44 protein-coding genes and 1 pseudogene (1 of these 45 running past the window's edge) are annotated in these 52,170 nt (G+C 62.7%); 23 read left to right on the top strand and 22 right to left on the bottom strand.

The genetic code is table 11. The features are described 5' to 3' along the window. Window positions 1-223 (top strand): annotated as a pseudogene (locus ACP7AD_RS09510) (IS630 family transposase); the annotation flags it as partial. A gap of 75 nt (window positions 224-298) precedes the next feature. Here the strand turns inward: ACP7AD_RS09510 and ACP7AD_RS09505 are convergent. The 10 genes from ACP7AD_RS09505 to ACP7AD_RS09460 form a co-directional block, all read right to left on the bottom strand. After that, on the bottom strand, window positions 299-784 hold the full coding sequence (locus ACP7AD_RS09505; protein WP_426146101.1) for a hypothetical protein: 486 nt from the start codon (window positions 782-784) through the stop codon (window positions 299-301). Between the two features lie 49 nt (window positions 785-833). After that, a complete protein-coding gene (locus tag ACP7AD_RS09500) occupies window positions 834-2,852 on the bottom strand; it encodes an ATP-binding cassette domain-containing protein (RefSeq protein WP_426146102.1) in 2,019 nt (672 codons plus the stop codon). Window positions 2,853-2,935: 83 nt separating this feature from the next. After that, on the bottom strand, window positions 2,936-3,844 hold the full coding sequence (gene prmB / locus ACP7AD_RS09495) for a 50S ribosomal protein L3 N(5)-glutamine methyltransferase (protein WP_426146103.1): 909 nt from the start codon (window positions 3,842-3,844) through the stop codon (window positions 2,936-2,938). After that, a complete protein-coding gene (gene dapE, locus ACP7AD_RS09490) occupies window positions 3,841-5,061 on the bottom strand; it encodes a succinyl-diaminopimelate desuccinylase (RefSeq protein WP_426146104.1) in 1,221 nt (406 codons plus the stop codon). The genes prmB and dapE overlap by 4 nt, the downstream gene beginning before the upstream one ends. 7 nt (window positions 5,062-5,068) lie before the next feature. After that, window positions 5,069-6,217 carry a PilT/PilU family type 4a pilus ATPase gene (locus tag ACP7AD_RS09485; protein WP_426146105.1) on the bottom strand — a complete coding sequence of 383 codons (1,149 nt, stop codon included), beginning with the start codon at window positions 6,215-6,217 and terminating at the stop codon, window positions 5,069-5,071. Between the two features lie 161 nt (window positions 6,218-6,378). Beyond that, window positions 6,379-7,206, bottom strand: coding sequence for a 2,3,4,5-tetrahydropyridine-2,6-dicarboxylate N-succinyltransferase (dapD, locus tag ACP7AD_RS09480; RefSeq protein WP_426146107.1), 828 nt, complete (start codon window positions 7,204-7,206; stop codon window positions 6,379-6,381). Between the two features lie 10 nt (window positions 7,207-7,216). Then, window positions 7,217-8,425, bottom strand: a complete 1,209-nt coding sequence (gene dapC / locus ACP7AD_RS09475) for a succinyldiaminopimelate transaminase (RefSeq protein WP_426146109.1) — start codon at window positions 8,423-8,425, stop codon at window positions 7,217-7,219. 38 nt (window positions 8,426-8,463) lie between these two features. After that, window positions 8,464-8,730 carry a BrnA antitoxin family protein gene (locus ACP7AD_RS09470; RefSeq protein ID WP_426146111.1) on the bottom strand — a complete coding sequence of 89 codons (267 nt, stop codon included), beginning with the start codon at window positions 8,728-8,730 and terminating at the stop codon, window positions 8,464-8,466. After that, on the bottom strand, window positions 8,690-8,962 hold the full coding sequence (locus ACP7AD_RS09465; RefSeq protein ID WP_426166090.1) for a BrnT family toxin: 273 nt from the start codon (window positions 8,960-8,962) through the stop codon (window positions 8,690-8,692). Before ACP7AD_RS09465 ends, ACP7AD_RS09470 begins: the two co-directional genes overlap by 41 nt. A 54-nt stretch (window positions 8,963-9,016) precedes the next feature. Continuing rightward, window positions 9,017-9,232, bottom strand: coding sequence for a hypothetical protein (locus ACP7AD_RS09460; protein ID WP_426146113.1), 216 nt, complete (start codon window positions 9,230-9,232; stop codon window positions 9,017-9,019). Window positions 9,233-9,611: 379 nt separating this feature from the next. Here ACP7AD_RS09460 and smc point away from each other — a divergent pair, with 379 nt between their 5' ends. The 3 genes from smc to ligA all read left to right on the top strand — a co-directional run bounded on the left by smc (window position 9,612) and on the right by ligA (window position 16,444). Further along, on the top strand, window positions 9,612-13,157 hold the full coding sequence (gene smc, locus ACP7AD_RS09455; protein ID WP_426146115.1) for a chromosome segregation protein SMC: 3,546 nt from the start codon (window positions 9,612-9,614) through the stop codon (window positions 13,155-13,157). Window positions 13,158-13,172: 15 nt separating this feature from the next. Then, window positions 13,173-14,258 carry a cell division protein FtsZ gene (locus tag ACP7AD_RS09450; protein WP_426146117.1) on the top strand — a complete coding sequence of 362 codons (1,086 nt, stop codon included), beginning with the start codon at window positions 13,173-13,175 and terminating at the stop codon, window positions 14,256-14,258. A gap of 71 nt (window positions 14,259-14,329) precedes the next feature. After that, a complete protein-coding gene (ligA, locus tag ACP7AD_RS09445; protein ID WP_426146119.1) occupies window positions 14,330-16,444 on the top strand; it encodes an NAD-dependent DNA ligase LigA in 2,115 nt (704 codons plus the stop codon). Here the strand turns inward: ligA and ACP7AD_RS09440 are convergent. Beyond that, window positions 16,430-16,873 (bottom strand): YbaN family protein, encoded by a 444-nt coding sequence (locus ACP7AD_RS09440; RefSeq protein ID WP_426146121.1) that lies wholly within the window; start codon window positions 16,871-16,873, stop codon window positions 16,430-16,432. The genes ligA and ACP7AD_RS09440 overlap by 15 nt on opposite strands. 37 nt (window positions 16,874-16,910) lie before the next feature. Here ACP7AD_RS09440 and def point away from each other — a divergent pair, with 37 nt between their 5' ends. Further along, entirely contained in the window at window positions 16,911-17,450 is a 540-nt protein-coding gene (gene def / locus ACP7AD_RS09435) for a peptide deformylase (protein WP_426146122.1), read from the top strand. 164 nt (window positions 17,451-17,614) lie between these two features. On the opposite strand, the gene ACP7AD_RS09430 is transcribed toward def, so the two are convergent. Next, window positions 17,615-20,209, bottom strand: a complete 2,595-nt coding sequence (locus tag ACP7AD_RS09430) for a [protein-PII] uridylyltransferase (protein ID WP_426146123.1) — start codon at window positions 20,207-20,209, stop codon at window positions 17,615-17,617. 71 nt (window positions 20,210-20,280) lie between these two features. Next, window positions 20,281-21,114, bottom strand: coding sequence for a type I methionyl aminopeptidase (map, locus tag ACP7AD_RS09425; RefSeq protein ID WP_426146125.1), 834 nt, complete (start codon window positions 21,112-21,114; stop codon window positions 20,281-20,283). A 230-nt stretch (window positions 21,115-21,344) separates the two neighbouring features. Between map and purL the strand changes: the two genes are divergently transcribed. Further along, entirely contained in the window at window positions 21,345-25,475 is a 4,131-nt protein-coding gene (purL, locus tag ACP7AD_RS09420; RefSeq protein WP_426146127.1) for a phosphoribosylformylglycinamidine synthase, read from the top strand. 76 nt (window positions 25,476-25,551) lie between these two features. Here the strand turns inward: purL and ACP7AD_RS09415 are convergent, their stop codons facing one another. Together ACP7AD_RS09415 and ACP7AD_RS09410 are read right to left on the bottom strand one after the other, a co-directional pair. After that, window positions 25,552-25,680: a hypothetical protein gene (locus tag ACP7AD_RS09415; protein ID WP_426146129.1), complete on the bottom strand. Its 129-nt coding sequence runs from the start codon at window positions 25,678-25,680 to the stop codon at window positions 25,552-25,554. Window positions 25,681-25,707: 27 nt separating this feature from the next. Next, a complete protein-coding gene (locus tag ACP7AD_RS09410) occupies window positions 25,708-25,881 on the bottom strand; it encodes a hypothetical protein (protein ID WP_426146131.1) in 174 nt (57 codons plus the stop codon). Window positions 25,882-25,988: 107 nt separating this feature from the next. Here ACP7AD_RS09410 and ACP7AD_RS09405 point away from each other — a divergent pair, with 107 nt between their 5' ends. Continuing rightward, window positions 25,989-26,117, top strand: a complete 129-nt coding sequence (locus ACP7AD_RS09405) for a hypothetical protein (RefSeq protein WP_426146132.1) — start codon at window positions 25,989-25,991, stop codon at window positions 26,115-26,117. A 25-nt stretch (window positions 26,118-26,142) separates the two neighbouring features. Here the strand turns inward: ACP7AD_RS09405 and ACP7AD_RS09400 are convergent, their stop codons facing one another. Both ACP7AD_RS09400 and ACP7AD_RS09395 read right to left on the bottom strand, forming a co-directional pair. Next, window positions 26,143-26,835, bottom strand: coding sequence for an OmpW/AlkL family protein (locus ACP7AD_RS09400; protein ID WP_426146134.1), 693 nt, complete (start codon window positions 26,833-26,835; stop codon window positions 26,143-26,145). A gap of 16 nt (window positions 26,836-26,851) precedes the next feature. After that, a complete protein-coding gene (locus tag ACP7AD_RS09395; RefSeq protein WP_426146135.1) occupies window positions 26,852-28,468 on the bottom strand; it encodes an alpha/beta hydrolase family protein in 1,617 nt (538 codons plus the stop codon). Window positions 28,469-28,611: 143 nt separating this feature from the next. On the opposite strand from ACP7AD_RS09395, the gene ACP7AD_RS09390 reads away from it, so the two are divergent. Together ACP7AD_RS09390 and ACP7AD_RS09385 are read left to right on the top strand one after the other, a co-directional pair. Continuing rightward, window positions 28,612-29,376, top strand: a complete 765-nt coding sequence (locus ACP7AD_RS09390) for a heparan-alpha-glucosaminide N-acetyltransferase (protein WP_426146137.1) — start codon at window positions 28,612-28,614, stop codon at window positions 29,374-29,376. Window positions 29,377-29,580: 204 nt separating this feature from the next. After that, window positions 29,581-32,031 (top strand): catalase, encoded by a 2,451-nt coding sequence (locus tag ACP7AD_RS09385; protein WP_426146138.1) that lies wholly within the window; start codon window positions 29,581-29,583, stop codon window positions 32,029-32,031. Window positions 32,032-32,094: 63 nt separating this feature from the next. Here ACP7AD_RS09385 and ACP7AD_RS09380 read toward each other — a convergent pair whose 3' ends face one another. The 5 genes from ACP7AD_RS09380 to ACP7AD_RS09360 form a co-directional block, all read right to left on the bottom strand. Further along, complete coding sequence (locus ACP7AD_RS09380; RefSeq protein WP_426146140.1) at window positions 32,095-32,877, bottom strand: foldase protein PrsA; 783 nt, start codon at window positions 32,875-32,877, stop codon at window positions 32,095-32,097. 107 nt (window positions 32,878-32,984) lie between these two features. Beyond that, complete coding sequence (locus tag ACP7AD_RS09375; RefSeq protein ID WP_426146142.1) at window positions 32,985-33,287, bottom strand: BolA family protein; 303 nt, start codon at window positions 33,285-33,287, stop codon at window positions 32,985-32,987. Next, window positions 33,284-33,910 (bottom strand): septation protein A, encoded by a 627-nt coding sequence (locus tag ACP7AD_RS09370; RefSeq protein WP_426146143.1) that lies wholly within the window; start codon window positions 33,908-33,910, stop codon window positions 33,284-33,286. The genes ACP7AD_RS09375 and ACP7AD_RS09370 overlap by 4 nt, the downstream gene beginning before the upstream one ends. 188 nt (window positions 33,911-34,098) lie before the next feature. Next, window positions 34,099-34,509 (bottom strand): peptide-methionine (R)-S-oxide reductase MsrB, encoded by a 411-nt coding sequence (gene msrB / locus ACP7AD_RS09365; RefSeq protein WP_426146145.1) that lies wholly within the window; start codon window positions 34,507-34,509, stop codon window positions 34,099-34,101. 33 nt (window positions 34,510-34,542) lie between these two features. Next, a complete protein-coding gene (locus ACP7AD_RS09360) occupies window positions 34,543-36,036 on the bottom strand; it encodes a protein adenylyltransferase SelO (RefSeq protein ID WP_426146146.1) in 1,494 nt (497 codons plus the stop codon). A gap of 200 nt (window positions 36,037-36,236) precedes the next feature. Here ACP7AD_RS09360 and ACP7AD_RS09355 point away from each other — a divergent pair, with 200 nt between their 5' ends. The 14 genes from ACP7AD_RS09355 to ACP7AD_RS09290 all read left to right on the top strand — a co-directional run. After that, complete coding sequence (locus ACP7AD_RS09355; protein ID WP_426146148.1) at window positions 36,237-37,862, top strand: 3-(methylthio)propionyl-CoA ligase; 1,626 nt, start codon at window positions 36,237-36,239, stop codon at window positions 37,860-37,862. 301 nt (window positions 37,863-38,163) lie between these two features. Then, entirely contained in the window at window positions 38,164-39,468 is a 1,305-nt protein-coding gene (locus tag ACP7AD_RS09350; RefSeq protein WP_426146150.1) for a branched-chain amino acid ABC transporter substrate-binding protein, read from the top strand. Window positions 39,469-39,544: 76 nt separating this feature from the next. Then, the gene (locus tag ACP7AD_RS09345; protein WP_426146152.1) at window positions 39,545-40,498 is read left to right on the top strand and encodes a branched-chain amino acid ABC transporter permease; all 954 of its coding nucleotides are present in this window, start codon (window positions 39,545-39,547) and stop codon (window positions 40,496-40,498) included. 19 nt (window positions 40,499-40,517) lie between these two features. Continuing rightward, window positions 40,518-41,855, top strand: coding sequence for a branched-chain amino acid ABC transporter permease (locus ACP7AD_RS09340; protein ID WP_426146153.1), 1,338 nt, complete (start codon window positions 40,518-40,520; stop codon window positions 41,853-41,855). Then, window positions 41,852-42,646, top strand: coding sequence for an ABC transporter ATP-binding protein (locus ACP7AD_RS09335; RefSeq protein ID WP_426146155.1), 795 nt, complete (start codon window positions 41,852-41,854; stop codon window positions 42,644-42,646). The genes ACP7AD_RS09340 and ACP7AD_RS09335 overlap by 4 nt, the downstream gene beginning before the upstream one ends. Window positions 42,647-42,648: 2 nt before the next feature. Further along, window positions 42,649-43,344 carry an ABC transporter ATP-binding protein gene (locus tag ACP7AD_RS09330; RefSeq protein ID WP_426146157.1) on the top strand — a complete coding sequence of 232 codons (696 nt, stop codon included), beginning with the start codon at window positions 42,649-42,651 and terminating at the stop codon, window positions 43,342-43,344. Window positions 43,345-43,541: 197 nt separating this feature from the next. Then, the gene (locus tag ACP7AD_RS09325; RefSeq protein ID WP_426146159.1) at window positions 43,542-45,641 is read left to right on the top strand and encodes a 3-hydroxyacyl-CoA dehydrogenase NAD-binding domain-containing protein; all 2,100 of its coding nucleotides are present in this window, start codon (window positions 43,542-43,544) and stop codon (window positions 45,639-45,641) included. A gap of 43 nt (window positions 45,642-45,684) precedes the next feature. Further along, window positions 45,685-46,860 carry an acetyl-CoA C-acyltransferase gene (locus ACP7AD_RS09320; protein WP_426146160.1) on the top strand — a complete coding sequence of 392 codons (1,176 nt, stop codon included), beginning with the start codon at window positions 45,685-45,687 and terminating at the stop codon, window positions 46,858-46,860. 93 nt (window positions 46,861-46,953) lie between these two features. Then, window positions 46,954-48,786 carry an acyl-CoA dehydrogenase gene (locus ACP7AD_RS09315; RefSeq protein WP_426146162.1) on the top strand — a complete coding sequence of 611 codons (1,833 nt, stop codon included), beginning with the start codon at window positions 46,954-46,956 and terminating at the stop codon, window positions 48,784-48,786. Further along, the gene (locus tag ACP7AD_RS09310) at window positions 48,786-49,010 is read left to right on the top strand and encodes a hypothetical protein (protein ID WP_426146163.1); all 225 of its coding nucleotides are present in this window, start codon (window positions 48,786-48,788) and stop codon (window positions 49,008-49,010) included. The genes ACP7AD_RS09315 and ACP7AD_RS09310 overlap by 1 nt, the downstream gene beginning before the upstream one ends. A 59-nt stretch (window positions 49,011-49,069) precedes the next feature. Next, the gene (locus tag ACP7AD_RS09305; protein ID WP_426146165.1) at window positions 49,070-49,861 is read left to right on the top strand and encodes an SDR family oxidoreductase; all 792 of its coding nucleotides are present in this window, start codon (window positions 49,070-49,072) and stop codon (window positions 49,859-49,861) included. A gap of 7 nt (window positions 49,862-49,868) precedes the next feature. Continuing rightward, entirely contained in the window at window positions 49,869-50,318 is a 450-nt protein-coding gene (locus ACP7AD_RS09300) for a PaaI family thioesterase (protein ID WP_426146167.1), read from the top strand. A gap of 97 nt (window positions 50,319-50,415) precedes the next feature. Beyond that, window positions 50,416-51,432, top strand: a complete 1,017-nt coding sequence (locus ACP7AD_RS09295; RefSeq protein WP_426146168.1) for an NADP-dependent oxidoreductase — start codon at window positions 50,416-50,418, stop codon at window positions 51,430-51,432. Window positions 51,433-51,457: 25 nt separating this feature from the next. Continuing rightward, window positions 51,458-52,170, top strand: partial view of an isovaleryl-CoA dehydrogenase gene (locus ACP7AD_RS09290; RefSeq protein WP_426146169.1) — the 5' portion only. It continues 937 nt past the right edge of the window; only the first 713 of its 1,650 coding nucleotides appear in the window; its start codon is at window positions 51,458-51,460; its stop codon lies off the right edge, out of view.

The raw sequence follows: 52,170 nt of genomic DNA, 5'->3' as shown, positions 1-52,170 counted from the left end.
TGCCCCGAAGCACGGCAGCTGGCTGAACATGGCCGAGATCGAGATCAACGTCATGGTGGGCCAGTGCCTGAGTCGGCGCATCGACAACATCGAGACGGTGCGAAGCGAAGTCGCTGCCTGGCAGAGTCGCCGCGACAACCTTCAGGCCAAAGTCAACTGGCAATTCACGACCAAGAATGCGCGAATCAAGCTAAAACGGCTTTACCCGACAACTACCTCATGACGCGACACTAGCACCTTTTTGTTTTTCAGGACAGGAAAGTTCTGGCCCGGCAGCGCATCTGCCAAGGGCGAGGCTTCACTCCAGCCGCAGCTGCGCCTGTTTCGCCACCCGGATGCAGTCCTTCATGTGTTCCTCGCCGAAGTAGCGGATGGCCGCATAACCCACGCTGGCCGCGACGATCTGTCCGGCCAGCGGAATGTACTTGGCCAGCTGCTTGGTCGCCATGCGCGTGCCGATTTTGGTGGTCGCCTTGATGATCAGGTCGCGGCTGATGAACTTGCCGACGAGCACCGAGCCGACCATGGCCACGGCTTTTTGCACCTGCTCGCGCTTTTTCGGATCGAGCTGGTCGATCTGCTCGGGCGCCAGGCCGAACTCCTTGTTGATCGCAGGAATCAGTTTGGACAGCAAGGCGGCGTCCACCGCCCAGTCCAGGCCCGGAACGGGCACCGCGCTGGCGACGGCGGCTATCAGTGCCCGCTTGTGGAGCAGTTTGCGGCTGCGCTGGACGGCCGCTTGAAGCGCCGCATCGTCAGCGGCCAGGTGCAGGGCAGTGGGCATGGATCAAAACCTCTTTCAAGCTTGCCGGTCAAGCGCCGACGAAGCCCCTTTATACCGCGACGGCTTCGATCTTCTCGGTCACTTCCAGCCAGCGTTCTTCCAGCTTGGCCAGGTCGGCTTCGATCACCTTGAGGCGCTTGCCGGCCTGGGCAATTTCCGCAGGCGACTTCGACGTGGTCAGAAGCGTTTCGAGATTGGCTTTTTCGCTGTTCATGCCCTGCATCTGGCGGTCGATTTTTTCCAGATCCTTGCGCAGCGGCTTGGCGGCCTCCGATTGCTGCTGGCGTTTTTGGGCATCTTCCTTCTTGCCAGATGCATTTTTTACGTCAAAAACGGGCTTTGCGCTTGCTGTGTATGCGCTGACAGCTACTTTTTTGGTAGCAGCCGGAGCGGCCGGGCTGTTGCTCGACTTCTTCGCTTCCTCGCGCAGGCGCTTGGCTTCGTCGAGCAAATAGCGCTGGTAGTCGTCCAGGTCGCCGTCGAACGGCGCGACGCCGCCGCGCGAGACCATCCAGAACTCGTCGCACACCGCGCGCAGCAGGGCGCGGTCATGGCTGACCAGCATCACCGTGCCCTCGAATTCATTGAGCGCCATCGACAGCGCCTCGCGCGTGGCCAGGTCCAGGTGATTGGTCGGCTCATCGAGCAGCAGCAGATTCGGCCGCTGCCAGACGATCATGCACAGCACCAGGCGCGCCTTTTCGCCGCCGCTCATGCTGCCCACGGCCTGCTTGACCATGTCGCCGCCAAAGTTGAAGTTGCCCAAAAAGCTGCGCAGGTCCTGCTCGCGGGTCGGCTGGTTGCCCAGCTTGCCGGCGGCGGTGACTTCCTTGACCAGGCGGATCATGTGCTCCAGCGGGTTGTCCGTCAGGCGCAGCACGTCGAGTTCCTGCTGGGCAAAGTAGCCGATGTTCAGGCCTTTGCCTTCGGTCATCTCGCCTGAAATCGGCGCCAGCGCGCGCGCCACGGTTTTCACCAGCGTCGATTTGCCCTGGCCGTTGGCACCCAGAATGCCGATGCGCTGGCCGGCCAGCACCGACTTGCTGACGTTCTGCACGATGACCGTGGGCGGTGTGCCTTCTGGCGCGTCTTCGGGCGCGGGGTAGCCGAAGTAGGCGTTTTGCATCGACAGCATCGGGTTGGGCAGGTTCGCCGGTTCCTTGAACTCGAAGGTGAAATCGGCTTCGGCCAGCAGCGGCGCGATCTTTTCCATGCGGTCCAGCGCCTTGACGCGGCTTTGCGCCTGCTTGGCCTTGCTGGCCTTGGCCTTGAAGCGGGCGATGAACTTTTGCAGGTGGGCAATCTTGTCCTGCTGCTTGGAGTAAGCGCCTTGCTGCAGCGCCATTTGTTCGGCGCGCAGGTCCTCGAACTTGCTGTAATTGCCGCCGTAGCGCGTCAGCTTGGCGCTTTCGATATGCACCGTCACGTCTGTCACCGCGTCCAGGAATTCGCGGTCATGGCTGATGACCAGCATGGTGCCCTGGTAGCGTTTTAGCCAGGCTTCCAGCCAGACCAGCGCGTCCAAATCCAGGTGGTTGGTTGGCTCATCTAACAGCAGCAGGTCCGACGGGCACATCAGCGCGCGCGCCAGCTGCAGGCGCATGCGCCAGCCGCCTGAAAAACTGTTGACCGGGTTGTCGAGTTCGCTGAGCTTGAAGCCCAGGCCCAGAATCAAGGCCTGCGCGCGCGCCTGCGCATCGTGCGCGCCGGAGTCGTACAAGTCCATGTAGGCATGCGCCATGCGGTCGCCATCGCCGCTCAATTCTGCCGCATCGACTTCGGCCTGAGCGCCCAGCAGCACCACATCGCCCTCGATCACGTAGCTGGTGGCGCTTTGCTCGGTTTCGGGCATGTCCTGCGCGACCTGCGCCATTTTCCATTGCGTCGGAATGTAGTATTCGCCGCCGTCCTCATGCAGCGAGCCGTTGAGCATGGCGAACAGCGAGGACTTGCCCGCGCCGTTGCGGCCCACCAGGCCGACATTCTCGCCAGGGTTCAGAGTGACAGTCGCGCTGTCGAGAATCACTTTGGAGCCGCGACGCAGCACCACGTTTTTAAGGGTAATCATTTAAACCAACAGACTGAAGAAATGGGATCGGACCGCAGGGCGCCCGGCAAAGCGCTTGCGGTCCGAAATACGAAAGCTAAGGTTCAGGCCAGCTGTTCGCGAGTGAGCAACAAAACCTGATCCGGGCCGGCGCTGGTTTCAAACCAGAGCGGCTCCAGGTGCGGAAAAGCGCGTGCAAAATTCTCGCGCTCGTTGCCGATTTCCAGCACCAACACCGCATTTTCGTTCATTTGCGCGGCAATGGTCAGAAAAAGGCCGCGAATGAAGTCCATGCCGTCGCTGCCACCGTGCATATTGCCGGACAGCGCCAGGCCAGGTTCGGCCTTGAATTCAGCCGGCAGGGCGGCCATGCTGGCGCTGTTCACATAGGGCGGGTTGCACAAAATCAGGTCGTAAGGGCCGGAGCAGGCGGCCAGGCTGTCCGATTCAATCAGCGTGATGCGGCTACCCAGCTGGTGCCGGTCCACATTGATGCGCGCCACGGCAAGGGCGTCCAGGTTGATGTCGGCGGCATCAACCACCACCTCCGGATAGGTCATGGCGGCCAGCACGGCCAGGCTGCCGTTGCCGGTGCACAGGTCGAGCACGCGCTGCGTCTCGTCGCTCAGCCAGTCATCGATGCTGCCCTCCATCAGCAACTCGGCGATCAGGGAGCGCGGAATGATCACGCGCTCATCGACATAAAACGGCACGCCCATCAGCCAGGCTTCGTTCGTCAGGTAGGCGGCGGGCTTGCGCGTGCTGATGCGCTGGTCCACCAGCAGCGCGACCTGCGCCTGGTCTTCGGGCGACACCGGCCGGTTTTCCACCGATTCCAGGTCGTCCAGTTCCAGGCCCAGCTTCCACAGCACCAGCCAGGCGGCTTCGTCAAACGCATTGGTCGTGCCCTGGCCGTAGCCGTTGGCAAAGGTCAAGCCGGCGGCGTCCAGCCGGTCGGCCATCTGCTCGATCACCTCCAGCACGGTCACAGTCGGAGCAGGGGTTGTCGTCATGCCAGGCCCTCCAGGCGCTCTAACACGCCCTTGTAGATGTTCTTGAGCGGATCAATCGAAGCGACCGCCACGCATTCGTTGATCTGGTGAATGGTTGCGTTGACCGGCCCGAGTTCGATCACCTGCGGGCAGACCTTGGCGATGAAGCGGCCGTCACTGGTGCCGCCGGTCGTGGACAGTTCGGTGTGCAAGCCGGTCTCAAGCAGAATCGCGCCGCGCACCGCATCGACCAGCGTGCCCGGCGTGGTCAAAAAGGGCAGGCCGCCCAGCGTCCATTTCAGGTCGTATTCAAACTGGTGCTTGCTCAAAATGGCCAGCAGCCGCTGCTGCAGGCTTTCCGGCGTCGATTCGGTGCAGAAGCGGAAATTGAAGTCCACCACCAGGTCGCCCGGAATCACGTTGGTCGCGCCGGTGCCCGCATGCAGGTTGGACACCTGCCAGCTGGTCGCCGGAAAAAACTCATTGCCCGCGTCCCACTGCGTGACCACCAGTTCGGCCAGCGCCGGCGCGAACAGGTGGATCGGGTTCTTCGCCAGGTGCGGATAGGCGATGTGGCCCTGCACGCCCTTGACGGTGAGCTTGCCGCTCAGCGTGCCGCGCCGGCCGTTCTTGATCATGTCGCCCAGGTTTTTGACCGATGTGGGCTCGCCGACGATACAGTAATCCAGCACCTCGCCACGCGCCTTGAGTTGCTCGCAGACGATGACGGTGCCGTCAAGGCCGGGGCCTTCCTCGTCGCTGGTGATCAGGAAGGCCATCGACAGCGCCGGCCTGGGATGCGCCGCCAAAAATTCCTCGACCGCCACGACCATGGCCGCAATCGAGGTTTTCATGTCAGCCGCACCGCGCCCGTACAGCTTGCCTGCGCGGTGGCTGGGCGTGAACGGGTGGCTGTGCCACTGCTCCAGCGGGCCGGTCGGCACCACGTCGGTGTGGCCGGCAAACACCAGCGTCTTGACGCGGGCATTGTCAGAGACTGGATTTGCTATGGATTCGATAGCTGGTTGCGCAGGCGCAGCCTGCGCAGAAGGGCTAAAACCCTCAAATTTCGCCCACAGATTGGTGACCCGGAAGTGTTCGGGTCCGCTGATGAGGGTTTCACACCTGAAACCAAGCGGCGTGAGCCGCGCGATCAGCAGGTCCTGGCAGCCGGCATCGTCAGGCGTCGCCGAAGCGCGGGAAATCAGTTGCTCGGCAAGGTGGAGTGTTCGGGACATGGTGCGTTCAGTGCCTGACGTCGAAGGTGATCTCGGTGAACGACGGTTCGTCATCCGGGTCGATGGTAGACACGTCGGCCTTGGCCTTGCCTGCGGTAAAGTCGTTTTCAAGCCGCCACATCAGGTTGGTCGGCGAATCGGCATTGGCCAGGCCTTCCTTGCGCGTCACCGTGCCTTCGGTGATCAGCCGGGCGATATGCTGCTCAAAGGTTTGCGAGCCATCGGCCATGGATTTTTCCATGGCTTCCTTGACACCCGAAAAGTCGCCTTTTTCGATCAGCTCGGCCACCAGTTTGGTGTTGAGCATGACCTCCACCGCAGGAATGCGGTCGTTGTTCTGGCTGCGCAGCAGGCGCTGGGAAACCACCGCCTTCAGCGCGGCCGCCAGATCGCCGAGCATGGTCAGCCGCACTTCGACCGGGTAAAAGCTCAGGATGCGGTTGAGCGCCTGGTAGCTGTTGTTGGCATGCATGGTGGCCAGGCAGAGGTGACCCGACTGCGCATAAGCAATCGCTGCCGACATGGTTTCGCGGTCGCGGATCTCGCCAATCATGATCACGTCGGGCGCCTGGCGCAGCGCATTTTTCAGCGCCACCTGCAGCGACTGGGTGTCGCTGCCGACCTCGCGCTGGTTGATGACCGATTTCTTGTTGGTGAAGTAATACTCGATCGGGTCCTCGATCGTCAGGATGTGCCCGGTCGCGGTTTCGTTGCGCCGGTCGATCATCGAAGCCAGCGTGGTGCTTTTGCCGGCGCCGGTGGCACCCACCATCAAAATCAGGCCGCGCTTTTCCATGATCAGGTCGCCCAGCAGCGGCGGCAGTTTCAGGCTGGCCAGCGCCGGAATCTTGTCCGGAATATAGCGAATCACCGCTGCAAAGGTGCTGCGCTGGCGAAAACCGCTGATGCGAAAATTGCCCAGCCCTTCGATCAGCAGCGCCATGTTGAGTTCGCCGATTTCATCGAGTTCCTCGATACGCGCGGGTGGCAGCACTTCGGCCAGCAGCGAGCGCGTGGCGTCGGCCGGCAGAATCTGCGCATTGATCGGGATGGACTGCCCGTTGATCTTGATCATGGCCGGCGAGTGTGCCGACAGATAGACGTCAGACGCCTTCTTGTCCACCATCAACCGCAGAATTCTTTCCATCGTGCTCATGGTTCAGCTTTCGTTATGACGTTGAGACATTATGGTGGTCAGCGTCAGGCGTGAGGGCAAGCCTCCACCAGCCCGGGCCGTGGAACCGGCTTTGCCGGGCCACAGGCACAGCGGCCCCTCGGGGGGCAGCGCAGCACACGCAGTGGCAAGCGTGGGGGCCATCAGTCCCGCAGCAGGTCATTCAAGCTGGTGGTGGCGCGGGTTTTTGCATCCACGCGCTTGACGATGACCGCGCAATACAGGCTGTACTTGCCGCCGGCCTTGGGCAGGTTGCCCGACACCACGACCGAGCCTGCCGGAATGCGGCCATAGCTCACGGTGTCGCTTTCGCGGTCGTAAATCGGCGTGCTCTGGCCGATGTACACGCCCATCGAGATCACCGAGTTTTCCTCGACGATCACGCCTTCGACGATTTCGGAGCGCGCGCCGATGAAGCAGTTGTCCTCGATGATGGTCGGGTTCGCCTGCATCGGCTCCAGCACGCCGCCAATGCCGACGCCGCCCGACAGATGAACGTTCTTGCCGATCTGCGCGCAGGAACCCACGGCGGCCCAGGTGTCAACCATCGTGCCTTCATCGACATAGGCGCCGATGTTGACGTAGCTGGGCATCAAGATAGCGCCCTTGGCGATGAAGCTGCCCCGGCGCGCCACGGCGGGCGGCACCACGCGAACGCCGGTGGCGCGCATTTCCTGCTCGCTCAGGTGCGCGAACTTGGTCGGCACCTTGTCGTAAAAGCCCAGCTCGCCGGCGCGCATCAGCTCGTTGTCCTTCAGGCGAAAGCTCAGCAGCACGGCTTTCTTGATCCACTGGTGAACCGTCCACTGGCCAACGCCCTGGCGGGTGGCGACGCGAAGCGTGCCGTTGTTGAGTTCGGAAATCGTCTGCTCGACGGCGTCCAGCACCTCCTGCGGCGCGGCGGTGGGCGACAGGTTGGCGCGGTTTTCCCAGGCGGCGTCGATGATGGCTTGCAGATTGTCTTGTGTCATTTTGAGTTTTTCAGTGAACTTTGGATTGAATGAATTGGACGATGCGTTGAGCAGCTTCGACGCATTCAGCGGTTTGCGCCACCAGCGCCATGCGGATACGGCCAGCGCCGGGGTTGAAGCCCTGCGCATCGCGCGCCAGGTAGCTGCCCGGCAACACGACGACATTGTAAAGAGCGAGCAGTTCACGCGAAAACGCCGTGTCCGAACCCTTGAACGCCTCAGGGACAGCCGCCCACAGGTAAAAACCGGCGTCGGGCAGGCGTACATCCATCACTTCGGCCAGCATGGGCGTGACCTGCGCGAACTTTTCGCGGTACTGGGCGCGGTTGTCCACCACATGCGCCTCGTCGGCCCAGGCAGCGATGCTGGCGGCCTGCACGATGGGGCTCATGGCGCTGCCGTGGTAGGTGCGGTAGAGCAAGAACGACTTGATGATGGCCGCGTCGCCCGCGACAAAGCCGCTGCGCAGGCCCGGAACGTTGCTGCGCTTGGACAGGCTGGTCAGCGCAATCAGGTTCTTGAAATCAATCCGTCCCAGCCGCACCGCCGCTTCCAGTCCGCCCAGCGGCGGCTCGTCGCGGAAATAAATCTCGCTGTAGCACTCGTCCGATGCAATCACGAAGCCGTACTGGTCGCTCAGGCGGAACAGCAGTTCCCACTCGTCAATCCCCATCACCGCGCCGGTCGGGTTGCCCGGCGAGCAGACAAACAGCAGCTGGGTTTTCGCCCATATCGACTCAGGCACGGCGGCCCAGTCGATGCCGAAGTTGCGCGCCGCCTCGCTCGGCGCGAACCACGGCTGCGCGCCGGCCAGCAGCGCCGCGCCTTCGTAGATTTGATAGAACGGGTTGGGGCTGATCACCGTCGCGCCCGGCTGGCTCGGGTCAATCACGGCCTGCGCCAGCGAGAACAGCGCCTCGCGGGAGCCGTTAACCGGCAGGATTTGCGTCGCCGGATCAACTCTCAGCCCTCCATAGCGCCGGGCCAGCCAGTCGCTCATGGTCTGGCGCAGTTTGGGCTCGCCCAGCGTGCCGGGGTAGCTGGCCAAGCCCGGCAGGCTGCCGGTCAGCGCATCCTTGATGAGCTGCGGCGTGGCATGGCGCGGCTCGCCAATGCCCAGGCTGATGGGTTTATAGGCCGGATTCGGCGTGACATCGGCATGCAACTGGCGCAGCCGCTCGAAGGGGTAAGGCTGAAGGCGGGAAAGCAGGGGATTCATGGGGCGCGATTATCCCCGACAGACCTTCTCAGGTTGACCTATTTGGGCGCGTGCGCGGTCAACAGCTCGGCGGCACGCGTTTGCCAGCCCTTGCCCGAAGCGCGCCAGCGCGCCAGCACGCTTTCATCCAGGCGCAAGGTCGTGGGCCGCTTCACCGACGCCTGGGTGCTGCCCACCGGCCGGCCCCGGCGCACCAGCTTGTCACCTTTGAACAAGTCGGCCTCGGCCACCCACTGTTCGGTAATTTCAGGCGCGTCGTCGGGGTCAGTCCAGGCGGGCGCCGATGGCTTGAGTTTCGCGTTCATTGATCTTCCTCATGGAAATAATGCGGCGTGCCGCGCCGCGCGGAGTCCAGACCGTCATCACCAGCCGGCCATCGAGCCATCCCACCGTCTGGTAGCGCGTTTCGGTATACGCTTGGCGCTCATCCTGCCGCGTCAGATGACTGCCGGCAAACACTTCGGCAGCCCGCGCAAAGTCAAGTCCACGCGCTCTCAAGGTGTTTTGCTGCTTGGCAGGGTCAAACTCAATCTGCATTAATTAATTGTACATCTAATTAATTTGGTTTTTAACGAGGGAAGAACTCGATCATCAATGCCTTGCCGTTACTCTGTTTGTGCCACAGCCTGTGGCACAAACGCTAGCATGCGCTTGCTGTTGCGCTCTGAAAATCCTTTTTCCTCGGGCAGTTAGATCCAGAACCTCGATCAAATTGGCCTCGACCAGCGCTTGAAGATTTTTTTCTTTGTCCAGCGGCAGGCTGTTCAGCTCGTTCAGTTTTGCACCGGAAATCTTGAAAATGGGCATAGGGGTATGTTTCTACTATTTGTTTGATAGCTGCTCGCGCATATACAACGTGCGCAAGAGGCTGATTTGGCTTAAAAATTCGGTCAGGCATAACCGTTTTAATCGCTTTTTGGCAGCTGGTAGGCCTGTAATCGGTGATTCGGCGCCGTGCGAGGACAAGAGGGATTTTTCAGTCATTGGTCTGGGATTCAAGGGTGTCGTCAGATTATGCGGGGCGAACAGGGCGCATCCAGACGCTGCCGGGCAGTCAAAAACTGCACTACGCTCGGGTAACATGGCGGGCCTTGCGGGCCTTGCGGGCCTTGCCAACGCCACGGCGCGTCCATTCCCTCAAAACAAATCAACGAGTTAGCCCCAGGCTCAACAACACAGGTCAGCCGTGCGTCTCAATTCGATCAAGTTAGCCGGTTTCAAGTCGTTTGCCGACCCGACGCATTTCCAGCTGCCGGGCCAGCTCGTCGGCGTGGTCGGCCCCAACGGCTGCGGCAAGTCCAACATCATGGATGCCGTGCGCTGGGTGCTGGGCGAATCCAAGGCGTCGGAATTGCGCGGCGAGTCGATGCAGGACGTGATCTTCAGCGGCACCACGACCCGCAAGCAGGCCAGCCGCGCCAGCGTCGAACTGGTGTTCGACAATGCCGACCACCGCGCCGGCGGCCAGTGGGGGCAGTATGAGGAAATCGCCGTCAAGCGGGTGTTGACGCGCGACGGCACGTCGAGCTACTACCTGAACAACCAGCCGGTGCGCCGCCGCGATGTGCAGGACGTGTTTCTGGGCACCGGGCTGGGGCCGCGCGCCTACGCCATCATTGGCCAGGGCACGATCAGCCGCATCATCGAATCCAAGCCCGAGGAACTGCGCCTGTTTCTCGAAGAAGCCGCCGGCGTGTCCAAATACAAGGAGCGCCGCCGCGAAACCGCCAACCGGTTGAGCGACACGCGGGAAAACCTGATCCGCGTCGAAGACATCCTGCGCGAACTCAATGCCAACCTGGAGCGGCTCGAAAAGCAGGCAGAGGTCGCCCTGCGCTACAACACGCTGCAGGCCGCCGGCACGCTGAAGCAGCACCAGCTGTGGTTCCTCAAGCGCGCCGAGAGCGAAGCCGACCAGGCCAAAGTCCGGCTGGATGCCGAAAAGTCGGTCAATGATCTGGAAAGCCGCGTGGCCGATCTGCGCCATGTCGAGGCCGACCTGGAAACCATCCGCCAGGCGCACTATGCAGCCGGCGACCAGGTCAACCAGGCGCAGGGCAGGCTGTACGAGGCCAGCGCCGAGGTGGGGCGGCTGGAGGCGGAAATCCGCTTTGTGGTCGATGGGCGGCTACGGGTGGAGCAGCGCCTGGTCCAGCTCAGGGAACAGTCGGCGCAGTGGGCAACGCGCGGCGAAGACGCGGCGGCCGAGTCTGAAAGCCTGGCCGGGCAAAGCTTTGACGCCGAGGAAAAAGCCGAACTGCTGGCCGCCCAGCTTGAGGAACAGCAGGACCAGCTGCCGGCGCTCGAAGAGGCGCTGCGACAGGCCCAGGCGACGGCCAATGCGCAGCGCGCCGGCGTGACGCAGGTGCAGCAGCAACTCCAGGTGCTGGCCGCCGAACAGCGCCATGTTGAAGAGCAACTGCGCATGCTGGGCCTGCGCCATGAACGCCTGTCGGCGGACCGCAAGGCGCTCGGCGCACCCGATGAGGCGCGGCTGGCCAGCCTGAACTCGCAACTCGACCATGCTCGGGAAGCGCAGGCCGTGGCGCAGGCTAGATTGCAGGAGCTGACCGAAGCCGTGCCGCAGCTTGACGATGCGCGGCGCGCCCTTCAGCAGGCGGCCAATGCCGAATCGGCCCGGCGCGCCGACCTGTCGGCAAAGCTGGACGCGCTCAAGGCACTGCAGGAAAAGGTCAGGACCGACGGCAAGCTCAGGCCCTGGCTGGCCCGGCATGGCCTTGAAAACCTGCAGGGTCTGTGGAGCCGCCTGCACATCGAGCAGGGCTGGGAAAATGCGCTGGAAGCCGCGCTGCGCGAGCGCCTGGGCGCGCTGGAAGTCAGCCGGCTCGACATCGTGCGCGGTTTTGCCGGCACCGATGCGCGCGGCCAGGCGCAAGGTCCGCCCGCCAAGCTGTCGTTCTACACGCCGCCACAGGCCGCCGCGCCAGCCCGCGCCCAGTCGGCGCTTCATCTCAAGCCGCTGGCCGACCTGCTTCGCCTGAACGATGCCGGACTGACGGCGCTGCTGGACGACTGGCTGGACGGCTGCTTCACTGCGCTTACGCTGGACGACGCCCTGGCCGCGCGCGAACAGCTGCAGCCCGGCGAGACGATCTACGTCATGGGCGGCCATGCCATCACAAAGCACAGCGTGAGTTTTTACGCGCCCGATTCCGAGCAGGCCGGCCTGCTGGCCCGCGCGCAGGAGATCGACAACCTGGAAAAAGGCTTGCGTGCGCAAGTGCTGATCAGCGAGGAAGCCCGGGCGGCGCTGGCCCGCGCTGAAGCCAGCTACCTGGACGCCAGCCAGCGCCTGGCCGCTGCCCGCCGCGAAGCCGGCGAAGCGCAGAACCAGAGCCATGCGCTGCAGGTCGAAGTGCTGCGCTTGAGCCAGCTGGCCGAGCAGGCGCGGGCGCGCAGCCAGCAGATCCAGGCCGACATGGCCGAGATCGAAGCCCAGCTTGATGAATTACAGGAGCGCAAGATCACCGCCGAGGGCCGGTTTGAAGAACTCGACATGCAGCTGGCCGACAGCCAGGAGCGCCATGCCCAGCTGGAAGACCGGGTGATCGCCACCGAGCGGCGCCGCGCCGAATCCCGCGAGCAGCAGCGCACGCTGGAGCGCCAGCTGCAGGAAGCGCAGTTTGCGCTGCGCACCCTGGCCGCGCGGCGCGAGGAACTGGCGCGCTCCATCGCCATTGCTGCAGCTCAGGCGTCGTCGATTGCCGCCGAAGAAGGCCGCGCCCGCGACGAGCTGGCGCGGCTGACCGATGCCGCAGCGCAGGGCGGGCTTCAGGACGCGCTGAATGCCAAGATGGCGCGCGAAGCCGAGCTGCTGGCCCAGCGCAGTCAGTACGACGACCTGACCCACAGGCTGCGCAGCAGCGACGAGCGCCGCGCCACGCTGGAACGCGAACTCGATCCGCTGCGCCAGCGAATCACCGAATTCCAGCTGAAAGCGCAGGCCGCACGGCTGGGCTTCGAGCAATATGCCCAGTTGCTGACCGATGCCCAGGCCGATCTGCCGGCGGTTCAGGCGTCCATCAAGGCAGGCAATGTCCGCATCAGCGGCCTCCAGGGAGAAATCGACCGCATCCAGCGCGATATTCACGCGCTGGGCGCGGTGAACCTGGCAGCGCTAGACGAGCTAAGCATTGCCCGCGAACGCAAGCAGTTCCTCGATGCGCAGTCGGCCGATCTGAACGAGGCCATGGCGACGCTGGAAGACGCCATCCGCAAGATCGACATGGAAACGCGCGATTTGCTCTCCAGCACCTTTGACGCTGTCAACGGCCACTTCGGCCGCATGTTTCCCGAGCTGTTCGGCGGCGGCAATGCCCGGCTGGTGATGACCGGCGAGGAAATCCTGGACGCTGGCGTGCAGGTCATGGCGCAGCCGCCGGGCAAGAAAAATCAGACCATCCACCTGCTGTCGGGCGGCGAAAAGGCGCTGACCGCGATTGCGCTGGTGTTTGCGATTTTCCAGCTCAATCCGGCGCCGTTTTGCCTGTTAGATGAGGTCGATGCGCCGCTCGACGATGCCAACACCGAACGGTATGCCAAACTCGTGTCCAGCATGAGCAAGCAAACCCAGTTTTTATTCATCAGCCACAACAAGATCGCCATGGAAATGGCCGAGCAGCTGATTGGCGTGACCATGCAGGAGCAGGGCGTGTCGCGCATCGTCGCCGTTGACATGCAGGCCGCCCTGAGCCTTGCCGAAATAGCCTGAACCCATCAAAACATCATGAGCACATTACAAATAAGTCTGGCGGTCGGTGGCAGCCTGGTCCTGGTCGGCATCGTTGCCCACGGCGCCTGGTCCGCACGCAAGAACCTGCCCAAGCAAGCCACGCCTAAACCAGCACTTGACGCCGAACCCGCGTCTGCCCCGTCGCAAGACAGCTATCTTCAGCTGGACGAGGTCGATGGACTGCCGGAACGGCACGAACCCAGCTTTGACACCGATGCCGGCCTGGCCGCGTTGACGCAGCTCACCACGCCCGAGCGAAAACCGGTGCTCGACATCCTGATCGACGCGATCGCGCCGGTCACGCTGGCATCGCCGGTCGCTGGCGAAGCCGCGCTGGCGGCCATGCCCAGCACGCGCCGGGTCGGCAGCAAGCCTTTTGCCATCGAGGGCCTGCGCGAAGACAGCCGCGAATGGGAAGTTCCCGCCGCCGGCTATCGCTACAGCGCCTTTCAGTGCGGCGTCCAGCTGGCCAACCGAACCGGCGCGCTGAACGCCATCGAATATTCTGAATTCGTCATGAAGACGCAAGCCTTTGCTGATGCGATAGGCGGCGAAGTCGAGTTTGCCGAAATGCAGGGCGAGGTGGCCCGGGCTAGGGAACTCGACCAGTTCGCCGGCGCGCACGATGCGCAGCTGAGCTTCAAGCTGCGCGCCGTGAAGACCGCCTGGAGCCCGGGCTATGTGCAGCAATGCGCGGCCGGCCAGGGCTTCGTTCCCTCGGCGACGCTCGGCCGTATGCTGCTGCCTGCCAGCCAGACAGGCCATGGCCCGATCCTGGGCCTGAGCTTTGACTCGCAGGCCGCCCAGGCCGAAGACCCCGAACAGACCGCGTTGTATGAATTGACGCTGTCGCTGGATGTGCCGCAGGTGCTGCGCTCGGAAGCGCCTTTTGCCCGCATGTGCGAAGTGGCGATTGCCCTGGCAGGCAGCATGGACGGCGTGATCATCGACGACAACGCGATTCTGGTGCGGCCCGAGGCCATGGAGGCGATCCATGCGGACCTGGAGCAGTTGTACGACCGCATGGACGCGCGCGAACTGTCGGCCGGCTCGGCGCTGGGCAGGCGCTTGTTTTCGTGATGGCCTGATTTCTGGATCATTTCCCGGCTGCCTGAGGCGGCCGATTTTTTTTCAAGCATCCCGACATTTCCATGGCCACTCCTGACCTGTTCGCCCAGCCATCGCCGCAGCCCGCTTCGCAAGCAGCAGCATCGGCGCCCGAGCGCATCAAAGCCCTGCGCGCCGAGCTTGACCTGCATGCGCACCGCTATTACGTGCTCGACGAGCCCAGCATTCCCGACGCCGAATACGACCGGCTGTTCCGGGAACTGCAGGCGCTTGAAGCGGCGCACCCCGAACTCCAGCGCCCCGATTCGCCCACGCAGCGGATCGGCGGCAAGCCCCTTGACCAGTTCGCCAGCGTGCGCCACCGCATTCCGATGCTCAGCATCCGCACCGAAACCGACACCGAGGCCAGCGGCGCCAAAAATTTCGACAACCGGGTGCGCAAGGAACTGGGGCTGAAGGAGTCCGACCCGCCGGTCGAGTACGTGGCCGAACTCAAGTTCGACGGCCTGGCCATGAGCCTGCGTTATGAACACGGCGTGCTGGTGCAGGCCGCCACGCGCGGCGACGGCGAGGTGGGCGAGGATGTGACGCAGAACATCCGCACCATCCGGCAGATTCCGCTCAGGTTGCCCGCCGACGCACCGGCTGTCATGGAAGTGCGCGGCGAAGTCTACATGCGCCGCGACGAATTCGAAGCGCTGAACGAGCGCCAGCGCGAAAAGATCGCCCAAGGCGCCAAGGGTGAAAAAACCTTCGTCAACCCGCGCAACGCGGCGGCCGGCGGCGTGCGCCAGCTGGACCCGGCGATTGCGGCCAACCGGCGCCTGAGCTTTTTTGCCTATGGCGCGGGCGAGATCACGCCGCTTGAAGAAGGCGGGCCGGCATTCGCAACCCATTTCGAGCTGCTGCAAACCCTGAGATCATGGTGTTTTCCGGTCGCAGCGCAGACCCAGCTTGCGCAAGGCGCTACAGAACTGATAGCGTTTCATCAAACCATTGGCCAGCAGCGCGACCAGTTGCCGTATGACATCGACGGCGTGGTCTACAAGGTCAACAGCCTGGCCCTGCAGCGCCGCATGGGTTTTGTCAGCCGCGAGCCGCGCTGGGCGGTGGCGCACAAATACCCGGCGCAGGAGCAGCTCACCACGGTCCTTAGCATCGACATCCAGGTCGGGCGCACCGGCAAGCTGACGCCGGTGGCCAAGCTGGCACCGGTGTTCGTCGGCGGCGTGACCGTGACTAATGCCACGCTGCACAACGAGGACGAGGCGCGGCGCAAGGATGTTCGCCTGGGCGACACGGTCATCGTGCGCCGCGCCGGCGATGTGATTCCCGAGGTGGTCAGCGTGCTGCTGGAGCGCCGGGTGCCTGACGCGCCGCAGTTCACCATGCCGCGCCAGTGCCCGGTCTGCGGCTCGGACGCGGTCCGGGAAGAGGGCGAGGCCGACTATCGCTGCACCGGCGGGCTGTTCTGCGCCGCCCAGCGCAAGGAAGCGATCCTGCACTTTGCGCACAAGCGCGCGGTCGAGATCGAGGGGCTGGGCGACAAGCTGGTCGAGCAACTGGTCGATGCGGGCGTCATCCGCACGCTGCCTGACCTGTACAAGCTGGGTTTTACATCGCTGGCCAGCCTGGACCGCATGGCCGAAAAATCGGCCAATAACCTGGTGGCCGCGCTGGAAAAGTCCAAGCACACCACCCTGCCGCGCTTTGTCTTCGGGCTGGGCATCCGGCATGTCGGCGAGGCGACCGCCAAGGCGCTGGCCCGCCATTTTGGCCAGCTCGACCGCATCATGGACGCGAGCGAGGAAGCTTTGCTCGAAGTGGCCGACGTCGGCCCCATCGTCGCCAAAAGCATCCGCACCTTCTTTGACCAGCCGCACAACCGCGAAGTCGTGGAGCAGTTGCGCGCCTGTGGCGTGACCTGGGAAGAGGGCGAACCCGCCTTTGTTGCGCCCAAACCGCTGTCGGGCAAGACCTTCGTGATCACCGGAACCCTGCCAGGCCTGGGCCGTGACGAAGCCAAGGACCGGATTGAATCCGCAGGCGGCAAGGTCGCCGGTTCGGTCAGCAAAAAGACCGATTACGTCGTGGCCGGGGCCGAGGCTGGCAGCAAGCTTGTCAAGGCGCAGGCGCTGGGCGTCGCGGTGATTGACGAAGCCGCCCTGCTGGCGCTGCTGGACTCACCGCTGGACTGAGTCCCCAAGCGTCGCCTGCTCGGGACGCCGCCACAGCCAGATCAGCACGCAAGCCATGGCCGCCACCGCTGCCAGCGCGGCCCAAGGGTTGCCCAGCAGCAGCCACGTCGCGACGGCGCTGGCGGCCATGGCCACCGTGGCCGTCCACTTGGCTCGCCTGCGCACCACGCCGGCCCGCTGCCAGTCGGTGATGTGGGCGCCAAACCGGGGATGGGTTTTCAGCCATTGCGACAGCCGTGGGGAGCTGTGTCCGGCCGCCCAGGCAGCCAGCAGCACGAAAGGCACCGTCGGCAGCACCGGCAAAAACAGGCCCAGAATTCCCAGGCCTAGGCTCGTGATAGCCAGCGCCAGCAGGCACCAGCGCGCAGCCACGGGCAACGCGGGCTTACGTGATGCTATGTTTTGTTTCACTGGCTGTTCGGCAGGCATGTCGGCGATTGTGCCGCCAGCCGCTATGCTTGAGGCCATGACCATTCGTGAAATTCTCAAAATGGGCGATGCGCGGCTTTTGCGCATTGCCCGGCCCGTGGCAGCCTTCGACACCGATGCGCTGCATGTCCTGATCTCTGACATGTTCTACACCATGCAGTCGGTCAACGGCGCCGGCCTGGCCGCGCCGCAGATCGGCGAAGACCTGCAGGTGGTGATTTTTGGCAGTGACCAGCTCAATCCGCGCTACCCCGATGCGCCGGTCGTGCCGCGAACGGTGCTGATCAATCCGGTGATCACGCCGCTGGGCGTGGCCGAGGAAAGCGACTGGGAAGGCTGCCTGTCGGTGCCCGGCCTGCGCGGCATGGTGCCGCGTTTCTCGCACATCCGCTACACCGGTTTTGATCAGTACGGCGACCCGATCGACCGCACGGTGGACGATTTTCATGCGCGCGTGGTGCAGCATGAGTGCGATCACCTGATCGGCAAGCTGTACCCGATGCGGATTCGCGACCTGAGTCAGTTCGGCTACACCGAGGTGCTTTTCCCTGGCATAAACGCTGAGGCCGACGACTGACCGAGCAGGTGATTGCCAAACTCAGGTATTAGCTTTTCCCTTCCCTGACTGCGCAAGCGGACGCGAGCGAACCGGCTTTGCCGGGCGCCAGACGTCGCCCCCTGCGTGGGGGAAAGGAACTACATGGAGCGCAGCGCAGTGAGGACGATGGGGTGTACCAATCCCTAGTCGCTCAGCGCCTGCAGCAACTCGGTTTCAATCGCGATCTGCGCCTTGTTGTGCTGCAGCTCCGGCCCGTCGATCAGGAAGGTATCCTCGACGCGCTCGCCCAGGGTGGTCACCTTGGCCAGCTTGACGTTGATGTGGTGCCTGGCCAGTACCCGGGCGATCAGGTAGAGCAAGCCAACGCGGTCACTGGCTGACACGCTCAGCAGCCAGCGCTGGGCTTTCTCGTCCGGCCGCAAATCGACGCGCGGGGTGACGGGAAAGCTTTTAACGCGGCGCGACACCCGGCCTTTGCTGGGTGGTGGCAGCGGGCCTTTTTCTTCAATGATGCGGCCCAGGTTCACCTCGACCATGGTGGCCAGTTCGCGGTAGTGCTCTTCCATCGGCTCGCTGGCGACCTGGAAGGTGTCCAGGGCAAAACCGTTGTTGGTGGTGTGCACCTTTGCGTCCAGGATGCTGAAGCCGGCCTTGTCAAAAAAGCCGCAAATGCGAACGAACAGATCCGGCGCATCGGGCGTGTAGACCAGCACCTGCATGCCTTCGCCAGCCGCTGACTGGCGCACGCGCACCGTCACGACCGCCTTGCCGATGTGGCGCGACAGGTGCCTAGCATGCCAGGCAATGTCGGCGGCTTCGTGGCGCATGAAATAGCTCACGTCGAGCGTGTCCCACAGCGCCTTGTAGGCCTGGAACGGCTCGGCATGCAGCGCCAGCAGTGTTAGCGCGCCGCGCTTGCGGGCCTCGATCTCGGCGGCGGCATCGGGCGCGCGGCCGCCCAGCACGCGCAGCGTGTAGCGGTAGAGGTCTTCGAGCAGCCTGCCTTTCCACGCATTCCAGACCTTGGGGCTGGTACCGCGAATGTCAGCCACTGTGAGCAGGTACAGTGCCGTCAGGTAGCGTTCGTTGCCCACTCTTTTTGCAAACGTGGCGATCACTTCCGGGTTGCTCAGGTCTTGCTTCTGCGCGGTGCGGCTCATGCTCAGGTGCTCACCCACCAGGAATTCGATCAGCCGGGTGTCTTCGGCGGCAATGCCGTGCTGGCGACAGAAAATGCGCACTTCCTTGCGGCCCAGCTCGGAATGGTCGCCGCCGCGTCCCTTGGCAATGTCGTGGAACAGCGCGGCAATGTACAAAATCCATGGCTTGTCCCAGCCTGCGGCCAGTTGCGAGCACATCGGGTATTCGTGCGAATGCTCGGCCATGAAAAAACGCCGCATGTTGCGCAGCACCATCAGGATGTGCTGGTCGACGGTGTAGACGTGGAACAGGTCGTGCTGCATCTGCCCGACGATTTTGCGAAATACCCAGAGGTAGCGGCCCAGCACCGAGGTCTGGTTCATCAGCCGCATAGCATGCGTGATGCCTTCGGGCTGCTGCAGGATGCGCAGGAAGGTAGCCCGGTTGACCGGGTCGCTGCGGAATTTGGCGTTCATCATGCCCCGGGCGTTGTAGAGCGCGCGCAGGGTGCGTGCCGACAGGCCCCGGATGCCGACGTGGGTTTCGAACAGCAGGAAGGTTTCCAGGATGGCGTGCGGCTTGCGCAGGTAGAGGTCGTCGCTGGCCACTTCCAGCATGCCGGCCTTGTCAAGAAAACGCTCGTTCAAGGGCCGCAGTGGGTAGTTGGACGGGTTGAGCTGTTCCTCGATGTTGAGCAGCAAAATCTGGTTCAGCTGGGTGACCGCCTTGGCAGTCCAGTAATAGCGGCGCATCAGCGCTTCGCTGACCCGGCGCGGCAGCTTGCTGCCGTCATCGGCGGTGGCCGAATAGCCAAAAGACTGCGCCACCGCTGTTTGCAGGTCAAACACCAGCCGGTCTTCGCGCCGGCCGGAAATGATGTGCAGCCGCGCGCGTATCAGGCTCAGCAAGGCCTCGTTAGCCTTGATCTGCCGGACCTCGAACGTGGTGACCAGGCCATTTCGGGCCAGCTCATCCCAGGATTTTCCCAGGCCGGCGGCGCGGGCCACCCACAGCACCACCTGCAGGTCGCGCAGCCCGCCGGGCGACTCCTTGCAATTAGGCTCCAGTGCATAGGGCGTGTTTTCAAACTTGTTGTGGCGCTGGCGCATTTCCAGCGTCTTGGCGATAAAAAACGCCTTCGGATCAAGAGTCGCATCAAGCCGCGCCTGCAGGCGCTTGTAGCATTCGGCCGAACCTGTCACCAGCCGCATTTCGAGCAGCGAGGTCTGCACGGTGACGTCCTTGGCCGCTTCCTCGACGCAGTGGGCCGCCGTGCGAACGCTGGAGCCGATCTGCAGCCCGCAGTCCCAGCAGCTGCTGATGAAGCCTTCGACCCTGGCCTTGAGGGCCGGATGGTCCTCGACATCGACCACGTCGTCCGGCAGCAGCAGCAGCACATCGACATCGGAATGCGGAAACAGCTCGCCCCGGCCAAAGCCGCCAACCGCGATCAGGCAGGCTTCGGGCGGAAACTCGGCCAGCTGCCACAGCCGGCGCAAGGTGGCGTCGGTCAGCCGGCCCAGCTTTTGCAGCAGGCCGTGAATGCCCCGGGTCGATGCGCCGCTGCCGGCCAGCGCGGCGAGCAAGTCCGCCTTGCCGGCGCTGTATTGGTCGCGAAAGGGAGTCAGTTCAGTCATGAAGGCAGGGCCTGACCGTGAAAAGATCGAAAAAGGCGGTCCCGCAAGGGGGACCGGGGTCAGGGACGGAATTAGGCGGCGGTTTTTTCGCGCGAGGGCTGCGGCACGAAATCCGGAATCGGCGGGCTGCCGGGCGACAGTGTCAGCACTTCGTAGCCGGTCTCGGTGACCAGCACCATGTGTTCCCATTGCGCCGACAGCGAATGGTCGCGCGTCACGATGCTCCAGCCGTCTTTTTCGGGGCCGTCCTTGATGTCGCGCTTGCCGATGTTGATCATCGGCTCGATGGTGAACACCATGCCGGGCTTGAGTTCTTCCATGGTGCCGGGGCGGCCGTAGTGCATCACCTGCGGCTCTTCATGGAATTTTTGCCCAATGCCGTGGCCGCAAAATTCACGCACCACGGAGTAGCCGTTTTTTTCGGCAAACGTCTGGATGGCATGGCCCACGTCGCCCAGGCGCGCGCCGGGCTTGACCTTCATGATGCCATGCCACATGGCTTCGTAGGTGACCTGGCAGAGCCGCTTGGCGGCAATCGTGCATTCGCCGACCAGGAACATGCGGCTGCTGTCGCCGTGCCAGCCGTCCTTGATGCTGGTCACGTCCAGGTTCAGGATGTCGCCTTTTTTTAGCGGCTTGTCGTTCGGGATGCCATGGCAGACCTGGTGGTTGAGCGAGGCGCACAGCGACTTGGGGTAGGGCGGGTAGCTGGGCGGGCCGTAACCGAGCGTGGCCGGAATCGCCTTTTGCACGTTGATGGTGTAGTCGTGCGCCAGCTGGTTGATTTCGTTGGTGGTCACGCCGGGTTTGACGAAAGGCGTCAGGTAGTCCAGCAATTCGCCAGCGAGCCTGCCGGCAACGCGCAAGCCTTCAATACCGGCTGCATCTTTGTAAGTAATACTCATCCCGGAATTATCCCACCGGAGTCCGGCGCGTGCTTTTCGCCTGGGCTGCAGGGGTTTTTGCGGCGCGACCAAGCCCGGCCAGTGCGCTGATAAAATCGCCGGATGACGCGAACCTCGCGGATTTTGGCTTTTTGCAGGGAAATTTTTTTTCAGCAAGGTGCTTCAGATTCGACAAAAGACAGCTTGCCCGCTGCCCTCCACCATTTTTCATCCAAAAGGCCACCGCTACCGTGACCCTGCACCTGACGACTTTTGAGGGCGACGCCCACGGCATCCGTGCCCTGAGCGATTTTCGCGTCCAGCAACTTCTGCCCCGCCTGCAAGCCATCCACGACAAGATCGTCGGCATCAGCGCCCGGTTCGTGCATCTGGTGGCCACTGAGGCAGCGCCCTCGGCTGACCTCAGCGCCAGGCTCGCGGCCTTGCTGCGTTACGGCGAACCTTGCGATCAGCCTGCCGCCGGTGTCGACAGCCCGCTGTTCATCGTGTCGCCGCGCTTTGGCACGGTGTCGCCCTGGGCGTCGAAAGCCACCGACATTGCCCACAGCTGCGGCTTGGGCGTCAAGCGCATCGAGCGCATCACCGAATACCGCGTGACGCTCAAGTCGGGATTTTTCAGCAAAGCCGTCTTGAGCGAATCCCAGCGCGAGCAGGTCGCGGCGCTGCTGCACGACCGCATGACGGAAAGCGTGGTCGCCGACCGGGCGCAGGCCGAAGCGGGGCTGTTCACCGAACTGCAGGGCGCGCCGCTGCAGACCATCGATGTGCTGCGCGGTGGTAAAGACGCGCTGGCGCAGGCCAACACCGAGTTCGGCCTGGCGCTGGCCGACGACGAGATCGACTACCTGGTCAAGGCCTTCACCCAGCTTGAACGCAACCCGACCGATGTCGAACTGATGATGTTCGCGCAGGCAAACAGCGAGCATTGCCGCCACAAGATATTCAATGCCGACTTCACGATCGACGGCGTGGCCCAGGACAAGAGCCTGTTCGGCATGATCCGCAACACCGAGCAGCTCAACCCGCAGCACACGGTTGTGGCGTATTCCGACAACGCCTCGGTCATGGAAGGCGCGAAAATCCAGCGTTTTTATGCCAAATCGGCCTCTTCCGCACAAGGGATGGGCGCAATCAGCTATCAAAGCTATAGCGCCATGGACGACGTGCTGACGCATGTGCTGATGAAGGTCGAGACGCACAACCATCCCACGGCGATTTCCCCGTTCCCTGGCGCCTCGACCGGCGCGGGCGGTGAAATCCGCGACGAGGGTGCGACCGGGCGCGGCTCCAGGCCGAAAGCGGGGCTGACCGGCTTTACCGTCTCCAAATTGTTTGACGGCGACTACGGCAAGCCCGGCCACATCGCCAGCCCGCTGCAGATCATGACGGAAGGCCCGCTCGGCGGCGCGGCCTTCAACAACGAGTTCGGCCGGCCCAACCTGAACGGCTACTTTCGCGAGTACGAGCAGACCGTGGGCGGCCAGCGCTGGGGCTACCACAAGCCGATCATGATTGCCGGCGGCGTCGGCACGATTGATGCCCAGCTGACGCAAAAAATCCTGTTTCCAGCCGGCACGCTCCTGATCCAGCTCGGCGGCCCCGGCATGCGCATCGGCATGGGCGGCAGCGCGGCCAGCTCGATGGCGTCGGGCGCCAACGCGGCGCATCTGGACTTTGATTCGGTGCAGCGCGGCAACCCGGAAATCGAGCGGCGCGCGCAGGAAGTCATCAACCAGTGCGCCCAGCTGGGACTGGATAACCCGATTTTGGCGATTCACGATGTCGGCGCGGGCGGGCTGTCGAACGCCTTTCCCGAACTGGTGAATGATGCCGGGCGCGGCGCACGTTTCGATTTACGCGCCGTAAAGTTAGAAGAAAGCGGCCTGTCGCCCAAGGAAATCTGGAGCAACGAAAGCCAGGAGCGCTACGTGATGGCGATTGCGCCCGAATCGCTGGCGCAGTTCGAGGCGTTTTGCGAGCGCGAGCGCTGCCCGTTCGCGGTGATCGGCATGGCAACGGAGGAACGGGACCTGATCGTCACAGATGAAGCAAATGCAGGCGTTTCATCCCAGCCGGGGCCGCGGAACCGGCTTAGCCGGACCGCAGGCGCAGCGGCCCCCTCAGGGGGCAGCGAACCACACGAAGTGGGGAGCGTGGGGGCTCCAGTCCACATGCCGATGAATGTGTTGCTGGGAAAACCGCCCAAAATGCACCGCGACGTGAAAACCGTCGCGCCAACCATCAAGCCGATTGATTTGACCGGCGTCGATCTGCAAAAAAGCTGCATCGACGTGCTGAGCCACCCGACGGTGGCATCCAAGCGTTTCCTGATTACCATCGGCGACCGCACCGTGGGCGGCATGACGCACCGCGACCAGATGGTTGGCCCGTGGCAGGTGCCGGTGGCCGACTGCGCGGTGACGCTGGCCGACTACCAGGGCTTTGGCGGCGAGGCCATGAGCATGGGCGAACGCACGCCGCTGGCGACCGTGAACGCCGCTGCCTCGGGCCGCATGGCGGTGGCCGAGGCCATCACCAACCTGCTGGCCGCGCCGATCGAGCTGCCGCGCGTCAAGCTCTCGGCCAACTGGATGGCCGCCTGCGGCGAACCCGGCCAGGACGCCGCGCTGTATGAAACCGTGAAAGCCGTCGGCATGGAACTGTGCCCGGCGCTGGGCGTGTCGATTCCGGTCGGCAAGGATTCACTGTCGATGCGCACGGTCTGGAAAGACGAGGGCGATGGCGCGGCCAAAAAAGTCACCTCGCCGGTGTCGCTGATCGTCAGCGCTTTCGCGACGCTGGCGGACGTGCGCGGCACGCTCACGCCAGAACTGAACACGGTCGAAGCCGACACCACCCTGATCCTGATCGACCTGGGCAAGGGTCAACGCCGCATGGGCGGCTCCATCCTGGCGCAAACGCTCAGTCTCGAAGACGGCGAAGTGCCCGACCTCGACGACCCGAAAGACCTGGTCAACCTGGTCAATGCCATCAACGAGTTGCGCGCGCAGGGCCAGATCCTGGCCTACCACGACCGCAGCGACGGCGGCCTGTTCGCCACCGCCTGCGAAATGGCGTTTGCCGGCCATGTCGGCGTGTCGCTCAACATCGACATGCTGCTGGTCGAGGGCGACGGCATCAGCGACAGCCGCATGGAAATGGGCGACAGCAAGAACTGGGCGGCGCAGGTCAGCGGCCGGCGCGACGAGCTGACGCTCAAGGCGCTGTTCAATGAAGAGCTGGGCGCCGTGATCCAGGTGCGGACCGAGGCGCGCAATGACGTGATGCAGACGCTGCGTACGCACGGCCTGTCCAAATTCAGCCATTTCATCGGCAAGACCCGGCCGGCGCATGCGTCGCTGGACGTCGGCAAGGGCGAAATACGGGTCTGGCGCGATACGAAAACAGTCTTCAAGGCCCCGCTGCAGGACCTGCACCAGGTCTGGGACGCCGTGAGCTGGAAAATCTGCCAGCAACGCGACAACCCGGTCGGCGCCGATGCCGAGCATGCCGCCGCCGGTGATCCGGCTGATCCCGGTCTGCATGTGTTCCTGCCACCGGCCATGCGGGAAGTCAGCGCCCCGGCCCTGATGTTGTCGCGCCCGAAAGTCGCGGTGTTGCGTGAGCAGGGTGTCAATTCGCATGTGGAAATGGCCTATGCCTTCACTCAGGCCGGTTTCGAGGCCATCGACGTTCACATGACCGACCTGCAGGCCGGCCGCGCCCGACTGAACGACTTTGCCGGTGTCGTGGCCTGCGGGGGCTTCAGCTACGGCGACACGCTGGGCGCGGGCATCGGCTGGGCGCGTTCGATCACCTTCAATCCGGCGCTGGCCGAGCAGTTCAGCGGTTTCTTCGGCCGCAGCGACACCTTCGGGCTGGGTGTGTGCAATGGCTGCCAGATGTTTGCCGAACTGGCCGACATCATTCCCGGCGCTGAGGCCTGGCCGCGCTTCACCACCAACCGCAGCGAGCGTTTCGAGGCGCGCCTGTCAATGGTCGAGGTGCTGGAATCGCCCAGTCTGTTCTTTGCCGGCATGGCTGGCATGCGCCTGCCGATCGCCGTCGCGCATGGCGAGGGCTATGCCGATTTCGCCCGCCGGGGCGATGCGTCAGCCGCGATTGCGGCGATGCGCTTCACCGACAACCATGGCCAGCCGACCGACGCGTATCCGGCCAATCCGAACGGCAGCGCCGGCGGCTTGACAGCCGTCACCACGGCAGACGGCCGATTCACTGCGATGATGCCGCACCCCGAGCGGGTGTTTCGCAATGTGCAGATGAGCTGGACGAGCCTGGACAAGAGCGGGCACAGCCCGTGGATGCAGCTGTGGCACAACGCGCGCCAGTGGGTCGGTTGAGCAGGCAGTTTTGAGACGGGTGCAAGCTGCTATCGTAACCATAGCTGCTTGCGACCGCTGGATATGCGCAAAAGGCTTATTCGATGCTTAAAGTTTGCCCCAGCGAGTGTTCGGCGCCCGGCGCCAGCGCGATGACATCCGGCCCGGCGTTCGATGCCTCTATGCAGAAATAATCCGGCCAGCCGTCATCAGGCACGTCGGCCATCTTGCCCGCGCCTTCGCTGCCGGGATTTCACACCACCACCGACCGGCTGCCACGCGTGTCAATGACGAGGGGCCGCTGCCAACCCGGGTCCGCCAGGGTGTAGCGTCCGATGAACTGGCCATCGGTATCCTCCGCGCCATGGCAGATGCGGTCGCAGGCCAAGTCGAGCGCAAACGGCGCCTGCTGGATGTCCGCCGCCATGCTGCGGCCAGCACACCGGCACGCCGCCGCGAATGGCGGCAGGCTTGGGCGGCGAGTCCGGGGAAAGCCAAAGAACATCCCGGCACCCACGACAGCAGGTGCGCGCCGTGCAGCGCGACGATGGCGGTGCCATGGCGGGTGGCCAGTTGCAGGGCCTCGTGGCCGGCGTGCTGGCAGCGTGTGATGTCGGGGGGCAGGTGCATGCCGCGAATTATGGCCGCACCCGCCTGTTCTGAACCTGGGTGCACAAGAGCTTGATTTTCAGAACGAGTAACCCATCGCCATGGTAAACACCCGGGGCTTGAAGCGGATGTCCGCATGGCGCTCGATGCCCAGCGTGTTGGTGGTGATTTTCGATTTCACACGCGCTGTTGCCAGCGACGCCGACACTGACCACGCGTTGCTGAGGCGCCAGGCCACGCCGGCCTGCAGGGCCAGGCCGACCGAGTCTTCGAGTGAAATCGAACTGGGCCCGCCATTGAGCGCGTCGCCGGCTGCCGTCGAATGCGTCTTGTCAAAACGCGTGTAGTTGATGCCTGCGCCCACGAACGGCCTGACCGGGCTGGCTTTTTCAAGGAACTTGTAGTTGAAAAACACCGTGGGCGCCACCTGCCGGATGGTGGCGCCCACCTGGTCGGACAAGGCTTGGGTGCTGCCGGGAAGAGCGGTATTGTTGATCTTCAAGGCAATGTCATGCTTGGGCGGAACACCAAGCGCCAGTTCCACATCCCACTGGTCACTGATTTCGCGGATGTATGAAACGAACGGCGTTGTCTTGTCGCGCACCTCCAGGCTGATGCCGCCGGGCGTGAACGGCCCGGAGACATCGCTGGCGCTTGAATGCGGCTGGACATTGGAAATGCCCAGCCTGAAAGTGTTTTGCTGCGCCATGGACGGCGCAGCCGCGCAAGCCGCCAGAAGGCCTGCGAGGGCCAGTTGCCTGTGATTGATCAAAAAATGTTCCTGTGATTTACAAACCGGCTGCCGTGACCTGCTGGAAGAAGCCGCGCGCGGCGGCATTGCAGAACGGAGGCACGAGGCCGCCATGATAAGCCTGTACCACGGCAGAGGCGCCGCCGTCGGAAGCGCCTGCGGCCACGGCCGCCGCTGCAGTGCCGGCCTTGGCCTGCGCAAAACCGGCCTTGGCTGTCGCATAAGGGTCGGCCGCGCCGGCAGCAGGCGAATCGACATTGAGCACGGTCAGCAAGCCGGCGGCAGGCGCTGCCGGTGACGGGCTTGTCCAGAAACCCTGCATCAGCCGGGTGTTGACGTCGTAGAACACCGTCGGGTCGCCGCTGCCGGCGCAGAGCAATACGGGGCGCGTCGGTGTCCAGCTGCGCAGGTCGTTCTTCTTGGCGGCGACGCGCATCGGATCTGCCGGGCTGGCGGCGGGCAGAGCGGTGGTCAACGCCGGAACAGCGCCATCAGGGTTGGCCAGCGCATCAAGCAGGTAGTTCAGCCGCGAGCTGTTGGTGATGAGGTTGCTCGTGCCAAAGCCCAGGGCAAACAGCGGCGCCAGCTCAGGCGGCGTGGTCGGCGGGGTGATGGCGTTGAGCGTGGGTTGCAGCGAAGGCGGCGAGCCTCCCGGCGCCGAGGGCGGCGTGCGGCTGAACAAGGCGGTCTGCGGCAGCTTGCCGCCGGGCGCAAACAGGGTGGACGGCGGCGTGTCGGTCGGCAGCAAGGTGTCGATGCCGCTGGCATAGGCCGGCTCGTAGATGTCGGTAAGTTGGCTGTAGATGTTGCCGTAGGCCTTCTGGTAGCTGTTGATCAACAAGGGCGTGAAAAGCGTGCTGCCGAGGTTGACATTGCCGTAATACACCGCGTCGCCAAAAGCCGCCAGCGCATACGGGCCGGACATGGGAGCGCTGGCCGTCACGTTCTGGCCGGCTGCCTGCATCGCCTTGTGCGTGGCCATGGCCACATGGCCGCCCTGCGAATAACCGGTGATGAACAGCTTGCCGCTGTCCTGCACCGGTTGGATCAGGCCGGGCAGGGCCTTGCGGGCAGCGCTCAGCGCGTCCATCATGTCCTTGGACGACTGGTCGGCATTGAGGTAGGGGTGGTAGGCTAGTTTCGACGCGTCGTAGCCCGCGTAATTGGGCGCCACCACGATGAAGCCCTGCGCGGCATACATCGCGGCGATCAGCGCAGCTTCGGAATACGCCGCGCTGGTTTCGTCCAGCAGATTTGCCAGGTTGTAGCTTTTCACGGTCGTCGTGCCATGGGCGTACAGCACGATTGGGCGGCTGCCGGAGCAGTCCGGGCCGCCCGAGGGTGTCATCAGCGCGCCGGAGGCGTCGGTGCTTTCGTTGGCACCGCCCACGGTGCCATAGCGGATGTACTGCACATCGACGCCGCACCTGGGCGTGCCGGCAATGGCCAGGAGGTTGCGCCCGCCCGCGCTTGCATTGAGCTTGGCGGCAAGGTCGCCGGCCGAAAAGAAAGCGGTGCGCTGCGGTGGGTTCTGAATCAGCGCGCCGCGCGCTGGGGTGTTGTCCACAATGCCGGGGTTGTCGGCGGAGTCGCCCCCGCAGGCGGCCAGAAAGGAAGCCGCCGCGACGATGCTCAATAGAAGTTTTGTTTTCATGCTTGTCCGTGCCCTGTAAATAAAAAAGAACGACCGTACTATTTAGCATTGAAAATGTTATCGAACTTGCCTTCAGCACGCTGCGGGGTTACTACTTAGCAGGACGCGAGTAACGCAAAAAACATCTGCGTACACTCTGCGCCATGCCCTTTCGCCGACTTGACTTTCTCGATGCCCTGCGCGGCCTGGCCATTGTCTGGATGACGGCTTTTCACCTGTGCTTTAACCTCAACCATTTCGGCTATCTGCAACAGGACTTCTACGCAAATCCCCTGTGGACCTGGCAGCGCACGGCGATCGTGTCACTGTTTCTTTTCACCGCCGGTCTGGGCCAGGCGATGGCCGTCGATCGGCGTCAAGCATGGCGCCGTTTCTGGCGGCGCTGGCGTCAGGTGGTCGGCGCTGCGCTGCTGGTCAGCGCCGGCTCCTACGCCATGTATCCGCAAAGCTTTATTTATTTTGGCGTGCTGCACGGCATGGCGCTCATGCTGGTCGTTGTGCGGCTGACGGCGGGCTGGGGCCGGTGGCTGTGGCTGCTGGGTAGCGTGGCGATTGCCCTGAAATTCATGGCCGACGGCGCGCATGCCCTGTGGCCCGCGCTGGATTTCCTGAACCACAAGGCGCTGAACTGGCTGGGGCTGGTCAGCCGCAAACCGGTCACCGAAGACTACGTGCCATTGATTCCTTGGCTGGGCGTCATGTGGTGGGGCATGGCGGCCGGGAACTGGGTGCTGCGCCAGCGGCCACACTGGCTGGCTCCCCAGGCGAAGCCGGTCTTTCCAGCACTCAAGCTGCTGGCCGGACTGGGCCGGTGGAGTCTGAGCTATTACCTGCTGCACCAGCCGGTGCTGATCGGCCTGCTGATGGGTTTTAGCGCCTTGAAGCAAGCCTGGCAGTTTCTGCCTTAATTTCAGGCATACCGGCTTAAGCCCCGCCCTGTCTCGCTTTGACGGTTTTTGCAGGGACTCGTCAACAAAGTTATCCACATGATGCAGGGACAACTTTCTCACTCCATAATCCTTTCCCGGGCAAACGGCTACGTCCTACAGGTGGCTCTGGAGTGCTTCGGTAACGTGAGTACTGGCAATCCCGCCGGCTCATTTTTAAAGCTCATGCCCAAAACCATCCCACCGGCCGATGGCCGAAAAAATACTGGAAAACTCCCTTCCAGCAGCAGTACCGCCGCCAAGGCAGCCGCCCGCAACACCGATAGCGGCCCCGCCAAGGTGAATCCTGATTCAGGTGGCGACCCGCATGTTGAAAAAATGGCGCAGACCGAAGCCTTGGTCGCTGCCATGCCTTTCAATGCGACCAAGCCTGCCGAACATGGTTTTGCCAACGCCATTTCGCCTCAGCAGGGCGCCACCGTCGAGCCGGATTCCCGGCTGCCCACTGGCAGCACGCTGTCTGAAGAAAACAGCAGCGACAAGACCGGAACCATTGCGCCCGAAGGCGTGAACGCTGCCATCGAGCCGCTGGACCGCGTTCGCGTGGATTCATCCGGCCAGATGCTGACGACCAACCAGGGCGTTGCGGTGGCCGACAACCAGAATTCGTTGAAATTCGGCCTGCGCGGGCCGGCGCTGCTGGAAGACTTCGTGCTGCGCGAAAAGATCACCCACTTTGACCATGAGCGCATTCCCGAGCGCATCGTGCATGCCCGTGGTTCCGGCGCGCACGGCTATTTCGAATGCTACAAGCCGCTGACGCAGCACACCAAGGCCGCGCCGTTCCAGGAAGCCGGCAAGGTCACGCCGGTGTTCGTGCGCTTTTCGACCGTGGCTGGCGAGCGCGGCTCCAAGGACACGGCGCGCGATGTGCGCGGCTTTGCCGTGAAGTTCTACACCGACGAAGGCAACTGGGACCTGGTGGGCAACAACATGCCGGTGTTTTTCATTCAGGACGCGATGAAGTTTCCGGACCTGGTGCATGCGGTCAAGCCCGAGCCGCACCACCAGATGCCGCAGGCCGCCAGCGCGCACGACACGTTCTGGGATTTCGTTTCCTTGATGCCCGAATCGACCCACATGCTGATGTGGCAGATGTCGGATCGGGCGATTCCGCGCAGCTATGCCACGATGCAGGGCTTTGGTGTGCACAGCTTTCGTTTTGTCAACGACGCCGGCGAGTCGGTGTTTGTCAAGTTCCACTGGAGCCCGATGGCTGGCACGCATTCGCTGGTGTGGGACGAGGCCGTGAAGATTTCCGGTGCTGACCCCGACTACCACCGGCGCGACCTGTGGGAGCGGATCGAGGCGGGCGCCTACCCGGAATATGAGCTGGGCGTGCAGATATTCACCGAGGCGCAGGCCGAGCAGTTCAGCTTCGACATACTGGACGCGACCAAGCTCATTCCCGAGGAACTGGTTCCGGTGCAACCCGTGGGCCGCATGGTGCTGAACCGCAACCCGGACAACTTCTTTGCCGAAACCGAGCAGGTGGCTTTCTGCACCGCGCATGTCGTGCCAGGCATCGATTTTTCGAACGATCCGCTGCTGGCCGGACGCCTCCATTCCTATATCGACACCCAGATTTCACGCCTGGGCGGCCCGAACTTCCATGAAATCCCGATCAATTCGCCGATTGCGCCGGTGCACAACAACCAGCGCGACGGCATGCACCGGCAGGCCATTCCCCGTGGGCGGGTGAGCTACGAGCCGAACTCGCTGGCGGGCGGTTGCCCTTTCCAGGCCGGAGCCGGGCAGGGTTTTGTCACCGTGCCGGCGCGCTTGCAGGCGCAGGAGGAGCAAGCCAAGGTGCGCGGCAAGCCCGAGAAGTTTGCCGACCATTACACCCAGGCCACGCTGTTTTACGAAAGCCAGACGCCGGCCGAGAAAGCGCACATTGCCGCTGCCTTTCGCTTTGAGCTGAGCAAGGTCGCGGTTCCCGCGATTCGCCAGCGCACGGTGTCGATGCTGCGCAATGCGTCGGAAGAACTGGCGCAGAAGGTCGCGGCAGGTCTGGGCATGGAGCATTTGCCTGATGCCATGCCGCTGGCGCTAGCCCAGCCGGCGGCGCCCGAGGTGAGCGTTTCCCCCATGCTGTCGCTCATGGCCCGGCCGGGCAATGGCAGTATCAAGGCCAGGAAAATTGCCCTGCTGATTGCGCCGGGTGTCATGGGCGAGTCGATAGCACAGGTGCAGGCGGCCTTGCTCGCCGAGGGCGCGGTCCCGCGCTTGGTGGCGCCTCGCATCGGCTCCGTGGCCACGGCAGAGGGCGACACGCTTCAGGCGGATGCGTCGCTTGAAAACGAACCCGGTTTCCTGTTCGATGCGCTGGTGCTCCCCGATGGCCAGGCCGGCGTCGATGCGCTGGCACTGGACGGGCACACGATGGAGTTCATCAAGGACCAGTACCGGCATTGCAAGACCATCCTGGTGCTGGGCGCTTCCACCGCGTTGCTTGAAAAAGCCGGCGTTCCGAGCACTTTGCCTGATGGCAAGCTTGATGCCGGGATCATCATCGTGCCTTCGGGAAGCGCGGCCGATGCGGCAAACACTTTCATCAAGGGCATTGCGCTGCACCGCCATCCGCAGCGTGAAACCGATCCGCCCCGGGTGTGATGCCGGGCTGTGAATAAAAAAACGCGGCCAAGGCCGCGTTTTTGAGTGATGCAAGCGTGTTGCTTATTCGACCTTGGCTTTCTTGCGCAAGTCTTCCTGGAAGGTGACGAGCTTTTGTTGCTGCATCTGCTGGGCAATCTGCGGCTTGACCTCTTCAAACGCTGGCAGTTTCGCCGCGCGGGTGTCGTCCACGCGGATGACGTGGTAGCCAAACTGCGACTTGACCGGCGTGTCGGTCATCTGGCCTTTGCTCAGCTTGAGCAGGGCTTCGGTGAACTCGGGCACGTAGCTCGACGGATTGGCCCAGTCCAGGTCGCCGCCCTTGGCGCCAGAGCCGGGGTCTTTTGATTGCTTCTTGGCGATGTCCTCGAACTTGCCGCCTTTTTTCAGGCTGGCGATGATGGCCGTTGCTTCGGATTCCTTTTCGACCAGGATGTGGCGCGCCTTGTATTCCTTGCCGCCGTTGGCTGCCGCGAACTTGTCGTACTCGGCCTTCAGGTCGGCATCGGTGACCGGATGGGTCTTTTGGTAGTTGGCGAACAGTTCGCGGATCATCAGGGTCTGGCGCGCCAGTTCCATCTGCGCCTTGAAGTCGTCTGAGCCGGAAATGCCTTGTTTCTCGGCTTCCTGCATGAACACTTCGCGCGCAATGACTTCCTCGCGCAACTGGCCTTCCATTTCCGGCGTGACCGGACGGCCGGTCTTGGCGACCTGCTGGGCCAGCGCATCCATGCGGGATTTGGGCACGGCCTTGCCGTTGACGATGGCCAGGTTTTGCGCCATGGCGCCTGCGCTCAGTGCCAGCATGCTTGCCATGGCCGTGGCCATTAAAAATTGTTTCTTCATGATCAAGTGGAAATCCTTAGGAATGGTGTTTGTGGGGGGTGATTGTTCCAGCCAGAGGGCCGGCACGGTTGCGAAAGATCAAGCGGGCCGGTCTGACCCGAAGACCATCAATGATCTTTAACGATTTCAATGGCCAGGGCATGCAGGCCCTGGTCGATGAAATTTTGCATTGCATCATACACAAGCCGGTGGCAGGCCACCCGGCTCTTGCCGGCAAACGCCGGGCTGGCAATCCGAACCCGAAAATGTGAGCCGAATCCCTCGGCGTTGGCGCCGGCATGGCCGGCATGCGCTGCGCTTTCGTCCAGGACCTGCAGCAGGGTCGGTGCAAGACGCGCCTGCAGCTGCTGCTCGATTTCCTTGACGCGGACCGGCAGGGCCGGGTTGACGATCGATGAAGTACTGCTCATGTGGGGGTGTCGGTTTTGAGGTGTTTGTTGAGGAAAAATGCCTGCGCCAGGATGAACACCAGCATCAGTCCCATGCTGCCGAAGAGCTTGAAGTTGACCCAGGTGCTGGTGGAGAAGTTAAACGCTACCCACAGGTTGATGCAACCCATGACCGCGAAAAATGCCACCCAGCTGAAGTTGACCTTGCGCCACACCGCGTCCGGCAGGCTCATCTGCGCGCCCATCAGTGACTTGATGCCGTTTTTCCTGAACACCAGCTCGCCCACCAGCAAGGACGCGCCCATCACCCAGTACAGCACCGTCGGCTTCCATTTGATGAAGCTCTCGCTGTGAAAGTAGATAGTGGCGCTGCCCAGCGCGGTGACCAGACCCAGGCTGACCCAGAGCATGGTGTCCACCTTGCGGCCGCGCGCCTTGAGCCACAGGATCTGCAGCAGCGTGGCGACAATCACCACCACCGTGGCGAGCAACACCGGCGCTTCGGCCGGGCCGACGACGCCGCCCGACACCATGAAGCCGAGCCAGTCGGTGGCGGTGGCAGCGGCCCAGTCCTTGTGGCCTTCGGCGTACTTGAACATGCCGAAGAAAAGGGCAATCGGCAAAAAGTCGAACAGAATTTTCATGGCGTGATTATGGCGGAGCGGTTTTCAGTCAAAAAAGCAGGCGCAATCGGCGCATCAAGCGATGGGGGATGGGCGTTCCAGCCAGCAGGGGCCGCGGAACCGGCTTTGCCGGGCCGCAGGCGCAGCGGCCCCTTCGGGGGGGCAGGGAGCCACACGCAGTGGGCGACCGTGGGGGCCTATTTTTCGGCTCACCTCTTTTTGAAATCGAGCGATGCCGAGTTCATGCAATAGCGCAGGCCTGTGTCAGTCGGCCCGTCGGGAAACACATGACCCAGGTGCGCGCCGCAGCTGGCACAAACCGTCTCGGTGCGCGTCATGCCGTGGGCGCGGTCCACATGCTCTTCAATCGCGCCGTCCTTGATTTCCTCGGAAAAGCTCGGCCAGCCGCAGCCCGCATCGAACTTGGCCGACGAGTCAAACAGCTCGGCGCCGCAGCAGATGCAGCGGTAGGTTCCTGCAGCCTGGTTGCGGTCGTACTTGCCGGTGAAAGGGCGTTCGGTGGCGGCGTGGCGGGTCACTTCAAAAGCCACAGGCTCCGCGCCTTTCTCGGCCAGCAGGGCTTTCCATTCGGCATCGGTTTTCTGGATCTTGGTGCTCATGTCTTGGGGTCCTGTCTGGTTGGAAAGAGAAAATCACGAACTGCAACTGATGGCAATCGAAGAGGCCCAGTCGGGCGGAAAACCGGCCAAGCTGTCATGGCCGGGATGCTCGTCGAAGGGGGCTTGCAACAGCGTCAGCAAGGTATCGACCTGCGAGAAGTCTTTAAGTTTCGCCGCCTGGATGGCCTCTTCGCCCAAGTGGTTGCGCAGCACGAATTTGGGGTTGCTTTTAAGCATCAAATCGGCCCTTTGCGCACTATTCACGGGCGCGATACGCTCTGAATACTGTAGCGCCCAGGCGTTGAAGGACTCTAGGTCGAAAAACAGGTCGCGCACAGGCTCATGGCCGCTTTGTGCGGTAAAGCCGCACAGCCGGCGCCAGAAGATCGTGTAGTCGACCTTGTTGCTGGCCAGCAGGCGGAAGGTGCTTTCAATCAACGCGTGATCGCCTTCCTGCTCATCAGTCAGTCCCAGCTTGGCCCGCATCCGGGCTTGTAGTGCTTCGGGAAACACGGTCTTGTACGATTCCAGCGCGGCCAGTGCGTCTTCCTGGTTCTCAATCAGCGGCAGCAAGGCCTGGCCCAGGCAAAACAGGTTCCAGTAGGCCATGTTGGGCTGCTTGTTGTAGGCATAGCGACCCTGTTCGTCCGAATGGTTGCAAATGTGGCCGGGGTCGAAGGCATCAAGGAACTGGAACGGGCCGTAGTCAATGCTCAAGCCCAGAATGCTCATGTTGTCGGTGTTCATCACGCCATGGCAAAAGCCGACCGCCTGCCAGGCGGCCATCATGTGTGCGGTGCGTTCGCTGACCGCCTGCAGGAAGGCCGCGTATGGCTGCGCAGCTTCCCTGCATTCGGGGTAAAAGTTGTCGATGACGTAATCGGCCAGGGTTTTCAGCTGGGCATGCTGGTTGCGGTAGCTGAAATGCTCGAAGTGGCCGAAGCGGATGAAGCTGGGCGCGGTGCGTGTCACGACGGCGGCGGTTTCGATTTCCTCGCGCCGCACCGGCGCGTCGGAGCCGGTCACGCACAAGGCGCGGGTGGTGGGAATACCCAGGCCGTGCATGGCTTCCGAGCACAGGAATTCGCGGATCGAACTGCGCAGCACGGCGCGGCCATCGCCCATGCGCGAATACGGCGTCTTGCCCGCGCCCTTGAGCTGGAGCTCCTGCGGTCCGCTGGGCGTCTGCATCTCGCCTAGCAGGATGGCCCGGCCATCGCCGAGCTGCCCGGCCCAGACGCCGAACTGGTGGCCGCTGTAGACGCTGGCCAGCGGCCGACTGCCGGGCAAGAGCTGGTTGCCGGTGAGAGCGGCCAGCGTGTCGGCCGATTCGAACCAGTGGTCTTGCAGCCCCAGTTCACGCGCCAGCGCACGGTTGCGCCCGACCCAATACGGCGACGGCAGCGGGCGGGGCTGCAACTCGGTGTAGAAATCCGGACCCAGCGTGGCAAATGAATGGCTCCATTGAAGATCAGGCGCGGCAGGCGGGAGGAGGGTGGCTGATGGGGCGTCAAAGGCAGTACTCATGACTTTATTGTGCAATGGGGCAAGCAGCCCTGTGCAGCAAGGGGTAAGTGTTGTGTGTTGCGCTGCACGCCTTGTCGCCAAGGCGGCGCAGGTACGGACTTTCCCGAAGCGGGCCAGGGAAAGCGGCCTGTACCATGCAGGCCGGTTCACACAATTTTTTCATGGCAAGCCCGGTCGGGCATAAAAAAAGGATGCAGACGATGTTAGGTTTAATGCAGAACCAGCCCTTGCTGATTTCATCACTGATCGAATTCGCCGCGCGCCACCATGGCGATGCGGAAATTGTCTCGCGCCGGGTGGAGGGTGACCTCCACCGCTACACCTACCGGGAAGCGGCCCGGCGCTCGCGCCAGGTGGCCCATGCGCTGGATGCGCTGAAGCTGGGCTTCAGCGACCGCGTCGCCACGCTGGCCTGGAACGGCTACCGGCACTTCGAGCTGTACTACGGTGTCAGCGGATCAGGCCGGGTGCTGCACACCATCAATCCGCGCCTGCACCCGGAACAGATCGCATGGATTGCCAACCATGCGGAAGACCAGGTGCTGTGCTTTGACCTGAGCTTCTTGCCGCTGGTGCAGGCGGTGCATGCCAAATGCGCCACTATCAAGCATTACATCGCCCTGTGCGATGCCGACAAGCTGCCTGCGGATTCGGGCATTCCCAACCTGCAAAGTTATGAAAGCTGGATGGGCGGGCAGCCGGGCGACTACGACTGGCCTAGTTTTGACGAAAACACCGCGTCAAGCATGTGCTACACCAGCGGCACCACCGGCCATCCGAAGGCCGCGCTGTACAGCCACCGCTCCAGCACGCTGCATGCCTATGCGGCGGCCCTGCCCGATGTGATGAGTGTCTCGGCGCGCGATGCCATCTTGCCGGTCGTGCCGATGTTCCACGTCAACGCCTGGGGCATTCCGTATTCGGCGGCGCTGACCGGCGCCAAGCTGGTGTTTCCCGGTCCGGCGATGGACGGCAAGTCGGTGTACGAGCTGATCGAGGCCGAAAAAGTCACCTACGCCGCCGGCGTGCCGACCGTCTGGCAGATGCTGCTGACGCACATGAAGCCGGGCGGCCTGCGGTTTTCCACGCTGCGCCGCACGGTGATCGGCGGATCGGCCTGCCCGCCAGCGATGATCCAGGCGTTCAACGACGACTATGGCGTGGAAGTGCTGCATGCCTGGGGCATGACCGAAATGAGTCCGCTGGGAACGCTGTGCACCCTGAAGAACAAGCACGACAGCTTGAGCGAAGAAGAAAAGATGAAGGTCCGCCTCAAGCAGGGCCGGGCGATTTACGGCGTGGACATGAAGATCGTCGATGGTTCCGGCAAGGAACTTCCCTGGGACGGCAAGACCTATGGCGACCTGATGGTCAAGGGGCCGTGGATCATTCGTGAATACTACAAGGGCGAAAGCGACCCGCTGGTCGATGGCTGGTTCCCGACCGGCGACGTGGCCACGATTGACGCCGACGGCTACATGCAGATCACCGACCGCAGCAAGGATGTGATCAAGTCGGGCGGCGAATGGATCAGCTCGATTGATATCGAGAACATCGCAGTGGCGCATCCGTCGGTGCTGATGGCCGCCTGCATCGGCATGGCGCACCCGAAGTGGGACGAGCGGCCCATCATCGCGGTGGTCAAAAAGCCCGGCATGGAGGTCAGCCGCGAGGAACTGCTGGCTTTCTACGAAGGCAAAACGGCGAAATGGCAGATTCCCGACGACGTGGTGTTTGTCGATGCGATTCCGCTGGGCGCCACCGGCAAGATGCTCAAGACCCGGCTGCGCGATCTGCTCAAGGACTACCAGCTGCCGCAAGCATAAAGGTGTTCAAGCGTGGGGCCATGTCTTTCACGAAATGGCGCAGTACGTCGCAAGCGTGCGCGTATGTCTTTTCCCAAGCCAGCAGGGGCCGCGGAACCGGCTTTGCCGGGCCGCAGGCGCAGCGGCCCCCTCGGGGGGGGCAGCGCAGTACGCGAAGCGACAAGCGTGGGGGCATTCCACAGTCACGCTAGCGACATCCGATAGGGGATTCCCTGACAAGGTGCAAAGCCTTTTCCCCTAACCTTCGTCGGTGACACGCTCAGTTTGCTCGTAGTTTCAACAATTATTTAGGAGACAAGGGATGACAACCCAGCACTATTTTGTTCGCCGGCATGTTGCCGTGGCCGTGGCCGCATCGGCCCTGCTGTATTCGGGCTTTAGCCTGGCCCAGGCTCCTGCGCCCGCTAGGGCGGCTGCGCCAGCGCTTGGTGCGGTCAACCTGAACCAGACGGTGAAGATCGCCTGGCTCGATCCCTTGTCAGGCTTGATGGCGGCGGTGGGAACCAACCAGCTCAAGAGCTTTCAATTCCTGGCCGAGCGCTTCAGCCAGAAGAACAAGGCCGGCGTGAAGTTTGAGATCATCGGCATCGACAACAAGCTCAGCCCGCAGGAAACCACCAACGCGCTCAAGTCGGCCATCGACCAGGGGGCGCGCTATGTGGTGCAGGGCAACGGCTCCGGCCCGGCGCTGGCCATCATCGATGCGCTGTCCAAGTACAACGAGCGCAATCCGGGCAAGGAAGTGGTGTACCTCAACTACGCCGCCGTTGACCCGGACCTGACCAACAGCAAGTGCGACTACTGGCATTTCCGGCTCGACGCAGACACCTCCATGAAGATGGAAGCGCTGACCGCCTTCATGAAAGACCAGGCCGACATTAAAAAGGTCTACCTGATCAACCAGAACTACTCGCATGGCCAGCAGGTTTCCAAGTTTGCTAAGCAGAACCTGGCGTCCAAGCGGCCCGATGTGCAGATCGTTGGCGACGACCTGCACCCGCTGGCGCAGGTGCGTGATTTCGCGCCCTATGTGGCCAAGATCAAGCAGTCGGGCGCCGACACGGTCATCACCGGCAACTGGGGCTCCGATTTGTCGCTGCTGGTCAAGGCCGCCAACGAGGCGGGGCTGAACAATGTCAAGTTCTACACCTACTACGGCGGCGTCACCGGAACGCCCACCACGCTAGGCGCTGCCTCGGCCGGCCGCGTCTACATGGTGTCGTACAACCACCTGAACATGGGCGGGGACATTCAGCAGCTGCAGGCGGATTTCAAGAAGAAGTTCAACGACGACTTCTACACCGGGGCAATTTTCCATGCCTTCACCATCCTGACCGAAGCCATGGCCCAGGCCAAGTCAACCGAGCCGGCGCTGGTCGCCAAGACCATGGAAGGCCTGCGCTTCAAGAGCTTCAACGGCGATGTGGAAATGCGCAAGACCGACCATCAGCTGCAGCAGGGCCTGTTTGTCAATCGCTGGGAAAAAGCCGGTGGCAAGAATGCCTATGACGCCGAGAGCACCGGCTATACCTTCGTGCCGGTGAAGTATTACGAAGCCTATGTGGCCAGCACGCCGACCTCGTGCCAGATGAAGCGCCCCTCGTGATTCGCTGACGAACTGACTTCGCCACGCAAGGCCCGATGCGCTCGGGCTTTTTTATTGATCTTTCAGGCGCCTCACCATGAATCTGGAGTTTTTTACCATCTCGCTGCTCAACGGCTTGAGCTATGGGCTGCTGCTGTTCATGCTCAGCTCCGGGCTGACGCTGATCTTCAGCATGATGGGCGTGCTCAATTTTGCGCATGCCTCGTTCTACATGGTGGGCGCTTATGTCGCCTACAGCCTGTCGCAGGTCATCGGCTTTTGGTGGTCGCTGCTGGTCGCGCCGCTGGTGGTGTTTGCGCTGGGCGCGGCCTTCGAGCGTTTTTGCTTGCGCAAGGTCCACAAGTTCGGCCATGTGCCGGAACTGCTGGTGACCTTCGGCCTGTCCTACCTGCTGCTCGAACTGGTTCAGCTTGTCTGGGGACGCGCAGCGGTCAACTATGTGCTGCCCGAAGGTTTGCAGGGTCCGTTGTTCACGGTATTTGGCACCAACTTTCCCAAGTCGCGCGCCTTCATCATGTTCATTTCGCTGGCCATGCTGGCGGGCATCTGGCTGCTGCTCACGCGCACGCGCATCGGTCTGGTGATCCAGGCGGCGCTTACGCATCCGGAAACGGTGGAAGCGCTGGGCCACAACGTGCCCCGGGTGTTCATGCTGGTGTTCGGCGGCGGCGCCGCACTGGCCGGACTGGCCGGCGTGGTCGGCGGCAACACCTTCATTACTGAGCCCGCCATGGCCGGTTCGGTCGGTGCGATCATTTTCGTGGTGGTGGTGGTGGGCGGCATGGGCTCGCTGAGCGGCGCTTTCCTGGCATCCATTTTGATCGGGCTGATCCAGACCTTTGCCGTGGCCATGGACCAGTCGCTGACGACGCTGCTTGGCCATTTCAATTACGCCGTGACGCCTGACACGTTTGGCTATCCGCTTCTGAAGCTCACCATTTCGCAGGTGGCGCCCATCTTGCCGTTTCTGTTTCTGGTGCTGATCCTGATATTCCGGCCCAAGGGTCTTCTGGGCAACCGCGAAGGTTGAAGACTTAAGGCCATCACCTATGACAACCATTTCCACTTCCTCCACTTCTTCTGGCAGTTCTGGTTTTTCTGCTGCTCAAGCCAAGTCCAAGCCCGTCAACATCGGCCGCTGGGTCGTCTGGACGCTCTATGCGCTGCTGCTGGTCGCCGCGCCGCTGCTGTTCAAGAGCAGCCTGGCGCTGACCATGCTGTCGCAGGCTGGCTACCTGGTCATCATCTGCCTGAGCTACAACATTTTGCTGGGGCAGGGCGGTATGCTCAGCTTTGGCCATGCGGTGTATGCCGGGCTGGGCTCCTTCCTGGCGATCCATGCGATGAACCTGGCGTCGAGCGGCGGGTTTTATATTCCGCTTTCCCTGATACCGCTGGTCGGCGGCCTGTCAGGGCTGTTCTTTGCCGTGCTGCTGGGCTATGTCACCACCAAGAAAGCCGGCACCACCTTTGCCATGATCACGCTGGGCGTGGGCGAACTGGTGTTTGCCATGTCGCTGATGTTTCCGGAGTTCTTTGGCGGCGAAGGCGGCATCACCACGAATCGCGCCTACGGCAAGCCCTTCATGGGCATCACGTTTGGTCCGCAAATCCAGGTGTATTACCTGATCGCGGTGTACTGCTTTGTCTGCACGGCTGCCATGTTCGCGTTCACCCGCACACCGCTGGGCCGCATTTTGAACGCGGTGCGCGACAACCCCGAGCGGGTCGAGTTCATCGGCTACAACACGCAGCGCGTGCGCTATTACGCCTTCATCATTGCGGGCTTTTTTGCCGGCATCGGCGGCGGGCTGGCGGCGATCAACTCGGAAATCGTCACCGCCGAAGTGGTCAGCGGCGTGCGTTCGGGCAGCCTGCTGCTGTTCACCTTCCTGGGCGGTGCGACCTTCTTTTTCGGGCCGATCATCGGCGCTGCGCTTTTGGTGCTGGCACTGATTTTGCTGTCCGAGCTGTCGATGGCCTGGCTGCTGTATGTCGGCCTGATCTTTTTGTTCATGGTGATGTACGCGCCCGGCGGCCTGGCCAGCCTGATCATGATGAACCTGCGGGTCGCTTCGTTCGGCAAGCTGAAGGCTCTGTGGCCGGGCTACCTGGCGCTGGCTGTCACCGCCTTTGCCACGCTGATGGGCGCGGCCGCCATGGTCGAGATGATCTACCACCTGCAACTCAACGCCGCCGTCGGGCCGGAACTGAAGTTCATGGGCTTGACGCTCAATGCCACCCAGCCGCTCACCTGGTTGGGATCGGCTATTGTTTTCCTGGTGGGCCTGGTATTGTTTGAACTGGCGCGCCGCAAGTTCCGCAAACAATGGAGCCGCATCCAGAATGAGATTGAAACCGAAATCAAACGCCGGGAGCTGCTATGAAAATTGACAGTGCTCCGCACGCCAGTCCTGCGCTAGAGCTTAAAAACCTTCGAAAAAGCTTCGGCAAGACCGATATCATTCGCGGCGTCAACCTGGCCGTGAATCCGGGCGAGCGGGTGGCCATCATCGGGCCGAACGGCGCCGGCAAGTCAACGCTGTTCAACCTGATCAGCGGGCGCTTTGAGCCCAGCAGCGGCGACGTGCTGCTGAACGGCCAGCGCATCAACGGCAAGAAACCGTTTGAGATCAACCGCATGGGGCTGTCGCGCAGTTTCCAGATCACCAACATTTTTCCCAAGCTCAGCGTGTTCGAAAACCTGCGCTGCGGTGTGCTCTGGAGCCTGGGCTACAAGTACACCTTTCTGAAATTCCTGGCGAACCTGGGCGACGCCAATACGCGCGCCGACGAACTGATGGCCATGATCAAACTCGACAAAAAACGCGACGTGCTGGCGACCAACCTGACATACGCTGAGCAGCGCGCGCTGGAAATCGGCATCACGATTGCCGGCGGCGCCGGGGTCATCCTGCTCGACGAGCCGACGGCGGGCATGAGCCGTTCCGAGACCAGCCGCTTCATCAGCCTGATCAAGGAAGTCACCGTGGGCAAGACGCTGCTCACGGTCGAGCACGACATGGGCGTGGTGTTTGGCCTGGCGGACAAGATCGCTGTGGTGGTCTATGGCGAAGTCATTGCCTACGACGTGCCCGAAGCGGTGCGCGCCGACCAGCGCGTACAGGAAGCCTACCTGGGCTCATCGGTGGCAGACGCGCAAGGGCAGGGACACTGAACATGCTCAAACTCACCAACCTTCACGCCTTCTACGGCAAAAGCCATGTGCTGCACGGCGTTTCGTTCGAGGTACTGCCGGGCGAAATCGTCGCCCTGCTGGGCCGCAACGGCTCGGGCCGCTCGACCACTGCCAAGGCCATCATGGGGCTGGTCGATGCCCAAGGCTCCATCGTCTGGAAAAACGCTGAAATCGTGGGCAAGAAGGCCTACCAGATTGCCCACCTCGGCCTGGGTTACGTGCCCGAGAATCGCGACATCTTCCCGAAACTCACCGTGCACCAGAACCTGTTGCTCGGCCAGAAAGGATCGGGCAAGGGCTCGCGCTGGTCGTTTGACGACATGTACCTGCTCTTCCCCCGACTGCGCGAACGCCAGCACACCGAGGCCGGCGTGCTGTCGGGCGGCGAGCAGCAGATGCTGACGCTGTGCCGCACGCTGATGGGCGACCCGGACCTGATCATCATCGACGAGCCCACCGAGGGCCTGGCGCCCAAGATCGTCGAGCTGGTCGGCCAGTACCTGCAGACCCTGAAGGCCAAAGGCATTTCGGTGCTCCTGATCGAGCAGAAACTGACGATTGCCATGGCCATTTCCGACCGGGCGCTGGTCATGGGCCACGGCAGCATCGTGTTCGACGGCACGCCCGACAGCCTGCGCGGCGATGCCTACATCCGCAAAGAATGGCTGGAGGTGTAACAAGTTGGCGGCCGTTGTCACGGCAGGGACAAAAACCGGGTAAACCCGCATCTTTTACACCTCGTGACCGCCGCAAGCCTCCCTACAATGGAAAAGAACGGTCGTACTATTTTTGCCGAAATTGCCAGGCGCCCGCACTGGGCCAGCACCCTCTGAAACTTCAACACTGACATTTCAATCAAGGAAAGAACCAACCCATGACAACCCTCTACGAAGTTCGCGGCTCGGTGGCGCTGATCACCCTGAGCAATCCGCCGGTTAACGGCCTGGGTCATGCCACCCGGTTGAGCATCACGGACAACCTGCAACAGGCCAATGACGACGATGCCGTCAAGTCCATCGTCATCACCGGCGCCGGCAAGGCCTTTTCAGGCGGCGCCGACATCAAGGAATTCGGCTCGCCCAAGGCCATGCAGGAGCCCAACCTGCTCAGCGTGATCCTGGCGATTGAAAACTCGACCAAGCCGGTGGTCGCTGCGATTCACTCGGTCTGCATGGGTGGCGGGCTGGAGCTTGCCCTGGGTTGCCACTACCGCATCGCCGCGCCCGGCTGCAGCATCGCCCTGCCTGAGGTCAAGCTCGGCCTGCTGCCCGGCGCGGGCGGCACCCAGCGTTTGCCGCGCGCCTTGGGCGTGGAGCCAGCGCTAAACATGATCGTCAGCGGCGAGCCGGTCAAGAGTGAGTTGCTGGCGCAAATCCCGGGCCAGAAGCTGTTCGACAAAATGGCGTCTTCGCTGGAGACCCTGGCCGACGAGGCGTTTGCCTTTGCGCAGGCGATTGCCGACACGCGCCCCCTGCCGCTGGTGCGCGTATTGCCGTGCAAGCACCGCAATGGCGACGCCTACTTTCAGTTTGCCCGCAACATGGTCAAGGGCATGGCGAAGAACTTCCCCGCGCCGCTCAAGTGCGTCGATGCGGTGGAAGCCGCCACCAAGCAGAAATTTGACGAAGGCATGCGGTTTGAACGCGAGTTGTTCACCAACCTGATGTTCACACCCGAAAGCCGCGCGCTGCGCCACATCTTCATGGCCGAGCGCGCCGCCTCCAAAATCCCGGACGTGCCGGCGGACACGCCCCAGCGCGAGATCAACTCGATTGCCGTCATCGGCGCCGGCACCATGGGCGGCGGCATCGCGATGAATTTCCTGAACGCCGGCATTCCGGTCAAGATGCTGGAGATGAAGCTTGACGCACTGGAGCGAGGCATCGCCACCATCCGCAAGAACTACGAATCGCAGGTCAAGAAGGGCAAGCTCAAACAGGACAAGTACGAGCAGCGCATGAGCCTGCTCAGCACCACGCTGAGCTACGACGACCTGTCCGGCGCCGACATGGTCATCGAAGCCGTGTTCGAGGAAATGGGCGTTAAGGAAAAGGTGTTCAAGGAACTCGACCGCGTGATGAAGCCCGGCGCCATCCTGGCGTCCAACACCTCGACGCTGGACTTGAACCAGATTGCATCGTTCACCAGCCGCCCCCAGGATGTCGTGGGCCTGCATTTCTTCAGCCCCGCCAACATCATGAAGCTGCTCGAAGTCGTGCGCGGCGACAAGACCGCCAAGGACGTCATGGCCACGGTGATGGCCGTCGCCAAGAAAATCCGCAAGACTGCCGTGGTGTCAGGCGTGTGCGATGGCTTCATCGGCAACCGCATGATCGAGCAGTACGGCCGGCAGGGCGGATTTTTGCTCGACGAGGGCTGTACGCCCGCGCAGGTGGACAAGGCGATCGAGAAATTCGGTTTTGCCATGGGGCCGTTTCGCATGGGCGACCTGGCTGGCAACGACATTGGCTGGGCGATTCGCAAGCGCCGCTACCAGGAAAAGCCCGACATGAAGTACAGCAAGACCGCTGACCTGCTGTGCGAGAAAGGCCGCTTTGGCCAAAAGACCGGCGCCGGCTGGTACGACTATGTGGCCGGCAAGCGCGATGCGATTCCCAATGCAGAAGTGGTCACGATGATCGAGGAACATCGCAAATCGCTGGGCATCACGCCGCGCAAGATTTCCGACGAGGAAATCGTCCAGCGCCTGGTGTATTCACTGGTCAACGAAGGCGCGCACATCCTGGAGGAAGGCATTGCATCCAAGGCCAGCGACATTGACATGGTGTATTTGATGGGCTACGGCTTCCCGATCTACCGGGGTGGCCCGATGCTGTATGCCGACCAGATCGGCCTGTTCAATGTGGTGCAGTCGATGAACCGCTTTGCCAAAAACCCGCTTGACGACGCCAGCTTCTGGCAGCCGGCGCCGCTGCTGGCTCGGCTGGCCGCTGAAGGCAAGTCCTTCAACTGATCCGCTGCTACCTACCGTCAAGCCCCCCATTTCGGAGATTTTCATGACCTCAGCTGTAATCGTTTCCACCGCCCGCACCCCCCTGGCCAAGAGCTGGAAGGGCGCTTTCAATATGACGCACGGCGCCACCCTGGGCGGCCATGCTGTCCAGCATGCGCTGTCCCGCGCCGGCATCGAGGCTGCCGAAGTCGATGACGTGATCATCGGCTGCGCCACGCCCGAAGGCGCGACCGGCGCCAACATCGCGCGGCAGATTGCCCTGCGCGCCGGTTGCCCGGTCAGCGTTTCGGGCATGACCGTCAACCGCTTTTGCTCGTCGGGCCTGCAGGCGATTGCCTTGGCCTCGCAGCGCATCATCGCTGGCGAAGCCGATATTTACGTGGCGGGCGGCGTCGAAAGCATTTCCTGCGTCCAGCAGGAAATGAACACCCACATGCTGCGTGAAGACTGGCTGGCCAAGAATAAGCCCGAGATTTACTGGAACATGCTGCAAACCGCCGAGCAGGTCGCCAAGCGCTATGAGATCAGCCGCGACCGCATGGACGAATACGGCGCGGCCAGCCAGCAAAAAGCCACCGCTGCACTGGCTGCGGGCCTGTTCGAGGCCGAGATCGCGCCGATCACCGTGACCATGGGCGTCGCCGACCCGGTGATGGGTTTGATGACCAAGCAGGTCACCGTCAGCAATGACGAGGGCATCCGCGCCGGCACCACCAAGGAAGGCATCAGCGGTTTGCGCTCGGCCATTCCGGGCGGCCTGATTTCGGCCGGCAATGCCAGCCAGTTCTCGGACGGCGGCGGCGCGGTCGTGGTGATGGATGAAACCGTCGCCGAGCGCAAGGGCCTGGTGCCGCTGGGCCGCTTCCTCGGCTTTGCCGTCGCCGGCTGCGAGCCTGACGAAATGGGCATCGGCCCGGTGTTTGCCATTCCCAAGGTGCTGGCCAAGCTGGGCTTGACGGTTGGCGACATCGACCTGTGGGAGCTCAACGAAGCCTTTGCCGTGCAGGTGCTGTACTGCGCCGACAAGCTCGGCATTCCGATGGATCGGCTCAACGTCAACGGTGGGGCGATTGCGGTTGGCCATCCGTATGGCGTCACCGGCCAGCGCCTGACCGGCCATGCCCTGATCGAAGGCAAACGGCGTGGCGCCAAGCGCGTCTGCGTGACCATGTGCATTGGCGGCGGCATGGGCGCAGCCGGCATTTTCGAAGTGCTGTGACGCCGCAACGTTCAAGCACGTGATACAGGGCGGGCTCATGCAAGGCCCTTGCATGAGCCCGCCCGTTTTCTTTCCGTTGTGAAGGTCAGAGCCATGAGTCTGCGTTCCACCCTCGATTTTCTGCTCTACCAGTGGCTGGCTGCCGAATCCTTGAGTCAGCGCGAGCGCTTTGCCGACCACAGCCGCGAAACTTTTGACGCGGTGTTCGACACCTGCGAGCGCATTGCGCGCGAGAAATACGCGCCGTTCAATCGCCTGGTCGATACGCAGGAACCGCAGTTCGACGGCGAAAAAGTCATCCTGCCGCAAGCCACGTACGACGCCCAAAAAGCCTATGCGGCTTCCGGCATGCTCAGCGCCGCGCAGGACTACGACATGGGCGGCATGCAATTGCCCTACACGGTGGAAGCCGCAGCCAATGCATTTTTTGCGATGGCTTCGGTCAGCATGGGTTCCAGCCTGCTGACCACGGGCAATGCCAATTTGCTGATGGTGCATGGCACGCAGATGCAAAAAGACGTGTTTGCCAGGAACGAATTTTCAGGTAGTTTCTCGGGCACCATGTGCCTGTCGGAGCCGCAGGCGGGCTCTTCGCTGAGCGACATCACGACCCGGGCCTTGCCCGATGGCGTTGATTTTGAAACCGATCCGCTAGGTCCGCGCTTTCGCCTCAAGGGCCACAAGATGTGGATTTCGTCCGGCGAGCATGAGCTGACCGACAACATCATCCACCTGGTGCTGGCCAAGATTCCCGGCCCTGACGGCAAGCTCATTGCGGGAACGCGCGGCATTTCGCTGTTTATCGTGCCCAAGAAGATGGTGGGTGTCGATGGCGAACTGACCGGCGTTCGCAACGACGTGGCGCTGGCTGGGCTGAACCACAAGCTCGGCTGGCGCGGCACGACCAACACGCTGCTCAATTTCGGTGAGGGCAAGTACCCGGTCAACGGCCAGGCCGGTGCGATCGGCTACCTGGTCGGCAAGCCGCACGAGGGCCTGCGCTGCATGTTCCACATGATGAATGAAGCACGCATCGCCATCGGCATGGCGGCCAGCATGCTGGGCATGGCCGGCTACTACGCTTCCCTCGACTATGCCAAGAACCGGCCGCAGGGCCGGCCCGTCACCGGCGCCGGCAAGGACGCCGCCGCGCCGCAAAGCCGCATCATCGAGCATGCCGATGTCAAGCGCATGCTGCTGGCGCAAAAGGCGTATTGCGAAGGCGCGCTGGCGCTGGAGCTGTATTGCGCCCGCCTCGTCGATGAGCACCACACCGCTGAACCGCAGGCCGCCGACGAGGCGCGGCTGCTGCTGGAAGTGCTCACGCCGATGGCCAAGAGCTGGCCCAGCGAATGGTGCCTGGAGGCCAATTCGCTGGCCATCCAGGTGCATGGCGGCTACGGCTACACGCGCGATTTTCCGGTCGAGCAGTACTGGCGCGACAACCGCCTGAACATGATTCATGAAGGCACGCACGGCATCCAAGCGATGGATTTGCTGGGCCGCAAGGTGCTGATGGAAGGCGGCCGGGGTTTTGATTTGCTGGCCGCGCGCATCTCGGCCACCGCAGCGCGTGCCAGCCACCTGCCCGAACTGGCCTGCCATGCCGATGCGCTGGCCGATGCGCTGCAGCAAGTCAGCGAAGCCACTCGGGCCGCCTGGGCCACCGGCCAGCCCGGCGAGGCATTGGCCAACGCCGTGCCCTATATGCAGGCCTTCGGCCATACCGTGCTGGCCTGGATATGGCTGGACGTGGCGCTTGCCGTGCAAGCGTCGGATGCTACACAATCAATAGCTGAAAATGCAGGCAGGATGGGCGCTATGCGCTATTTTTATCATTATGAGTTGCCAAAAACAGCGGCCTGGCTTCTGGTGGTCTGCAACCGTGACCGCACCTGTGCAGACTTTCCTGAAGAATCTTTCTGATGAGCTATTTCAAAAAGACGGCAGGAACCGAGGTCAACCCATCCCTGGCCCGCCTGGGCGCGCTGACCTGGGTATTGATCTATGGCGGCTTGCTGGCCCTGGTCTGGGGAGTCTGGGTCGATCGCAGCGACGAGGACACCGGCTGGCTGATGATGGTTGGAGGCGGGCTGGCGGCCGCCATCGGCTTTGCCTTGATCTACTTCCGTTCGAGAATTAAAAACTAATGCCTGTTCCTGACAACGGTCAGTGGCGAAATTCAACCAACCCGCAAGGAGACTGATCCATGACCCGCACCATCCAGCAACTTTTCGACCTCAAGGGTAAAACCGCACTCGTGACCGGCGGCTCGCGCGGCCTGGGCCTGCAATTGGCGCAAGCGCTCGGTGAGGCGGGCGCCAAAGTCATGCTCAGTTCGCGTAAGGCCGAAGACCTGGTCGAGTCCGCCGCCGTGCTCAAGGCTGCCGGCATCGATGTGGACTGGATTGCCGCTGACTGCTCCAAAGAAGCCGACATCCGCGCGCTGGCCGACGAAACCATCAAGCGCTTCGGCCATGTGGACATTCTGGTCAACAACGCTGGTGCCGCCTGGGGGGCGCCGGCCGAAGACCATCCGGTCGAGGCCTGGGACAAGGTGATGAACCTCAATGTGCGCGGCTACTTCATCTTGTCGCAGCACATCGCCAAGCACAGCATGATCCCGCGCCAGTCGGGCCGCATCATCAACGTCGCCTCGATTGCCGGTTTGGGTGGCAATCCGCGCGGCATGAACACCATTGCCTACAACACGTCCAAGGGCGCGGTCGTCAATTTCACCCGCGCGCTGGCTTGCGAATGGGGTGTGAACCACATCACCGTCAACGCCATCTGTCCGGGTTTTTTCCCTAGCCGCATGACGGTCGGCACGTTGAAAGCCATGGGCGAGGAAAAACTCGCCGCGCACGCGCCGCTGGGCCGGCTGGGCGATGACGAAGACCTGAAGGGCCTGTGCGTGTTGTATGCGTCCGATGCCGGCAAGCACATCACCGGCCAGTACCTGGCGGTCGATGGCGGCGTGTCGGTCATCACGGGTGGCTGATCGCGCCATGAACTTCGGTGCTGAAATTCCTTTTGTCACGCACCTCGGCTTCACGCTCGAACTGTTCGAAGGCGGCGAGTCGTCCATCGGCTACACGCCGCTGCCCGAGCACCTCAACTCCTTTGCCGTCACCCATGGCGGCGCCTGCATGACGCTGCTTGACGTGGCCATGGCGGTGGCTGCGCGCAGTGTGCAAAAGGACATGGGCGTGGTCACCATCGAGATGAAGACCAGCTTCATGCGGCCCTCGCCGGGTGATGGCAGTAAGCTCACGGCCAGGGGCCGGCTGATGCATCGCACCGCGACGCTGGCTTTTGTCGAAGCCACGATCTACGATGCAAAAGGCCAAGCCTGCGCCCACTCGACCGGCACCTTCAAATACGTCAGACCCAAGTTAAGTTCTGCCGGAAATGCTAATGTTCCCCCTTTGCCGGTCAGCCCGATTTCAACCGACTGAAATTCAGTTTTATGAGTCAAATCATGCTTTTGCGCACATTCCGCGTGCGTCTACAGCTATTGATTAAATAGCACCATCTTCTATCAAGGAAAATCTCATGCCTACCAATCAACAATTCCTGCTCGACAACCGGCCTGTCGGCGAAGCCAGCGCCAGCAACTTCAAGCTGGTCAGCAGCGAAACCCCCGCCTTGCAGGAAGGCCAGGTGCTGGTGCGCCACCACTTCCTGAGCCTGGACCCCTACATGCGCGGCCGCATGAACGATTCCAAGAGCTACACCGCGCCGCAGCCGCTGGGGCAGGTGATGGGCGGCGGCACTGTCGGCGAAGTGGTCGAAAGCCGTTCGCCCAAGTTCCTGCCGGGCGACAAGGTGGTTGGCATGGGCGGCTGGCAGCTCTACAGCGTCGTGAACGCCGACGAGCTTGGTGCGCTGCGCAAGGTTGACACCGCGCAGGTGCCGCTGTCGTATTACTTGGGCGCGGTCGGCATGCCGGGCGTCACGGCCTGGTATGGCCTGGTCAAGGTCATCGAGCCCAAGGCCGGTGAAACCATGGTGGTCAGCGCCGCCACCGGGGCGGTCGGCAGCGCGTTTGCGGCCTTGTCCAAGGCGCGCGGCTGCCGCACCGTCGGCATTGCCGGCGGCCCGGACAAATGCCGTTACGCCGTCGAGGAACTGGGCTTCGACGCCTGCATCGACTACAAGCTGCACCAGGATGCGGCATCGCTGTCCAAAGCGTTGAAGGAAGCGTGCCCCGACGGCATTGACGGCTATTTTGAAAACGTCGGCGGCATGGTGCTTGATGCGGTGCTGCTGCGCATGAATGCCTTTGGCCGCATTGCCGTGTGCGGCATGATCGCCGGCTATGACGGCAAACCGCTGCCACTGACCTATCCCGCGTTGATCCTGACGAATCGCCTCAAGGTGCAGGGCTTCATCGTCAGCGAGCACATGGACATCTGGCCGCAAGCGCTGAAGGAACTCGCCGCGCTGGTTGCTACCGGCAAACTGCAGCCCCGTGAATCGATTGCCGAAGGGCTGCAAGCCGCGCCTGAAGCCTTTCTGGGCCTGCTCAAGGGCAAGAACTTCGGCAAGCAACTGGTCGAGCTGATCTAGTTTTTTCGAAAGCCAGCAGGCCGCCATGGAAATCACCCATGAAGTATTCAACCAGCCCGAGCCGCTGGTCAACTACAACCTGTTCGAGGGCAACCGGCCCTTGCGCGACGCGCTGAAGTTCAACGCGCCCGGGCTGGACAGGGCCGAACTCCTCCGCCTGGGCGCCCAGCTGGGCACGGCCGACATGCAGGCGCATGCGCGGCTGGCCAATGTGCATCTGCCTGAGCTGCATACCCATGACCGCTTCGGCCGGCGTATCGACCAAGTCGAATTCCATCCCAGCTACCACGCTCTGATGTCGGCATCGGTCGGCGCCGGCCTGCATGGAACGCCGTGGATAAATCATGAAAGCAGCTCCCCGCATGTGCTGCGGGCCGCAGGCTTCATGCTGTTCACCGAACTGGAGCCGTCCAGCCTGTGCCCGGTTTCCATGACCTATGCTGCCACGCCGGCCTTACGCGCCAATCCGGCCATCCATGCCGACTGGGCGCCAAAATTGACCAGCCGGCATTACGACCCGGCGCTGAAAATCTGGCGCGACAAGCCGGGCGTCACCATGGGCATGGGCATGACCGAAAAGCAGGGTGGCTCGGACGTGCGCGCCAACACCACGCGGGCCGTGCCCATTGGTGCCGACGCGTGGGGCCAGCACTTTGCCGTAACCGGTCACAAATGGTTTTTCTCGGCGCCAATGTGCGACGCTTTCCTGATCCTGGCGCAGACGCCAGCCGGCCTGTC

Source organism: Polaromonas sp. DSP2-3-2b2, from assembly GCF_049895905.1.
Classification (GTDB): domain Bacteria; phylum Pseudomonadota; class Gammaproteobacteria; order Burkholderiales; family Burkholderiaceae_C; genus Polaromonas.
Note: the sequence above shows the minus strand (reverse complement) of the source record. Positions and strands in the feature narration are given on the sequence as shown.

What these genes read in the sequence shown, in the direction of transcription:
- ACP7AD_RS09505 (WP_426146101.1), bottom strand. Translation starts at nt 784, where the DNA reads ATGCCCACTGCCCTGCACCTGGCCGCTGACGATGCGGCGCTTCAAGCG.
- ACP7AD_RS09500 (WP_426146102.1), bottom strand. Translation starts at nt 2,852, where the DNA reads ATGATTACCCTTAAAAACGTGGTGCTGCGTCGCGGCTCCAAAGTGATT.
- prmB (WP_426146103.1), bottom strand. Translation starts at nt 3,844, where the DNA reads ATGACGACAACCCCTGCTCCGACTGTGACCGTGCTGGAGGTGATCGAG.
- dapE (WP_426146104.1), bottom strand. Translation starts at nt 5,061, where the DNA reads ATGTCCCGAACACTCCACCTTGCCGAGCAACTGATTTCCCGCGCTTCG.
- ACP7AD_RS09485 (WP_426146105.1), bottom strand. Translation starts at nt 6,217, where the DNA reads ATGAGCACGATGGAAAGAATTCTGCGGTTGATGGTGGACAAGAAGGCG.
- dapD (WP_426146107.1), bottom strand. Translation starts at nt 7,206, where the DNA reads ATGACACAAGACAATCTGCAAGCCATCATCGACGCCGCCTGGGAAAAC.
- dapC (WP_426146109.1), bottom strand. Translation starts at nt 8,425, where the DNA reads ATGAATCCCCTGCTTTCCCGCCTTCAGCCTTACCCCTTCGAGCGGCTG.
- ACP7AD_RS09470 (WP_426146111.1), bottom strand. Translation starts at nt 8,730, where the DNA reads ATGAACGCGAAACTCAAGCCATCGGCGCCCGCCTGGACTGACCCCGAC.
- ACP7AD_RS09465 (WP_426166090.1), bottom strand. Translation starts at nt 8,962, where the DNA reads ATGCAGATTGAGTTTGACCCTGCCAAGCAGCAAAACACCTTGAGAGCG.
- ACP7AD_RS09460 (WP_426146113.1), bottom strand. Translation starts at nt 9,232, where the DNA reads ATGCCCATTTTCAAGATTTCCGGTGCAAAACTGAACGAGCTGAACAGC.
- ACP7AD_RS09450 (WP_426146117.1), top strand. Translation starts at nt 13,173, where the DNA reads ATGAGCACATTACAAATAAGTCTGGCGGTCGGTGGCAGCCTGGTCCTG.
- ligA (WP_426146119.1), top strand. Translation starts at nt 14,330, where the DNA reads ATGGCCACTCCTGACCTGTTCGCCCAGCCATCGCCGCAGCCCGCTTCG.
- ACP7AD_RS09440 (WP_426146121.1), bottom strand. Translation starts at nt 16,873, where the DNA reads ATGCCTGCCGAACAGCCAGTGAAACAAAACATAGCATCACGTAAGCCC.
- def (WP_426146122.1), top strand. Translation starts at nt 16,911, where the DNA reads ATGACCATTCGTGAAATTCTCAAAATGGGCGATGCGCGGCTTTTGCGC.
- ACP7AD_RS09430 (WP_426146123.1), bottom strand. Translation starts at nt 20,209, where the DNA reads ATGACTGAACTGACTCCCTTTCGCGACCAATACAGCGCCGGCAAGGCG.
- map (WP_426146125.1), bottom strand. Translation starts at nt 21,114, where the DNA reads ATGAGTATTACTTACAAAGATGCAGCCGGTATTGAAGGCTTGCGCGTT.
- ACP7AD_RS09415 (WP_426146129.1), bottom strand. Translation starts at nt 25,680, where the DNA reads ATGGCCGACGTGCCTGATGACGGCTGGCCGGATTATTTCTGCATAGAG.
- ACP7AD_RS09410 (WP_426146131.1), bottom strand. Translation starts at nt 25,881, where the DNA reads ATGGCGGCGGACATCCAGCAGGCGCCGTTTGCGCTCGACTTGGCCTGC.
- ACP7AD_RS09395 (WP_426146135.1), bottom strand. Translation starts at nt 28,468, where the DNA reads ATGAAAACAAAACTTCTATTGAGCATCGTCGCGGCGGCTTCCTTTCTG.
- ACP7AD_RS09390 (WP_426146137.1), top strand. Translation starts at nt 28,612, where the DNA reads ATGCCCTTTCGCCGACTTGACTTTCTCGATGCCCTGCGCGGCCTGGCC.
- ACP7AD_RS09385 (WP_426146138.1), top strand. Translation starts at nt 29,581, where the DNA reads ATGCCCAAAACCATCCCACCGGCCGATGGCCGAAAAAATACTGGAAAA.
- ACP7AD_RS09380 (WP_426146140.1), bottom strand. Translation starts at nt 32,877, where the DNA reads ATGAAGAAACAATTTTTAATGGCCACGGCCATGGCAAGCATGCTGGCA.
- ACP7AD_RS09375 (WP_426146142.1), bottom strand. Translation starts at nt 33,287, where the DNA reads ATGAGCAGTACTTCATCGATCGTCAACCCGGCCCTGCCGGTCCGCGTC.
- ACP7AD_RS09370 (WP_426146143.1), bottom strand. Translation starts at nt 33,910, where the DNA reads ATGAAAATTCTGTTCGACTTTTTGCCGATTGCCCTTTTCTTCGGCATG.
- msrB (WP_426146145.1), bottom strand. Translation starts at nt 34,509, where the DNA reads ATGAGCACCAAGATCCAGAAAACCGATGCCGAATGGAAAGCCCTGCTG.
- ACP7AD_RS09360 (WP_426146146.1), bottom strand. Translation starts at nt 36,036, where the DNA reads ATGAGTACTGCCTTTGACGCCCCATCAGCCACCCTCCTCCCGCCTGCC.
- ACP7AD_RS09355 (WP_426146148.1), top strand. Translation starts at nt 36,237, where the DNA reads ATGTTAGGTTTAATGCAGAACCAGCCCTTGCTGATTTCATCACTGATC.
- ACP7AD_RS09350 (WP_426146150.1), top strand. Translation starts at nt 38,164, where the DNA reads ATGACAACCCAGCACTATTTTGTTCGCCGGCATGTTGCCGTGGCCGTG.
- ACP7AD_RS09345 (WP_426146152.1), top strand. Translation starts at nt 39,545, where the DNA reads ATGAATCTGGAGTTTTTTACCATCTCGCTGCTCAACGGCTTGAGCTAT.
- ACP7AD_RS09340 (WP_426146153.1), top strand. Translation starts at nt 40,518, where the DNA reads ATGACAACCATTTCCACTTCCTCCACTTCTTCTGGCAGTTCTGGTTTT.
- ACP7AD_RS09335 (WP_426146155.1), top strand. Translation starts at nt 41,852, where the DNA reads ATGAAAATTGACAGTGCTCCGCACGCCAGTCCTGCGCTAGAGCTTAAA.
- ACP7AD_RS09330 (WP_426146157.1), top strand. Translation starts at nt 42,649, where the DNA reads ATGCTCAAACTCACCAACCTTCACGCCTTCTACGGCAAAAGCCATGTG.
- ACP7AD_RS09325 (WP_426146159.1), top strand. Translation starts at nt 43,542, where the DNA reads ATGACAACCCTCTACGAAGTTCGCGGCTCGGTGGCGCTGATCACCCTG.
- ACP7AD_RS09320 (WP_426146160.1), top strand. Translation starts at nt 45,685, where the DNA reads ATGACCTCAGCTGTAATCGTTTCCACCGCCCGCACCCCCCTGGCCAAG.
- ACP7AD_RS09315 (WP_426146162.1), top strand. Translation starts at nt 46,954, where the DNA reads ATGAGTCTGCGTTCCACCCTCGATTTTCTGCTCTACCAGTGGCTGGCT.
- ACP7AD_RS09310 (WP_426146163.1), top strand. Translation starts at nt 48,786, where the DNA reads ATGAGCTATTTCAAAAAGACGGCAGGAACCGAGGTCAACCCATCCCTG.
- ACP7AD_RS09305 (WP_426146165.1), top strand. Translation starts at nt 49,070, where the DNA reads ATGACCCGCACCATCCAGCAACTTTTCGACCTCAAGGGTAAAACCGCA.
- ACP7AD_RS09300 (WP_426146167.1), top strand. Translation starts at nt 49,869, where the DNA reads ATGAACTTCGGTGCTGAAATTCCTTTTGTCACGCACCTCGGCTTCACG.
- ACP7AD_RS09295 (WP_426146168.1), top strand. Translation starts at nt 50,416, where the DNA reads ATGCCTACCAATCAACAATTCCTGCTCGACAACCGGCCTGTCGGCGAA.